The following is a 57,671-nucleotide window of genomic DNA, read 5'->3' on the forward strand; positions in this document are numbered from 1 at the left end:
CGGTCATCACTACGCACCCAAACACCGAAAACTACAGACCACAACACAATTCAGGCCCCAACACAATCAGCCCGAATCAGCGCGAAAAATCTAGGCTAGGGCGTCCGGATCCAGGAAATCACCACCCGAAATCACCACATCTGGTGACGACAGCTCACCACGTCTGTTCCTACCGTCTAGGTGTGCAGTACGAGATCAGAGTCGCAGGACGCCTCGAAAACCGCTGGGAGGCATGGTTCGACGGGCTGAGCATCACCAGCGCAGCCGATGGCACCACCTATCTACGGGGCGCCGTCGCCGACCAGGCCGCCCTGCACGGCCTGTTGCAGGCGCTGCGCGACCTCGGCATCCCGCTGATCTCGCTCATGCCGACCGACACCGCATGCGAAAGGAACCGATCATGTCCACATCAATGACCTCGACGACGGTGGTGCCCAACGACCCGGCTCGACGGGCGACGCTCGCCGCCGGCCTGTTCTACATCGGCACATTCGTCTTCTCCATCCCCGCACTCGCCCTGTACGACGGCGTCGTCAACGACCCGGACTTCGTGCTCGGCGCCGGCAGCGACCGCGGCGTGCTGTGGGGCGGGCTGATCGAAATCCTCACCGCCCTCACCTGTATCGGCACCGCGGTGGCCCTCTACCCGGTCATCAAAGGCTTCGGTCCCGGCCGGGCGATCGGCTTCGTCGCCAGCCGCACCCTCGAGGCGGCGGTGATCGTCACCGGCGTCGTCGCGGTGCTCTCCGTCTACACGTTGCGCCAGGAGTTCGCGGGCACCGACCCCACTGCGTTCACCACCACCGCCGGCGCCCTTGTCGCCGTGAAGAATTGGACGTTCCTGCTCGGCCCCGGGATCATGCCCGCCGTCAACGCGCTGTGCTTGGCCACCATCGTCTACCAGTTCCGCCTCGTGCCGCGCTGGATTCCGACCATCGGCCTCGTCGGCGCCCCGCTTCTGCTCATGTTCTCGACGGGTTGCCTCTTCGGCGTCTGGGATCAGGTGTCGGGGATCGGCACGCTCGCCGCGCTGCCCATCGCGACCTGGGAGCTCTCCGTCGGCGTCTACATGACCGTCCGGGGGTTCCGCGACAGCTCCGAGAGCCGCCCGGCGCACACCGAGGGACACATGTGATGGCAAAGGGGCGCACACCGACCGGCGACCACCGCCATCGCGTACCGTCGGTCGCTATGCCTCGTGCCGACGTGACAGCCCCCCGCCGTCGTCGGGCCGCGGCGAAACCCAGCCCCCGCACGATTCCCGCCCGTCACCCGTAGGCCCGCAGAGCGCGCAGCGCGATCAGCGTGACCCACGGATTGGGCTCACCCGGGGGCGGATACGTCAGGTGGGTCTTCCCGGGGTGGCCGCGATGCGCGGCCCACCGTCCGTCGGACCGCCGGCGGGACTCGAGCACCGAGCACGCATCCTGCATCCGCTCGTCGCGACCGACGCCGGCGGCCCGCAGCGCGTCCAGTCCGCGGAGCACGTCGAAGTACCAGCGTGCCGGGTAGTGCAGGCGGGTGAAGTCGGGGCGCATCGGCTTGCCGGTGTGCTCGCTGCGAAACAACCTGTGCCGCAGCAGGAACTCCGCCGAAGCGGCGCGTGCATCGCAAAGCTCGGCCCGGCGGTGGGTGTAGCCGGCCTGTTCGTAGGCGGTGATGCCCTCGATCACCGAGGTGCTGGTGTGCACCGAGGAGTGCGTCGCGCCGGTCCGTCGCGCGCGGCAGTTGAACCCACCGTCGGGCATCTGCTCGGCGAGGATGACATCGACGATGCTCGCCAGTGGTTCGGCGTCGCTGCCGAACCAGGACAGGTAGTTCAGTCCCATGCCGTTGACGCAGACGTCGCTGTGTCGGGTCGTCGGGCGCGGGTCGATCCCGCCGTCGCGGACTTGGTGATCGCGAAGCACGAGCGCGCAGGCGTCGCGCGCGATCGGGTTGGTCGGTGGCAGGCACAGCCCGCGCAGCTCGAGCAGCGTGTAGTGCGTCGACGTCCACTTCGGGTTGTAGAAGCCACCACCCCAGTGCCCGTCCGGCCCGCGCGCGGCAAGAAGTGTGGCGCCGACACCGTCGTCGGCGATGCGGCTCTGCAGGCGGGGGTCGTCGTCGCCGAGCAGATCACGCGTCGCCTGGTAGGCGACGGCCGGGTCGCTGCGCAGCAACCATTCCAGGACCGGAACCTCGTCCACCGAACCCCGCTCAGGAACCCGGGACGGGGAACTGGGTGCGCATGGCGAGGTCCCAGACCCGATCCGGGGTGATCTTCCGCTGCATGAGCGCGAGCTTGGCCGACGGCGTGACCGTGTAGCGCGGTCGCGGCCTGCTCGCGGTGAGCGCCTTGCGAATCGTGGTGGCCACATCCTCCGGTCCGCCGCCGAGGTACTTCGCCACCGGGCCTCGGTAGATGTCCTCCGTCGTCTGGGCCACGGTGTCATTGAACCGGCCGTAGGGGCTGTCGGTGTCCAGCGCCGACATGGAAGACGTTGCGGCCGCGGCGAACTCGGTGGTGATCAACCCGGGCTCGACGAGGACCACCTGCACGCCGAATCCCTGCACCTCGAACCGCATGGCGTCCGAGATCGCCTCCACCGCATACTTCGTGGCGTGATAGGCCCCACCCCCGGGGAAGGTGAGCCTGCCGCCCATCGAGCCGATGTTGACGATCCGGCCGTGGCCGGCGCGGCGCATCCCGGGCAGCACCAGCTGGCACATCCGGACCAGCCCGAAGACGTTCGTCTCGAACTGCCTGCGGAGGTCGTCGAGCGGGATCGACTCCATCGCCCCCGACTGCGAATACCCCGCATTGTTGATCAACGCTCCGACCGCACCGTGCGCGGCCTCCACCACGGCCACCGCCGCGCTCATCGATTCCTCGTCGGTGACGTCGAGTGCCAGTGTCGTGCAACCCATCTCGCCCAGTTCGGTCAAGGTCTCGGGCCTGCGGGCGGTGGCGTAGACGGTGTGCCCGCGTCGCACCAGATCGGCGGCTGTCGCCGCGCCGATGCCGCTCGAACAGCCCGTGATCAGTATCGCGTCGGATTGGTCCATCGGAACTCCCTTCGGGGATCGTTGTGGTCGTGCTCCGGGTCGGTCAGGGTGTGACGACGACCTTGCCCAGGGCCTGCCCGGCACCGACGTAGGCCAGGGCGGCGGCGGTCTCATCGAGCGGATAGGTGCGATCGATGTGGGTGGTGATCTCGCCGGCGAGGCACAGGTCGGCGATCGGCGTGAAGTGAGCCGGCCCCTCCTTGACCGCGAGCACACCCAGTCGTGACGGTGCGCCGGTCGGCTCCGCGGAGGACCATCGCTCCGCGAGCGCGGTCAGGGTGCGGGCGATACGTTGCAGCGCGAGCGCATCCGTCAGTGGGGCCTCGGAGTAGTACTTCTCGTGTTCGCGGTGGAAGTGGGACAGATTCGCGGCGATGGCCAGCAGTTCGTCGCCGGGAGGTGGGGGAGCATCGGGCTCATCGTCGGCGCTCATGGTGGCTCTCGCGATCGTCGGTCGGACCGTCTCCGAATATTCGGGATGCTACTCGGCGTCGTCGTTGCCGCGGCGTAAGTGGACCGGCGAGATCATCACCGGTGGGGCGACTCTGGGCTATTCGTAGCCCTTGTCGACGCGACGATGCCGGCTCGCTGCCGAGGGAATCGTGCTTGACGCCAATCGAATTCCGCTGCGACAATCGGCCATGGCGATGTACAGCGCGGAGTACGATCCCGCGGCCGCGCGCACCGAGTATCAGTCGATCACCGATGGTGCCGCCGAGACCTATCTGGCGGAGCAGACCGTCGTGTTCTTGTCCACGGGCTTCGATCGGCTGGCCGACCGGGAGTTCTGTGTGGCGTGCCCGGCCGAGCTGTTGTGCGCTGCGGCCGAGGGAGAGTTGAACAGGTTGGCGCCGAACACCGGCCGCGACGTCGCGCCGAAGCGGCGACGGCTCACGACGCAAACGCTGAATGGTCTGAGCATCACGACCGTCGACCGCCCCGACGCCGAGGACATCTGCTTCGGCAAGGTGGTCCACGCCATCGAACGTGGGTACCTCCTCGAACCTGCGAGTGCGTCGGGTGTCACCGACCCACTCGACCCGGCGACCCGCCGGCTGTTCTGGCTGGCCGACCGGGTTCGTGCTTTCACCCGCGACGTCGCCAACCGGCTGGCGAGCGGACAGCACATCTGACGGTTGTTCTCGGCCCGGCTCCGGACCGGGCGTTGCGCGGAATGTTCACATCGAGCCGGCACGAAATGCCTGGTGATCGGCGCAGATCGGGCAATTGGAACCCATTCGGCCCGCTCGGCGATTCATACCCGGGGTCACACGTGTCCGGCGGGTAGCGTCCACACCGTGCCGACGCATCCCGCACCCACGATCAGGTGGTGGGTCGTCGGGATTGCCGCGATTGCGGCAATCGGCGTGATCGCCTGGCACATAACCGCTTTCCCGATCACCAATCCGTTCTACGGCCTGTTCGAGAACTACACCGATCTGCGGGTGTACCGGGCCGGTGCCCACACGGTCCTCGACAGTCGGCCGCTCTACCACCAACCTGTGCTGTGGGATCTGGACTGGACGTATCCGCCGTTCGCCGCGATCGTGCTCGTGCCGTTCGCCCTCGTCACCCAGTCGGTGGCCAACCTCATCTGGTGGGCAGCCATCTTTCTCGCGCTCGTCGCCACGATCCTGCTCGGATTTCGCAGCCTCGGCTACCGGCTCGATGCGCGGCTCGCGGTGTTCGCGGTTCTTCTCGCGATCTGCTCGACGGCGCTCGAGCCGGTGCGCACCACGATCTGGCTCGGTCAGATCAACGTCTTCCTGATGGCGCTGATCCTCGCGGACCTGGTGCTGCTGGACATGATCCGCCCGGACTCCCGGCTCAGAGGCATCGGTGTGGGAGTGGCGGCCGGTATCAAGCTCACCCCCGCGTTCTTCGTCGTCTACCTGCTCGCCATTCGACGATGGCGGGCCGCGGCGACCGCCGTGGCCACCTTCGCCGTCACCGTCGCCATCGGCATCCTGGTCATCCCACGTGACTCCTGGCGCTACTGGACCCACGACATCATCACCTCGGCCCGCATCGGCCGGGTCGACTCGCCGGCCAATCAATCGATCAACGGGTTCATCTCACAGATGCTGGCCTACTTCGACGTGCGGCGATTCGCGCACCCGGGCCCGGGCGGCCCGGTGTTCGAGGCGCCGCTGTGGCTCTGGGGACCGATCGCGCTACTGGCCGCCGGGCTCGGTGTCTGGGCGGCGGTGGTAGCGCATCGTCGGGGCTCCGAACTGCTGGCGGTGTCCATCGTCGGCATGACCGCCTCCACCGTGTCGCCCTTCTCCTGGGGCCATCACTGGGTGTGGTTGGTGCCGCTGTTCGTGGTCGCGTTCGACTTCGCCTATCGCGGCCTGGCGCACGGGCCCCGGTCGTGGTGGCGGTGGCTGGCACCGTCGACCATCGTCGCGCTCTCGTTCACGTGGTGGCACCACTGGTACGACAGCGGACCGCACCTGACCGCCGACCACGCCATCGCGCTCGGCCTGTTCATGCTGCCGCGATGGCCGGATCCCGGGTGGTACGACCGCGTCATCGTGGTCGTCGAGGCCGGGTGTTACCCGCTGATCCTCCTGCTGACGATCGTCGTGACGCTGATCGCCGCGCGCTGTGAGGATGTCCGGTCTGGGTAATCTCGGAGCCATGTCCTCCGTGTGGCAGAGGCTGCGACTGTGGGCCCGTCAGCGGCGCTACCTGATCCGCCGCGACCCGAAACTCCACCTCATCTATCGCCTCGCCGTCGGCGTGGTGGGGACCATCGTGCTCGCCGCCGGCATCGTCGCGATCCCGTATCCGGGCCCGGGCTGGCTCATCGTGTTCCTCGGCCTGGGCATTCTCGCCTCGGAGTTCGCGTGGGCGCACCGTCTGCTGACGTTCGCCCGCCGCAAGTACGACGCCTGGATGGAGTGGATCAAACGCCAGCCGGTGGCCGTGCAGGCCACCGTGTGGATGGGGACCGCGGCCATCGTTCTCGTCACGCTGTGGCTGATCGGTGCCCTCCACATGGTCGCCGGATGGCTGAACATCGACGCGCAATGGCTGGCCAGCCCCATCCTCGGCGGATGACCCGCGCGCGGATACCATCTAGATCGCAACCGTGTCCCTTCATCCTTGAGGAGCAACCCGTGCCCGACGACGTCTCGGTGACCAGACCCGCCACGATCCGTGTGCCGGCCGGGACCACCGCGGGCACTGCGCTGCGTGAGCACGATCTGCCGAACAAGGGATCCGAGGCCATCGTCGTCGTCCGTGACGCGGCGGGGCAGTTGCGCGACCTCTCGTGGGCACCCGAACTCGAGACCGTGGTGGAGGCGGTCGCCGCCAACACCGAGGCCGGCCGCAGCGTCATCCGGCACTCGTGCGCCCACGTGCTGGCGCAGGCCGTGCAGGAGCTCTTTCCCGAGGCCAAGCTCGGTATCGGACCGCCCATCAAGGACGGCTTCTACTACGACTTCGACGTCGCCGAACCCTTCACGCCCGAGGATCTGAAGAACCTCGAGAAGAAGATGAAGCAGATCATCAAGTCCGGGCAGCGGTTCTCCCGGCGCGTCTACTCGTCGAAGGACCAGGCGCGGATGGAGTTGGCCAAGGAGCCCTACAAGCTCGAACTGATCGACGACAAGGGCGCGGCAGCGGACGCGGAGATCATGGAGGTCGGGGGAGCCGAGCTCACCGCCTACGACAACCTCAACCCGCGCACCGGCGACCTGATCTGGTGCGACCTGTGCCGCGGACCGCATGTCCCGACCACCAAGTACATCAGTGCGTTCACCCTGACGCGCAGCTCGGCGGCCTACTGGCGGGGTGACCAGAACAACGCCGACCTGCAGCGCATCTACGGCACCGCGTGGGAATCGGCCGAGGCGCTCGACGAGTACCTGGAGTTGCTGGCCGAGGCCGAACGCCGTGACCACCGCAAGCTCGGTGCCGAGCTCGACCTGTTCAGCTTCCCCGACGAACTCGGCTCGGGTCTGCCGGTGTTCCATCCCAAGGGCGGCATCATCCGCACCGAGATGGAGGACTATTCTCGGCGCCGGCACATCGCCGCCGGTTACGAGTTCGTCAACACCCCGCACATCACCAAGAGTCACCTGTACGAGGTGTCCGGGCACCTCGACTGGTACGCCGACGGCATGTTCCCACCGATGCAGCTCGACGCCGAGTACAACGACGACGGCAGTGTCCGCAAGCCGGCGCAGGACTACTACCTCAAGCCGATGAACTGCCCGATGCACAACCTGATCTTCCGGGCGCGCGGCCGGTCGTATCGCGAACTGCCGTTGCGGCTCTTCGAGTTCGGGTCGGTGTATCGCTACGAGAAATCCGGCGTCATCCACGGACTCACGCGCGTGCGCGGCATGACCCAGGACGACGCACACATCTACTGCACCCGCGAGCAGATGCGCGACGAACTGCGGTCGCTGCTCACCTTCGTGCTCGACGTGCTCTCCGACTACGGTCTCGACGACTACTACCTCGAGCTCTCCACCAAGGACCCGGAGAAGTTCGTCGGCGACGACGAGACCTGGGACGTGGCGACGGAAACCCTCGCCGAGGTCGCCCGCGAATCCGGCCTGGACCTCGTGCCCGACCCGGGCGGCGCCGCGTTCTACGGACCCAAGATCTCGGTGCAGGTCAAGGACGCCCTCGGCCGTACCTGGCAGATGTCGACCATCCAGCTCGACTTCAACCTGCCTGAACGCTTCGGGCTCGAGTACACCGGCGCCGACGGCGCCAAGCACCGCCCGGTGATGATCCACCGCGCGCTGTTCGGGTCGATCGAGCGTTTCTTCGGTGTGCTCACCGAGCACTACGCCGGTGCATTCCCGGCGTGGCTGTCGCCGGTGCAGGTCGTGGGCATCCCGGTCGCAGAGGCCTTCGGCGACCATCTGCAGGGTGTCGTCGACAAACTCCGGGCGCGCGGCATCCGCGCCGAGGTCGACCACTCCGACGACCGCATGCAGAAGAAGATCCGCACGCACACCACCGGCAAGGTGCCGTTCATGCTGTTGGCCGGCGAACGCGACGCCGAGGCGGGCGCGGTGAGCTTCCGGTTCCGTGACGGCAGCCAGGTCAACGGGGTTCGGGCCGACCGGGCGGTGGAACTCATCGGAGAGTGGATTGCCCAGCGCCGCAACGACTCTCCCAGTGCGGATGCGATCGGCGCGGATGTGACCAGTGGCTGACGACGATCGGGTGATCCGCGACTGCGGGACCGGCGACGCCGACCGGCTGCAGCGGCTGTGGACCCCGCACCGGATGACCTACATCACCGCCGATCCGCCGCCGTCGGAGAAGACGACCGGCCATCCGTTTCTCGACATCCCGGAGATGTCCGACGAGGACGGGCTGATCATCGCGCGCGGCGAGACGGTCTACGCGGTGCTCAACCTGTACCCGTACAACCCGGGCCACACGATGATCGTGCCGTACCGGCAGGTCGCCGACCTCGAGGCGCTGACATCGGCGGAGTCCGCCGAACTGATGTCGTTCACGCAGAACATGATCCGCACCATCAAGTCCGTGTCGAACCCGAACGCGTTCAACGTCGGGCTGAACCTCGGCTATGCGGCGGGCGGATCGCTGGCCGAACACCTGCACCAGCACATCGTGCCGCGGTGGATCGGTGACGCGAACTTCATCACCGTCGTCGGCGAGACCAAGGTGATGCCGCAGTTGCTGCGGGACACGCGGGCGCTGCTGTCGAAGGCCTGGAACGAACAGATCGAGCGAGAGCAGGCGTGACATGCTGAGCATCCGCGGCCGAGCCTCTGTCTCCAAGGTGACGCTGCCGCTCGGTCGGGCGTTGCTGAAGACCGGCCTCACCCCCGACATCATGACGCTGCTGGGCACCACGGTGACCATCGCCGCGGCGCTCACGCTGTTCCCGATGGGGCACTTGTTCATCGGCACACTCGTCATCTGGGCGTTCGTCATGTTCGACATGCTCGACGGCGCCATGGCGCGGGCCCGCGGCGGCGGCACCCGCTTCGGGGCGGTGCTCGACGCGACCTGCGACCGCATCGCCGACGGCGCGATCTTCGCCGGTCTGGCGTGGTGGTGCGCGGTCACCGAACCGCACGAGCTGCTGCTGGTGGCCACCCTGATCTGCCTGGTGACCTCGCAGGTCATCTCGTACGCCAAGGCGCGCGCCGAGGCCAGCGGCCTCAACGGCGACGGCGGCTGGATCGAGCGGCCGGACCGGCTGATCATCGTGCTCGTCGGCGCCGGGCTCACCGGTCTCGGCGTCTTCTGGGCCATCCACGTCGCGATGTGGCTGCTGGCGGTGCTCTCGATCATCACCGTCGGACAGCGGATGTGGTCGATCTACACCTCGCCCGGTGCGCGCGATCTGATCCCGCTGACACCCGCCGCCACCGCAGCGCCCGACGCCATTGCCACCGACGCCGACGCCGACGATGAGTGACCTCACCGGCAGACTCACCGAACTGGGCTACGCCGCCGGCTGGGCCGCCGTGCGGCACGCGCCGGAATCGGTGACGCGCAAGCTCTTCGACGAGGTCGGCGGATTCGCCGGGAAACGCAACGGCGGCCCGGCGCAGCTGCGCCGCAACCTCGCCCGGGTGATCGGTACCGCGCCTGCCGACGTTCCCGACGAGCTGGTCGCGGCAGCCGTGCAATCCTATGCCCGCTACTGGTTTGAGGCGTTCCGGCTGCCCGCGATGGATCCCGTCGAGGCGGCGGCCACCGTGCTCGTGCCCGAACCCGACCGGGCGCGCCTCGACGCGGCGATGAGCGCCGGCAAGGGCGTGATCCTGGCGCTGCCGCACAGCGGCAACTGGGACATGTGCGCGGTCTGGCTGGTGCAGAACCGTGCGTCGGCCACCGTGGTCGCCGAACGCCTCGAGCCCGAATCGCTCTTTCAGCGGTTCGTCGCGTATCGCGAGTCCCTCGGCATCGAGGTGCTGCCGCTGACCGGCGGGGAGCAACCCCCGTTCGAGATCCTCGAGGAGCGTCTGCGCGCCGGCAAGATCATCGGTCTGCTCGGCGAGCGTGACCTCGCACGTCATGGTGTCCCGGTGACCTTTTTCGGCGAACGGACGCGCATGCCGGCCGGTGCGGCGAAGCTGGCCATCGCGACGGGTGCGGCGCTCGTGCCGGTGCACCATTGGTTCGACGAGGCGCCGCGGTCGCAGATCTCCTGCGGCGAACCGATCGACCCCTCCGGTGGCGTGGAGGCGACCACGCAGGCGCTCGCCGACGCGTTCGCTGCGAACATCGCCGCGCACCCGCAGGATTGGCACATGCTGCAACCACTGTGGGAGGCCGACTGGTCGGCGGAGCGACGCGCGCGCATCGAGGGTGTGCCGGAGGAACCCCACCCGTGAAGATCGGCATGGTGTGCCCGTACTCGTTCGACGTGCCGGGCGGGGTGCAGGCGCATGTGGTGGAACTCGCACGCGTGTTCATCGACCGCGGCCACGAGGTCAGCGTGCTGGCCCCGGCCGCACCGGAGACCGACCTGCCCGACTACGTCGTCTCGGCCGGGCCGGCCCTGGCCATCCCGTACAACGGGTCGGTGTCACGGCTCAACTTCAGTCCGAAAGGCTATCTGCGCCTTCGTGATTGGATCGACACCGAGGAATTCGACGTGTTGCACGTGCACGAGCCGAACGCCCCGAGTATCTCCATGCTGTCGCTGATGGTGGCGTCCGGGCCGATCGTCACCACCTTCCACACGTCGACCACCCGCTCGTTGTGGCTCACCGTCTTCCAGGGCATCCTGCGTCCGTACCACGAGCGCATCTCGGGCAAGATCGCCGTGTCGGAACTGGCGCGCCGCTGGCAGATGGAGTCGCTGGGCTCGGACGCCGTGGAGATCCCCAACGGCATCGACGTGGCGTCGTTCGCCGGCGCCGAACCCCTGGACGGCTATCCGCGCCAAGGACATTCGATCCTGTTCCTGGGCCGCTACGACGAACCCCGCAAGGGCATCGACATCCTGATGCGGGCGCTGCCGGCGATCGTCGAACGGTTCGGCGACGTCCGGGTGCTGATCGTCGGCGGCGGGAACGAACGCGCCCTGCGCCGCCGGGCCGGGGACCTCGCCGATCACCTCGTGTTCCTCGGGCAGGTCGACGACGAGACCAAGGCCCGTGCACTGCGGTCGGCCGACGTCTACTGCGCACCGAACCTGGGCGGGGAGAGCTTCGGCATCGTGCTCGTGGAGGCCATGGCGGCCGGCGCCGCGGTGATCGCCAGTGACCTCAACGCGTTCCGCCGGGTGCTCGACGACGGTCGCGCTGGGCACCTCGTCGCGACCGGCTCGTCCGACGAGCTCGCCGAGGGCATCATCGACCTGCTGTCCGACGACGATGCGCGCGCCGAGCTGGTGGCGGCCGGCCGTCGGCGCGCCGACCGGTACGACTGGTCGCGGGTCGCCGAGGAGATCATGCGGGTCTACGAGACGGTGACCGTGGGCACCGGACCCGTCGTGGTCGCCGACTGATCCACCCGCCCACCCAACCTCGAAGGGGGAGTACCTCATGACGTTGTCGGACACCACGGTCGTGGTGCTCGCGCTGATCGTGCTGGTGGTGATCCTCGCCGGCGCGTGGGCGTATCAGACGGCGAACCGTCTCGACCGCCTCAACGTCCGCGTCGACCTGGCCCGCGGATCGCTCGACGCCGCGCTGGAACGTCGCGCGGTGGTCGCGCGGTCGATCGCGGCGGGGATGATCGCCGGCTACGACGAGGAGCTGCGCAAGGCCGGCCACGACCTCGCAGCGGCCGCCGACCAGGCCGAACACGCGGCACCCGCCGCGCGTGAGGACGCGGAGAACCGGGTGTCGGCGCTGCTGGCCCGGACCGACACCGGCTCGCGTTCGCAGGGTCTGGTGGTCGAGCTCGCCGACGCCGAGACACGGGTGATGATGGCCCGCCGGTTCTACAACGACGCCGTCCGCGACACCCGCAGCCTCGCCGAACGCCGGACGGTGCGCTGGCTGCGGCTCGGCGGCATGGCCGCGCTGCCGCAGTACTTCGAGATCACCGAGCGCGTCACCCCGGGCGGGGGTGGCTGAGCCCACCGCGCGGACGCGCCTAGAATTGGTGGGACCAACCGCCACGGCGCGGGAAAACGCAACATCAGGAGTACGTCAGTGAGTCAGATCCAGGATCCCACCGTCGGGCAGGGCACCGCCCGGGTGAAGCGCGGCATGGCCGAGATGCTCAAGGGTGGCGTGATCATGGACGTGGTCACCCCGGAGCAGGCGAAGATCGCCGAGGACGCCGGCGCGGTGGCGGTGATGGCCCTCGAGCGGGTGCCCGCCGACATCCGTGCGCAGGGTGGCGTGTCGCGGATGAGCGACCCGGACATGATCGACGGCATCATCTCGACGGTCTCCATCCCGGTGATGGCCAAGGCCCGCATCGGTCACTTCGTCGAGGCGCAGATCCTGCAGAGCCTCGGCGTCGACTACGTCGACGAGTCCGAGGTGCTGACCCCGGCCGACTACGCCAACCACATCGACAAGTGGGCGTTCACCGTGCCCTTCGTGTGCGGTGCCACCAATCTGGGTGAGGCGCTGCGGCGCATCACCGAGGGTGCGGCGATGATCCGGTCGAAGGGCGAGGCGGGCACCGGCGACGTCTCCAACGCCACCACCCACATGCGCCAGATCCGCGACCAGATCCGCCGCCTGACCTCGCTGCCCAAGGACGAGCTGTACGTCGCGGCGAAGGAACTGCAGGCCCCGTACGAGCTGGTCGCCGAGGTCGCCGAGGCCGGCAAGCTGCCGGTCACGCTGTTCACCGCGGGCGGGATCGCGACCCCGGCCGATGCGGCGATGATGATGCAGCTCGGCGCCGAGGGCGTCTTCGTCGGTTCGGGCATCTTCAAGTCGGGCAACCCGGCGCAGCGGGCGGCCGCGATCGTGCAGGCCACCACCTTCCACGACGACCCCGACGTGCTGGCCAAGGTGTCGCGCGGCCTGGGCGAGGCGATGGTCGGGATCAATGTCGACGACATCCCGCAGCCACACCGGCTCGCCGAACGGGGTTGGTAGAAGTACTGCCGTAGTATCTGCTGACCATGGACGCGGCGACCATAGTCCGAGACGATGCGGTGGCCGGCATCGACACCGTCGGAGGTCTCACCCTCGAGTGGGCCGCGATCTGCAATGTGGGACTCGTCCGCGAGACCAACGAGGACGCAGCCCTGGTGATGCCGGGCCGCTACCTCCTCGCCGACGGCATGGGCGGGCACGACAGCGGTGAGATCGCCAGCGAGACGGCGCTTCTCACCCTGGCGGCGGTCCCCACCGAGCACGACCGCACCGAGACCCAGATCGCGTTGATCGATCTGCTGATCGACGCCCAGGATGTCATCGGTTCCATCGCGACCGAGTCGGATCGTCGCGCCGGCACCACGGCGACCGGTGCGGTCCTCGTCGTCCACGACGGCGAACCGCACTGGCTCGTGGTCAACATCGGCGACTCCCGCACCTACCGACTCCAGGGCGGCGTCCTCGAACAGCTCACCGTGGACCACTCGCAGGTCCAGGAGTTCGTCGACGCCGGGTTCCTCACCCCCGAACAGGCACGGATCGACCCCCGGCGCAACGTGATCACCCGTGCGCTCGGCGCCGGCATGAGCGAACCGCAGGCCGACTTCTTCTCCATCCCCGCGCTGCACGGGGACGTGCTGCTGGTGTGCTCCGACGGCCTCACCGGTGAACTGCCCGACGACGAGATCGCCGACATCCTGTCCGGCGCCGAGAGCGCCGAGGCCGCGGCCACCGCGCTGGTCGAGGGCGCCCTCGCGCTCGGCGCGCACGACAACGTGACCGTCGTCGTCGTGCGTGTCGAGTGACCCTGCGCCCGGAGACCCTGCGTCCGGTGACCTACGTCGACTACTGCGGCGAACGCTTCGACCTCGATCCGGGCCGGCGCTTCTACATCGGTCGTGAGGCCGACCTCACGATCGACGACAATCCGTACCTGCACCGACGATTCCTGTTGCTGCACAACGAGAATGGGCTGTGGTGGCTGAGCAACCTCGGCACCCACCTGTCGGCGAGCGTGTCCGCCGGCGACGTCGGGTTCTCGGCCACCCTCGGGCCGGGCGCGCGGATGCCGCTGGTGTTCGGGCTGACCACCATCGTGTTCACCGCCGGCCCCACCACCTACGAGCTCGGTGTGCACGCGCAGGGACCGGAGATCCGGTCGGTCACCGCGCCGCAGGTGATCGGCGGCGACACCACCCGCGGGGTGCCGACCCTCACCGAGAGTCAGACGCTGCTGATCGTCGTGCTCGCCGAGGAGATCCTGCGACGCGACGGCACCGGCGCGAGCGCCATCCCGTCGTCGGCGCAGGCCGCCGCCCGGCTCGGGTGGTCGATCACCAAGTTCAACCGCAAGCTCGACAACGTCTGCGACAAACTCGGCCAGCTCGGCGTGACGGGCATGCGGGCCGGCGGCGGCAAGCTCGCCTCCAACCGTCGCACCAAACTGGTCGAATACGCGATCGCCTCGCGGATCGTGACCCGCGACGACCTACCCCTCATCGATGTCGAGGCCGCCCGCAACCGGTCCTGACCTGCGCGTCATGGGTAGTTCTCCCCATCGGCCGGGTAGTTCTCCCCATCGACGGAACCAGACGGCCGGTCATAGCGTCTAACTCAATGACAGGTGGGGTATCCGACACGGCCACCCCCGAGATGAGTGAGGACACAAATGACCGTCATCGAACATCATGTTCCGGCGCATCACTCTTCTGTCCGAGGCGGGGGAACACATCGCGGGGTCGTCGACGCCGCTCGCCGACAGGCAGAAGCCACCAGACGACGCCAGGACGCGCTGGCGCGACTGGCGCAGCGGCGGATGCCCCTACCCGGCCAGCCGGTGCACGGCCAGGCACCCGCGCCGGCGTCGCACGTCACGCTGGTCACCTCCGCCGGCCGGTCGGAGCCGTCGGGTCCGCGCTGCTCCTGCCACACCGGGCGGCCCGACCTGGTGCGGCCTGCCCTGACCGAGCGGGAGGTGCAGGTCCTGCGCGCGTGGCTCAAGCTCGACTCCAAGCCCGACGTGGCCGCCGAGCTCTTCATCTCGCTGGGCACGGTGAACACCCACCTCACGCGCATCCGGGCCAAGTACTCCGACGTCGGCCGTCCGGCCCCGACCAAGGCGGCGCTGGTCGCGCGTGCGGTGCAGGACGGCCTCATCGCGCTCGACGAACTCTGAGGACGGCTCGCGCCCCGGCGTGACATACAGTCTCCTGGTGGCAACCATCGAGGAGATCCTCCAAATCGAGGTGATCGAGAAGGACATCTATCGGGGTCACCCGGTCCCGACGCTGCTCCAGCGCACCTTCGGTGGACAGGTCGCGGCGCAGGCCCTGGTCTCGGCGACCCGCACCGTCGACGAGGAGTTCGGGGTGCACTCGCTGCATGGCTACTTCCTGCGGCCCGGCAACACCGAGAAGCCGGCGGTGTTCCTCGTCGACCGCATCCGTGACGGCCGGTCCTTCGTCACCCGGCGGGTGACCGGCATCCAGGACGGTGAGGCGATCTTCACCATGTCGGCGTCGTTCCACGTACGCACCGACGAGGGACTCGAGCACCAGGACACGATGCCGCCGGTGCCGAGCCCCGACGAGCTCGACCACGACCGGGAGATCCTGGAGCGCCGCAACCGGTTCCTCAAGGAATGGCCGAACTTCGACTTCCGGATCGTGCCGCTCGAACAGATGGTCACCTGGGACAGCCTCGCCGCGCAGCAACGGGTGTGGTTCCGCCACCGGGACCCGTTGCCCGACGACCAGGTCGTCCATGTGTGCACGCTCGCCTACATGAGCGACATGACCCTGCTCGGGTCGTCGCACGTGCCGCACCCCGACGTCGAGACCCAGGGGGCATCCCTCGACCACGCCATGTGGTTCCTGCGTGACTTCCGTGCCGACGAATGGCTGCTCTACGACCAGACCTCGCCGTCGGCGGGCGCGGGGCGGGCGCTCACGCAGGGCCGCATCTTCGACCAGCGGGGCCGCATGGTGGCCGCGGTGACGCAGGAGGGCCTCACCCGGATCCGTCGGACGACGACACCGTGACCGCTCGACCCCGCATCGGTGTCCTGGCCCTGCAGGGGGACGTCCGCGAACATCTCGCCGCGCTGGCCGCGGCGGGCGCCGACGCCACCGCGGTGCGGCGCCCGGCCGAACTCGACGGCATCGACGGCATCGTCCTGCCGGGCGGCGAATCGACGACGATGAGCAAGCTGCTCGGGACCTTCGAGCTGTTCGACCCGCTGCAGCGGCGGCTGGCCGACGGGTTGCCGGCGTACGGCTCCTGTGCCGGGATGATCCTGCTCGCGTCGACCATCCTCGACACACGGCCCGACGCCCGGCACCTCGATGCGCTCGACATCACGGTGCGCCGCAACGCTTTCGGCCGGCAGGTCGAGTCCTTCGAGACCGATCTCGACGTCGCGGGCATCACCGATGTCGCCGGAGCCGAGCGGATGCGCGCGGTGTTCATCCGGGCGCCGTGGGTCGAGTCGGTGTCCCCGGACGTGACGGTCCTCGCCCAGGTCCCCGACGGCCCCGCGCAGGGCCGGATCGTCGCCGTGCGGCAGGGCAAAGTGCTCGCCACGTCGTTCCACCCCGAGGTGACCGGCGACCGACGAGTGCACGAATACTTTGTCTCGATGGTGCGCGAGTAAGATCGACGGGGTTTCACGGCGCGGACGTCCGGGCAGAGGCGGAAAGGGAAGATCATGAGCGGCCATTCCAAATGGGCCACCACGAAGCACAAGAAGGCCGTCATCGACGCCAAGCGCGGCAAGATGTTCGCCAAACTGATCAAGAACATCGAGGTGGCCGCGCGTACCGGCGGCGGTGACCCGTCCGGCAATCCGACGCTGTACGACGCGATCCAGAAGGCGAAGAAGTCGTCGGTGCCGAACGACAACATCGAGCGCGCGCGCAAGCGCGGTGGCGGCGAGGAAGCCGGCGGCGCCGACTGGCAGACCATCACCTACGAGGGCTACGGCCCCAACGGCGTCGCGATCCTCATCGAATGCCTCACCGACAATCGCAACCGCGCCGCCGGCGAGGTCCGTACCGCGATGACCCGCAACGGCGGCAACATGGCCGACCCGGGATCGGTGGCCTACCTGTTCACCCGCAAGGGCGTGGTGACGCTCGAGAAGAGCGGCCAGTCCGAGGACGACGTCCTGATGGCCGTTCTCGACGCCGGCGCCGAGGAGGTCAACGACCTCGGCGAGAGCTTCGAGGTGGTCAGCGAGCCCACCGACCTCATCGCGGTGCGCACCGCACTGCAGGAGGCCGGGATCGACTACGACTCCGCCGAGGCCGATTTCCGGGCGTCCGTCGAGGTCCCGGTCGACGCGGACGGTGCGCGCAAGGTGTTCAAACTCATCGACGCGCTCGAGGACTCCGACGACGTGCAGAACGTCTACAGCAACGTCGACGTCAGCGACGAGGTGCTCGCCGAGCTCGACGCCTGACGACGTTCTTCCCCCGTAATTGCAAAGACTCTCCACGAGTTCGTGGAGAGTCTTTGCACACCTGGGGGAGGAACAGGGTGGTCCGCCGGGCTGGACGGACGAACTCACGCGTCGGCCCGGCTGACCGCGGGGCGATCGGGGTGGTCGTAGCGCACGGTGACGTCGGCGTCGGACTCCTCGGCGTCGAACCTAGCGGCGTCGGCGAGCAGCACCGGGATGGTCCACTGATCGGCCGACGGTGTGCGGCGCCGGAGCGTGGGTTCGCTCTGCAGCAACCGCACCGTGAGGTCGAAATGGTGCCGTCCCAGCAGCATCGGGCCCGCCACGATGATCACCTGATCGGCCGCTGCGGGTCGCCTGTCGTCGCGAAAAGACCTGTCCGTCAACGGGTTCCACAGGCGCGGTAGCCAGGGGTCGCCGGCGCGGACCGGGGTGACGACCTCACGGTCGAGGGCTGCGTGATCGAACCACGAGGCGCGGTAGCTCTCCTCGTCGGTGTGGCCGTACTCGAACCGCAGCGAGGCCGGGCGGACGAAGTGCGCCAATTCGACGATGCCGGCGGGACGTCCGAGTGCCTGAAGCCGGTCGGTGATCCGTCGCGCGAGCGCTTCCGGGTGGGCGGCGTCGGCGCCGTCGATCGCCGCGACGACGACGCCCGAGGTGTTCCGGAGTCGTTCCACGCACAGCTCGACGAGTCCATCGGGGCTGATCGGGGCGAAGTGGGGCACGCACCCAAGATTGCCGCGCGTGTTGGTCGCCGCCCGTGTCGGGGTGGGCGGATAGAATCTCGAACAGTTGTTCGTACCGTGTCGACGGTCGGAGTCGGGAGGTTCTGCGTGCGCGTGATGGGGGTCGATCCCGGGCTGACGCGGTGCGGTATCGCGCTGGTCGAATCCGGGCGCGGGCGCGCGGTGACCGCCCTCGACGTCGACGTGGTGCGCACCCCGACGGACATGGATCTCGCCGACCGTCTCCTCGCCGTCTACACCGCCGCCTGTCACTGGCTCGACGTGCACCAGCCCGACGTCGTCGCCATCGAGCGGGTGTTCGCGCAGAACCAGGTCTCCACGGCGATGGGCACCGCCCAGGCCGGCGGGGTGATCGCCCTGGCCGCCGGGCAACGCGACGTGCCGGTGCGATTCCACACCCCGTCGGAGGTGAAGGCCGCGGTCACCGGCAGCGGCCGGGCCGACAAGGCGCAGGTCACCGCGATGGTCACCCGCATCCTCGGGATGCAGACCAAACCGCGACCGGCCGACGCCGCCGATGCCCTGGCGTTGGCGATCTGCCATTGCTGGCGCGGCCCGATGATGGAGAAGCTGGCGCAGGCCGAGCAGAAGGCGCGGGCACAACAGAAGCAGCAGAAACACCAGAAGCAACAGACGGCGCACACGCCGCAGACGACGACACGAGTAGGGGGACGGTGATGATCGCGTCGGTTCGCGGTCCGGTGATCGACATCGCGCTCGACCACCTGGTGATCGATTGTGCGGGCGTGGGCTATCGGGTGCTGGTGACCCCGGCGACGGTGGCGACCGTACGTCGAGGCGAGGAGGCGACGCTGCTGACGTCGATGATCGTCCGAGAGGACTCGATGACCCTCTACGGGTTCACCGACGCCGACGCCCGGTCGCTGTTCACCCTGCTGCAAACGGTCACCGGAGTCGGACCACGCCTGGCCATGGCCACTCTGGCCGTGCTCGAGCCCGACGCGCTGCGGCGCGCGCTGGCCGCCTCCGACGTCAAGGCGCTCACCGCGGTCCCCGGGGTGGGCAAGCGGGTCGCCGAGCGACTCGTCGTCGAACTCCGTGACAAGGTCGACGTCCCCACCGCGTCGACGGCCGGTGCCGCCGCACCCGTGGCGCTCGTCGGTTCGGTCCGCGATCAGGTGTCCGAAGCGCTGGTGGGGCTCGGGTTCACCGCCGGTCCCGCGGACAAGGCGGTGACCGCGGTGCTCGCCGACCTCCCCGACGGGGACGCGTCGACCGTTCTGCGAAAGTCGTTGGCGCTCTTGGGGAAGACCGCATGACCGACGAGACGTCCGGCGCCGACGAGCGTGCGGTCAGCGCCACCGAGTTGCCGGCCGACGGCGATTTCGACGCCGGACTCCGCCCCCGTTCGCTCGCCGACTTCATCGGGCAGCCGCGCGTCTGCGAGCAGCTCGAACTGGTGCTGCACGGGGCGAAGGGACGCGGCGGCACCCCGGACCACATCCTGCTCTCGGGCCCACCCGGGCTGGGCAAGACGTCGCTGGCGATGATCATCGCCGCGGAGATGGGTGCCGCGATCCGCGTCACGTCCGGACCGGCGCTCGAACGGGCCGGCGATCTCGCCGCGATGCTGTCCAACCTCGTCGAGGGCGATGTGCTGTTCATCGACGAGATCCACCGGATCGCCCGCCCGGCCGAGGAGATGCTCTACCTCGCCATGGAGGACTTCCGGGTCGACGTCGTCGTCGGCAAGGGACCCGGTGCCACGTCGATCCCGCTGGATGTCGCCCCGTTCACCCTCGTCGGGGCGACCACCCGATCCGGGTCGCTGACCGGGCCGCTGCGCGACCGGTTCGGGTTCACCGCGCACATGGAGTTCTACGAGACCGACGAGCTCGTCCGCGTGCTGCGGCGTTCGGCGGGCATCCTCGGCATCCGGATGATCGACGACGCGGCCGGCGAGATCGCCGGCCGATCCCGCGGCACCCCCCGTATCGCCAACCGTCTGCTCCGCCGGGTGCGCGACTACGCGGAGGTCCGCAGCGACGGTGTCATCACCGTCGAGATCGCCCGGGCCGCCCTGGCCGTCTACGACGTGGACGACCTCGGCTTCGACCGGCTCGACCGGGCCGTGCTCGGGGCGCTGGTCCGTGGATTCGGCGGGGGACCGGTCGGTGTGTCGACGCTGGCCGTCGCCGTGGGCGAGGAACCGACGACGGTCGAGGAGGTGTGCGAGCCGTTCCTGGTGCGGGCGGGCATGATCGCGCGCACCCCCCGCGGACGGGTCGCCACCGCGGCCGCCTGGCATCACCTCGGGCTCACCCCGCCCGTCGGCGCACTGAACGCCAGTTTCGGGGTCCGTTCCCGCGAGGACATCACCGGGAGTCTGTTCGACGACCTGTGACGAAATCGGACATTCGTGCCGGGCATGGCACACTGGTTGCTGCACACCCGACCTGACACCACCCGATAACCCCGAAGGATTGACGTAGTAACCATGGAGTCTTTGCTATTCCCGCTCCTGCTGGCGATGCTGGCCGTGTTCATGTACTTCAACATCCGCAAGCAGAAGAAGCGCATGGCCGACATGCAGGACATGCAGAATTCCGTGGCCACCGGCGCGCGGGTCCAGCTGACCTCCGGCATGTACGCCACCGTCGTCGACTCCTCGAAGGACTATGTCGACCTCGAGATCGGCAACGGCATCATCTCCCGCTTCAACCGCCTCGCGATCGTTCGTGTCGTCCCGGTCGAGGATGCCGGGGCGACCTACCCGGGTGCGCTGAGCACTCCCGACGCCGACCAGATCATCGAGAGCCCGGCCCCCGAGCAGACCTACGACAAACCGGCGAATCCGACCGACGAGAAGTGATCTCCGCACCGGGAAACCGGTGGCTACCGAGCAGTCAGTAGAGTGGTCGTCTGCTGCCCAGATGACCGCAATTCTCAGGAGACCAAACCGCAGTGACCACACCTCGCCGGGCGTCGGCGAAACGGTCGGGACCTCAGCGTGAGATCCCGCCGTGGAGACCGCTGACCGCCTTCTTCGTCTTGCTCGCCGTCGTCTACGGCCTGGTCTTCTTCACCGGTGGTGGATCGGCGACCCCGAAGCTCGGCATCGACCTGCAGGGCGGTACCCGCGTCACCCTGACCGCGCGCACCCCCGACGGTAAGGACCCCTCGCGGGAGCAGCTCGACCAGGCCAAACAGATCATCGAGCAGCGCGTCAACGGTCTCGGTGTGTCCGGATCCGAGGTCGTGGTCAACGGCAACAACCTCGTCATCACGGTGCCCGGCGACGACAGCGCGCAGGCGCGTGCGCTCGGCCAGACCGCGCGTCTGTTCGTGCGTCCGGTGGAGAACGTGCAGCCGGCCACGCCGCAGAGCAAGACCGACGAGCAGCGGGCCGAGGAGAAGAAGGCTGCCGAGGCGAAGGATCAGCAGTCGTCGGCCGCGGCGATCGAGGAACAGCGCAAGCTGCGCCAGGCGCCCGCGGGGGCCAATCTCGACGCGCTGACCGCGCAGATGGCGAAGATGGACTGCTCGCCGGACTCCTACGATCCGCTCGTCGGCAACGACCTGCCCGATCAGTACCTGGTCGCCTGCTCGCAGGACGGCAAGCAGGTGTATCTGCTGGCGCCGGAGATCATCGACGGCCGCGACATCAAGAACGCCACCGCGACCACCACGCAGCAAGCCGGTTCCTGGGTGGTGTCCCTGGAGTTCAAGGGTGATGCCCAGAAGCTGTGGCCGACCTACACCGCCCAGAACGTCGGCAAGGCCACCGCGTTCACCCTCGACAGCAAGGTCGTGTCCGCGCCGCAGATCCAGGGTGCGATCACCACCCCGGCCACCGAGGTGAGTGGCAACTTCACCCAGCAGGAGGCCAAAGACCTCGCCAACGTCCTCAAGTACGGGTCGCTGCCGTTGTCGTTCGAGGCGTCGAACGCCGAGACCGTCTCCGCGACATTGGGTCTGTCGTCGCTGAAGGCCGGTCTGCTGGCCGGTGCGGTCGGCCTGATCGCGGTGCTGATCTATGCGTTGCTCTACTACCGGATGCTGGGCATCCTGACGATCTTGTCGCTGGTGCTGTCGGGCCTGATGGTCTACGGGATCATCGTGCTGCTCGGCCGGTGGATCGGCTTCACGCTCGACCTGGCCGGTATCGCCGGTCTGATCATCGGTATCGGCATGACCGCCGACTCGTTCGTCGTCTACTTCGAACGAATAAAGGACGAGATGCGCGAGGGCCGGACGTTCCGGTCCGCGGTACCCCGCGGTTGGGCGAGTGCGCGCCGCACCATCTGGACCGGCAACGCGGTCAGCTTCATCGCCGCCGTGATCATCTACGTGCTGGCGATCGGCGAGGTTCGTGGCTTCGCGTTCACCCTCGGCCTGACCACCATCCTCGACATCGTCGTGGTGTTCCTCGTCACGCATCCGCTCGTGGTGCTGGCCAGCCGCTCGGAGTTCCTGTCGCGGCCGTCGGTGAACGGGCTCGGCGCGGTGAGCGAGGTCGCGCGGCAGCGCCGCGAGGCCCGGGCCGCGAAGTACGCGACGGCGGGCTCGTCCGCGAAGTCGGAAGGATCCGCGAAATGAGCATGCAGACCCCCGACGCCGGTCGGCCGAACTCCGGGCGGGTCGGCGGCGGTCGCAGCGACGTCCCCAAGCCGGTCGCCGTCACCGACGAGCCCGACACCGCGGCCGACGCGGACTTCGTCCCCGCCGCCAACCGGTCGTTCCTCTCCCGTCTCTACACCGGCACCGGCGCGTTCGACATCGTCGCCAGACGCCGCATGTGGTACATCATCACGGCGGTCATCCTGTTGGTGAGCATCCTGTCGATGGTCTTCCGCGGCTTCTCGCTGGGTATCGAGTTCGAGGGCGGCACGCAGGTATCGATCCCGGTGTCGGCGGGTGTCACCACCGACGCGGTGGAAACCGTGTTCACCAACACGCTCGGTACGGCGCCGGAGTCGGTTCAGACCGCCGGCTCGGGCTCGAGCGAGACCGTGCAGGTGCGCACCGAATCCCTCAACCTCGCCCAGACCGAGGAGGTGACGCGGGCGCTCGCCGACGAGTTCGGTCCCGAACTCACCGCCGCCGAGGTCAGCGTCTCCGATGTCAGCTCGAGCTGGGGCAACGAGATCACCAAGAAGATGCTCATCGCACTCGGGGTGTTCCTGGTGATCGTGTTCGTCTACATCGCGGTCCGCTTCGACCGGGAGATGTCGATCGCCGCTCTGGCGTCGCTGTTCTTCGACATCATCGTCACCGCCGGCATCTACTCGCTCGTCGGGTGGGAGGTCACCCCGGCCACCGTCATCGGCCTGTTGACCATCCTCGGCTTCTCCATCTACGACACCGTCGTCGTGTTCGACAAGGTGTCCGAGAACACCCGGTCGGTGCTGCAGACCGCACGGCGCACCTACGGTGAGCAGGCGAACCTGGCCATCAACCAGACACTGATGCGGTCGATCAACACGACCGTCATCTCGGTGCTGCCCATCCTCTCGCTGATGATCATCGCGGTGTGGTTGCTCGGCGTCGGCACGTTGAAGGACCTCGCCCTGGTCCAGCTCGTCGGCGTGATCGTGGGTGCGTACTCGTCGATCTTCCTGGCGGCGCCACTGCTGGTGACCCTCAAGGAACGACGCCCCGACATCGCCCGGCACACCAAGCGGGTGCTGGACCGGCGCGCCCGTCAATAGCCGACGAGCGCTGGCGATACCCTACGAAACCGTGACGCTGCGGACCCTGCTCGCCCTGGTGACGTCGCTGTTCGTGGTCGGCGGACTCCTCACCGCATGCGGCGACGATCCGCCGCCGTCGGTCACCTACGTCGTGGACGCGCGGATCGACACGTACAACGCCAACACCGTCGACGGCAACGCGGGCGGCGCGCTCATGGCGACCACCCGACTGCTGCCCGGTTTCAGTTTTCTGGGCGCGCAGGGACAGGTCACCCCGGATCGGGACATCGGGACCGTGACACCGGTGGCCGGCGGGTCGCTCACCCTGCGCTACGACATCGCACCCGCCGCGACCTACTCCGACGGACACCCGCTGGCGTGCGACGACCTCCTGCTCGCCTGGGCGGCCATGAGTGGACGCGTGCCCGGCGGATTCGCGCCGGCCACCACCGCCGGGTACCGCGACATCGAACGTGTCGACTGCACCCCGGGAGCCAAGACCGCCACCGTCACGTTCGCGCGGGGCCGCGGCTACAGCGACTGGCTGTCGCTGTTCGGGGCGGGGGTGCTCCTTCCTGCGCATGTGGTCGCCACACTCGCCGGCGTGGCCGACGTCGCCGGGCCGATCAGGCCCGGTGATCCGGCGGCGCTCGGCCGAGTCGCGAAGGCCTGGAACACGGGTTTCGCGCTGACCCCCGGAACGATCGACAAGGCGCGGCTGCCGTCGTTGGGGCCCTACCGCATCGACGGTTACTCGGCGTCGGGCGGACTCGTCCTGGTGGCCAACGACAAGTGGTGGGGCGATGCGCCCGCAACCGGCCGGATCGTGATCCGGCCGACGAGCGCGCAGCAGCGGTTGTCGGATGGTGCATTCGACGTCGCCGACGTGACCGCGGGCATCTCGACGCAGGACATCGCACCCACCGACTCGACCAAACAGCCTCTGCCGCAGCCGAATCGGGCGCTGGCCGTGGAATCGATCGTGCTGTCGCAGCGGGGTGCGCTGGCCGACGTGCGGGCCCGGCAGGCGTTCGCCTCCTGTGTGCCGCGCGATCGGCTCGCACGGCAGTTCGGGCAGGGCGCACAGATGTGGAACCTGCGGGTGCTCGCCCCGGCGGACAATCTCGCGGGCCAGCTCAACGGGTCCTTCGGCGGACAGTACGCCCGCGCGGACATCGCACGGGCACGTTCGCTCGCCGACGAGTCCGCCGCGGATCGCAACGGGCCGTTGCGGGTCCGCGTCGGCTATCTCGGACCGACGCCGCGCTGGCAGCAGATGGTCGGGGTGATCGCCGACTCGTGCCGGGCGGCGGGCATCGACGTCGTCGACGCCGGGTCGTCGGACATCACCCCCGGTGCCCTCGGTCGCAGCGTGGACGCGCTGCTCGCCGCGGAGGGCGCGTCACTCGCGGCCGCCGGCGCCGCCAACCCGTCGCGTGACGCCTACCAGCTCTACGGCGGGGACCCGCTGAATCTCGGCGGATTCCGGGATCCGGAGGTGAGCGGGGCGATCGACGAACTGGTGGTGTCGGATCTGGCATCGGATCGGCTGCGTCTGGTCCGCACCATCGAGAACGCCGCCTGGGCGGCGGTGCCGTCCATCCCGCTGTTCGCGGCACCGCGGATCCGGCAGTGGGGTGCGCGGGTCGATAATGTGGTGGCCGGATTGGGCCGCAACGGCACCGGCTGGAACATGGATCGGTGGGTGGCACGTGACGAGTGAGTCCGACGAGATCACCGTGCGCGCCCTCGCGGACGCGCGGCGGGCCATCGAGGAACACGCACGCACCGTGCCCGACTTCCCGGCCCCCGGCATCACCTTCAAGGACCTCACACCCGTCCTCGCCGATCCGGGGGGCCTGTCCGCGGTGGTCACCGCGATGACGCACGGCTGCCGGGACATCGACCTGGTCGCCGGCATCGACGCGCGCGGGTTCCTGGTCGGCGGTGCGGTCGCGCGCGAACTCGACGTCGGCGTGCTTGCGGTGCGCAAGGGTGGCAAGCTCCCGCCGCCGGTGCTCAGCGTGCAGTACGCACTCGAGTACGGCCGGGCCACCCTCGAGATCCCGGCCAACGGCATCGATCTCGGCGGACGCCGGGTCCTGCTCGTCGACGACGTGCTGGCCACCGGGGGCACCATCGTCGCCGCGTCCGAGCTGATCCGCCAGACTGGGGCCGACGTCGTGTCGGTCGCGGTGATCATGGAACTCGAGGGACTCGGCGGCCGCGAGACCATCGCCGCGGGGCTCGGTGCCGCGCTGCCGGTCCACGTGGTGACCACAGCCTGACGCCCTACCGGTGTGTCACTAGACTGGACAGGTCGAGCCCCGAGGAGGTCACGATGCCCGACGAGACCGACGTCGAGACCACGGAGGCTGGCGGCGGTGCCGTCGGTGCCCCGTCGTCGTCCGCGACGCGGCGTGTGCGGGCCCGGCTCGCGCGGCGGATGACCGCCACCCGCAGCCCGGTGCGCCCGGTGCTCGAACCGCTGGTCACCCTGCATCGCGAGATCTATCCGAAGGCCGATGTGGTGCTGCTGCAGCACGCCTACGATGTGGCCGACGAGCGGCATCAGGGACAGATGCGCAAGTCGGGTGACCCGTACATCACCCATCCGCTGGCCGTCGCGACGATCCTCGCCGACCTCGGCATGGACACCACCACCCTGGTCGCGGCGCTGCTGCACGACACCGTCGAGGACACCGGATATACCCTCGAACAACTCGAATCCGACTTCGGGCCCGAGGTCGCCCACCTCGTCGACGGCGTCACCAAACTCGACAAGGTCGCACTCGGCAGCGCGGCCGAGGCCGAGACCATCCGCAAGATGATCATCGCCATGGCCCGCGATCCGCGCGTGCTGGTGATCAAGGTGGCCGACCGCCTGCACAACATGCGGACCATGCGGTTCCTCCCGCCCGAGAAGCAGGCTCGCAAGGCCCGTGAAACGCTGGAAGTCATTGCGCCGCTGGCACATCGGCTTGGTATGGCGACGGTCAAGTGGGAGCTCGAAGATCTCTCGTTCGCGATCCTGCACCCCAAGCGCTACGAGGAGATCGTCCGACTGGTCGCCGACCGCGCGCCGTCGCGGGACACCTACCTGGCCCGGGTGCGCGCCGACATCAACAATGCGCTCGGCGGCGCGCGTATCTCCGCGACGGTGGAGGGCCGGCCCAAGCACTACTGGTCGATTTATCAGAAGATGATCGTCAAGGGCCGCGACTTCGACGACATCCACGACCTCGTCGGCATCCGCATCCTCTGCGACGAGGTGCGCGACTGTTACGCCGCGGTCGGCGTCGTGCATTCGCTGTGGCAGCCGATGGCCGGACGTTTCAAGGACTACATCGCCCAACCCCGCTTCGGTGTCTACCAGTCGTTGCACACCACGGTGATCGGCCCCGAGGGCAAACCGCTCGAGGTGCAGATCCGCACCCACGAGATGCACCGCACCGCCGAGTTCGGCATCGCCGCGCACTGGCGGTACAAGGAGAGCCGCGGAAAAGGCAAGGGCACTCGGCGCTCGGATGCCACCGAGATCGACGAGATGGCGTGGATGCGACAACTCCTCGACTGGCAGCGGGAGGCCGCCGACCCGGGCGAGTTCCTCGAGTCGCTGCGTTACGACCTTGCGGTGCAAGAGATCTTCGTGTTCACACCCAAGGGCGACGTGATTACGCTGCCCGCCGGGTCGACACCGGTCGATTTCGCCTACGCGGTCCACACCGAGGTCGGGCACCGCTGCATCGGCGCCCGTGTCAACGGCCGGCTCGTCGCACTCGAGCGCAAACTCGAGAACGGTGAGGTCATCGAGGTGTTCACCTCGAAGGCGCCCACCGCCGGCCCCAGCAAGGACTGGCAGAACTTCGTCGTGTCACCGCGAGCGAAGGCCAAGATCCGGCAGTGGTTCGCCAAGGAACGCCGCGAAGAGGCCCTGGAGGCCGGCAAGGACGCCATCGCCAAGGAGGTTCGGCGCGGCGGACTTCCGTTGCAGCGCTTGATGAGTGCCGATTCCATGGCGGCCATCGCCAAGGAACTGCGGTATGCGGACGTGACCGCGCTCTACACCGCGGTCGGGGAGAACCATGTCTCGGCGCGGCACGTGGTCAACCGCCTGGTGGCGTCCCTCGGCGGCATCGACGAGGCGGTCGACGAGATCGCCGAACGGTCGACGCCGTCGACGCTCCCGACCCGCAGCCGACCGGGCGGCGACGCCGGGATCGTCGTCGAGGGTGCCGACAACGTCCTCGCCAAGCTCGCCAAGTGCTGCACCCCGGTGCCCGGCGACGACATCATGGGCTTCGTCACGCGCGGCGGCGGGATCAGCGTGCACCGGACCGACTGCACCAACGCGGCGTCGCTGAAGCAGCAGTCCGAGCGCATCATCCCGGTGTCGTGGGCGCCCAACCCGTCGTCGGTGTTCCTGGTCGCCATCCAGGTGGAGGCCCTCGACCGGCACCGCCTGCTCTCCGACGTCACCAAGGTGCTCGCCGACGAGAAGGTGAACATCCTCTCGGCCTCGGTCACCACCAGCCGCGACCGGGTCGCGATCAGCAAATTCACGTTCGAGATGGGCGACCCCAAGCACCTGGGGCACGTCCTCAACGTCGTGCGCAACGTCGAGGGTGTCTACGACGTGTACCGGGTCACCTCGGCGGCCTGACCCCGTCGGCCTGATCCCGGCGGCGTGACCCCGGCGGCCGGATCCCGGCGGCGTGACCTCGACGTCCTGATCCCGGCGGCGTGACCTCGACCGTCCGACCGCGGCGCGGCGGGTCTCAGTCCTGGTTGCTGCCGACGGTCGCCGTGGTGATCTGCACCGGCTGCTTCGGGGTCCCGTCGCTCGGGTCGCCCGTCGGGCCCGGGTTCAGCCCGTTCTTCTCGATCTTGTCGAGCACCGTCAGGCCCGCCGGATCGACCTTGCCGACCACCGAATAGCTCGGCGCCAACTGGCTGTCCTGCATGACCAGGAAGAACTGTGCCGAGCCGGTGTTGGACTGACCCGACTGCGGGTTGTTGCTGTTGGCGATCGCGACGGTGCCGCGCGGATAGACGACCGGGGCGGACCCGTCGGCCGCCGCCTGTTCCTGGCCCGGGACCGGCTTGAGGCCGGTCGGCGCCTCGTCGGGGCTCGACCACCCCGGACCGCCGGCACCGGTACCGGTCGGATCGCCGCACTGCACCACCTTCAGCGTCGCCGAATTGGTGATCCGGTGGCACGGGGTGTCGTTGTAGTAGCCGTGCTCGGCCAGCGAGATCACCGCGCCGGCGTTACAGGGTGCGCCCGTGCGGTCCAGCGTGATCGGGATGGCGCCCTGGTTGGTGTCGAGCACCAGCGACTCGGTGCCCTCCTTGAGTTGCTTGTCGGATGGCTTCGGCGAGGTGCGCTGTTTGCCGGCCTGCGCGCGCACCGAGTCGTAGTACGCCTGCATCTTGGCGCGGTCGGCCTCCGAGAGGCCCGGCTGCGCCGGGACTGTCTTGGGGATCTGGTCGAACTTGCTCGGCTGATCTTGATACGCGCAGGCCGTCCAGCGGGCCGCCTCGCGGTCGTCGAGGATCTTCTTGGTGATCAGGGTGGCGGCGGTCGCGACCACGGCGACCACCACGACGGTCGAGACCGAGGCGATGATTATCTTGCGACGTCGGGCCTGCTGGTGTTCACGTTCCAGGCGTTCTTCCAGCTTGCGCTTGGCCGCCTCGCGACGTTCCTCGTTGGTCGACACGCGTTTGTGACCCCTCCTGAATTCATGTGCACCGGTACCGAACACCATCCGGGTTGTGACAAGACTCGGGCACAGTGTGCCAGGAGAACCTGAGAGTCCCGACGTCGGGGCGGTTTGCCACAATGGAACGATGCTCATCACCGGATTCGCGGCAGGAATGTTCCAGACGAACTGCTATCTGCTGGCGAACGAGGCCGGATCCGAGGCCGTCATCATCGACCCCGGCCAGGACGCCGCCCCTCGTGTTCGCGAGTTGCTGGCCGAACACAACCTCACCCCGGTCGCCGTGCTCCTGACCCACGGGCACCTCGACCACACGTGGAACGCGCAGGAGCTCTGCGACGAGTTCTCCATCCCGGCCTACATCCATGCCGCCGACCGGCCGATGCTCGCCGACCCCGGCAAGGGGATCGGGCGCACGCTCGGCTCGATGATCGGCACCCTGACCTTCCGGGAACCGGAGAAGGTCGTCGAGTTCGTCGACACCGAAGACGTCGACCTGGCGGGGATCCGCTTCTCGGTGGATCTCGCGCCCGGCCACACGCAGGGGTCGGTGCTGCTCGGGGTCGAGGTGCCCACCGACGACGGACCGGTGCCGGTCTGTTTTTCCGGCGACGTGCTGTTCGCCGGCTCGATCGGACGCACCGACCTGCCCGGCGGCGACCATCAGCAGTTGCTGGACTCGATCGCGGCGAAACTGCTGCCGTTGCCCGACGACACCCAGGTCCTGCCCGGTCACGGTCCGCAGACGTCGATCGGCCGGGAACGGACCAGCAATCCGTTCCTCCTCGATCTGCCGGCCGACACTCCGAAGAAGGGACGTCACGGACTGTGAGCGCCTTTTCCGCGCCGCGCGGCATCCCCGACTACTACCCACCGGGCTCGGCCGATTTCCGGCTGGTCCGCGACACGCTGACCGACGCCGCGCGCCGAGCCGGTTACGGCCACATCGAGTTGCCGATCTTCGAGGACACCGCGCTGTTCGCCCGCGGCGTCGGCGAGTCGACCGACGTGGTGAGCAAGGAGATGTACACCTTCGCCGACCGCGGTGACCGGTCGGTGACGCTGCGCCCGGAGGGCACCGCGGGCGTGGTGCGGGCGGTCATCCAGCACGGTCTCGACCGCGGGCAACTGCCGGTGAAGCTCTGCTACGCCGGACCGTTCTTCCGCTACGAGAAGCCGCAGGCCGGCCGATACCGGCAGCTGCAGCAGGTGGGTGTCGAGGCCATCGGCGTCGACGATCCCGCGCTCGACGCCGAGGTGATCGCCGTCGCCGACGAGGGTTACCGACGCCTCGGCCTGTCCGGATTCCGCCTGGAGATCACCTCGCTCGGCGACGACGCGAGTCGCGGACCCTATCGGGAAGCGTTGCAGGAGTTCCTGTTCGGACTCGACCTCGACGAGCCCACCCGGGCTCGCGCCCAGCTGAATCCGTTGCGGGTGCTCGACGACAAACGACCCGAGATCAAGGCCGCGACCGCCGACGCGCCCCTGCTCGTCGACTACCTCAGCGACGACGCACGCGCCCACTTCGACACCGTGCTCACGCACCTGAAGCGTCTCGGCGTGCCGTTCGAACTCAATCCCCGGCTCGTCCGCGGACTCGACTACTACACCAAGACGACCTTCGAGTTCGTGCACGACGGCCTCGGCGCACAGTCGGGCATCGGCGGTGGCGGCCGGTACGACGGACTGATGAAAACCCTGGGCGCCAAACAGGATCTGTCCGGCATCGGCTTCGGGCTCGGCGTCGACCGCACCATGCTCGCGATGGAGGCCGAGGGCGTCGCGCACGCCAACACCGCCCGCTGCCAGGTCTTCGGGGTACCGCTGGGCGTCGACGCCAAGGCCGAATTGGTCAGTGTCGCAGGACAACTGCGCAGCGCCGGGATCAGCGTCGACCTCGCCTACGGGGACCGCGGGCTCAAGGGTGCGATGAAGGCCGCCGACCGGTCGGGTGCGAAACTCGCGCTGGTGCTGGGGGACCGGGAACTCGAGGAACGCCAGGTGGAGGTCAAGGACCTGTCCAACGGTGAGCAGCATCGGGTGGGACTCGACGGGATCGTCGACGAGATCCGTCGATTGCTGTCGCTCCCTCGCTGAGGGCGGACACCTCTCCCGCTCCCGCCAAAGGGCGCTGTCCTGAGGTGCGAGGCGCCGGCCGAGCCCCGAACGGTCCGTTGGTGATCCCGGCCCCGAGTGCCAGGATGGACCCATGACCACCGTCTCGAGACTCGCCTCGGATCTGTCGCGGCTGGGCCGCGAGTCGGACATGCTGGACACCATCGTCACGATGATGGGCGACGACCTGCTCGACGCACCGTCGGCCGACGGGCGGCCGCGTCGTGAGGTCATCTCCACGTTGGCTGAGGGCGGGTTCGCCCTGGCCGCCGCCGTCGAATCCGCGGTCGGGAGTCCGGTCGGCGAAGGCTCGGCGACCGAGGACGTCAGGGCGCGCTTCCGCGAGTCCAACCGCGCCTTCGCCCGAGCCGCAGAGCGGGTGGACGAACTGTCCGACGACGCCGTCGTCGAGCACGCCGGGCTGACACTGCGACGCGACGACGTCGTGCCGCAACGCATCGCCGAGGTGGTGCTGGCCAACAACGTCATCAGCCGGGTGTGGACACTCGACGAGGCGGACCCCGATTCGGTGCTCAACGCCCTCGACGCCATGGTGCGGCGGCTCGAAAGTCTCGACGACGCGCCGTCACTGACCCTGGCGACTCTCGAAGGTGACGAGTGGCAGCTGCATGGGGGCGGACAGCGCGTCGACGGCACCCGCGAGTACCTCGCCCAATGGCTGGCCCACGGAACGGATGACGAGGGCCGGCTCCCGCGGGTTCCGGCGTGGAGCTGACTGGGGCGTGGAGCTGACTGGGGCGTGGAGCTGACTGGGGCGTGGAGCTGACTGGGGCGCCGGCTACCGAACCATCTCCTGCGCCAACACATCGAGGGTGACCCCGCCCAACGCGAGCGCCCGGGTGTGGAAGTCCTTGAGCGTCCACTCCGGATTCGCCGCCAGCGCCGCGGCCCGCGTCTGTTCCCAGACGCGTTGTCCCAGCGCATACGACGGGGCCTGCCCCGGCCAGCCGAGGTAGCGGTTCAGTTCGAACCGCAGCACGGCACGATCCATCGCGACCGACTCGGTGAGGAACTGCCACGCCTTCTCGGCGTCCCAGGTGCCGCCGCCGAGCGACTCGGGCGCGGGCAACTCGCAGTGCACGCCGATGTCGAGGACCACGCGGGCCGCGCGCAGTCGTTGTGAGTCGAGCATCCCCATGCGGTCGCCGGGGTCGTCGAGCCAGCCGAGCTCACCCATCAGCCGCTCGGCGTAGAGCGCCCACCCTTCACCGTGGCCCGAGGTGAACGACGCCAACTTGCGCCAGTCGTTGAGGTCCTCGCTCACGATCGCCGACCCGAGCTGCAGATGATGGCCCGGCACACCCTCGTGGAACACCGTGGTCGTTTCCTGCCAGGTGTGGAACACGGTCTGCGCCGGCGGCACCGACCACCACATCCGGCCCGGCCGCGACAGGTCGGCCGACGGCTGCGTGTAATAGATGATGCCGGTCGACGACGGCGCCAGCCGGCACTCGAGGCGGGTGAGCCGGGGCGGGATGTCGAAATGCGTGCCGGCCAGTGCGTCCACCGCGCGGTCGGACAGCTCCTGCATCCAGGCGACGAACGCGTGCCGATCGCCGATCGCGTACTGCGGCGACGCATCCAGGTGAGCCATCGCCTCGGCGATCGATGCGCCCGGCAGCAGCCGTTCGGCGATCCCCGCCTGCTCCGCGACGATCGCGGAAAGATGACCCATGCCCCACTCGTAGGCCTCGAGCGGATCGGTGTCGGCACCGAGATAGGCGGGCAGGAACCGCTGATAGCGTTGCCGCCCAACGGCATCCGCGGTGGTCGAGGCCGGCGCCACGGCCTCCCGCAGGACCGTCGCCAGCCCGCCGAACGCCGAGTGCGCGGCCTCGAGGGCGGCCGCCAGGTCGCGCGCGAACGCCGGGTCGTCGGCGAACGCCGCGGTGTTGGTGGCGATGGCGTCCGCGGCGCAGTCGGCCTGCTCGGCGACGAGGTCAACCTGGCGCCGCGCGAACACCGGGCCGTGGGCCAGTCGGTCCAGCAGCCCGTCGATGACGGTGTCCACGCAGGCCGGGATGGCGCGCAGCCGTGCCACGAACGTCGCACGATCGTCCGCCGAATCGGTCGGCATCAGATCGAAGATGTCCCGGATACCCTGCAGCGGCGACGCGATGACGTTGCACTCGCCGACCCGCTCCCCGGCATCGGCGAGGTCGAGCTCGCGGCGCAGCGACGCGGACATCGTCGCCACCGTCACCCGGTCGATCTCGTCGGCCACCGGCAACGACGCCAGATCGATCAGCGCGTCGCGTGCCGCCGAGGAGCGCTCGGCACAGGCGTCGGGGGAGAAGTCGGTGAGCAGGTGGTCGTGGCCGCCGATCCCGACCTCGGTGGCGAACAACGGATCGAGCCGCGCGCACCGGGCGAGGTAGGCCTCGGCCCGTTCATCGACCGCCGTCCGCGCGCGGGCCGTCACAGGTCGTTGGTCGCGAACGTGTCGCACTTGCGCGGATCACCGGACTTGTAGCCGATGGTGAACCACCGCACCCGCTGCTGGGCCGACCCGTGGGTCCACCCCTCGGGGTTGGAATTACGGCCCTGGATGGTGTCGTCGCCGATCGCCTTCGCGGTCTGCACCACCGTCGAGATCTGTTCGGAGGTCAGCGGTTCCAGCATTGCGTCGCTGCCCTTGTCGGCGTGATACGCCCACACGCCGGCCAGGCAGTCGGCCTGCAACTCGATGCGCACCGACCCCGACTGCGGGCCCTGCGCACCCATCCGATTCCCCTTGGCGAGCACGCCGGTGAGATTCTCCACGTGGTGACCGTACTCGTGGGCGATGACATATTCCTGCGCGAGCGGACCGTCACTCCCGCCCATCCGTCGGAGCATCGCGAAGAACGTCGGGTCGATGTAGATCGTCTCGTCGACCGGGCAGTAGAACGGCCCGGTGTCCGAGGTCGCCGCACCGCACCCGGTGTTGACCGAGCCGGAGAAGATCTTCGTCTGCGGCTTCGTGTAGCCGGGCATCAGATCGGCCCACACCCGGTTGACGCTGTCGACCGTCGCGACGATCCGGCAGACGTCGTCGGTGTTGGCCTTCTCCAGCGTGCACGACGCGATGTGGGCGTCGATGTCCGATGTGCTCTGACTCGACATGTCCGTCGTGGTCGACCCGCCGGTGATGGATCCGGGGTTGATGCCGAACAGCAGGGCGATGATCGTGAAGATCAGACCGGCGCCGCCGCCGAGCGCGATCCGGCCCATGCCGCCACCGCCGCCTCCGCCTCCGCCGCCCGAGACGGTGGAGGTGTCCAGCGGACCGCCGCCCTGAAAAGTCATGTTGCCCCTCCGCTTTCTCTCGCGGCCAGCATATTCGTCGTGACCTTCCAGGTAGGCCGATCGTGGGCAACTTCGCCAGAAACGTAGACTGACCCCGATCAGCAGCATCCGCTCAGACCCCTTTCGGGAAGGACATCGTCAGTGCTCCGCACGCATCTCGCCGGTTCGCTCCGCCGCGCCGACGCCTCGCAGACCGTCACCGTTGCCGGTTGGGTCGCCCGTCGTCGCGACCACGGTGGCGTGGTCTTCATCGATCTGCGCGACAGCTCCGGTCTGGTGCAGGTGGTGTTCCGGGACGAGGCCGTCGCCGAGGCCGCACACCGGCTGCGCGCCGAGTACTGCGTCACCGTCACCGGCGTCGTCGAAGAGCGTCCGGCCGGCAGCGAGAACCCGAACCTGCCGTCCGGCGAGGTCGAGATCAACGCGGTGTCGCTCGACGTCCTGAACAGTTCGGCGCCGCTGCCGTTTCAGCTCGACGAGTCCCCGGGCGAGGAGGCGCGCCTGAAGTATCGCTACCTCGACCTGCGGCGTGAGGGTCCCAACCACGCCCTGAAGTTGCGGTCCAAGGTGAACGCGGCCGCCCGCGGTGTGCTCGCCGACCACGACTTCACCGAGATCGAGACCCCGACGCTGACCCGGTCGACGCCCGAGGGTGCCCGTGACTTCCTGGTCCCGGCGCGTCTGCAGCCCGGCACGTTCTACGCGCTGCCGCAGAGCCCGCAGCTGTTCAAGCAGCTGCTGATGGTGGCCGGCATGGAGCGGTACTACCAGATCGCGCGCTGCTACCGCGACGAGGACTTCCGCGCCGACCGGCAGCCCGAGTTCACCCAGCTCGACATCGAGATGAGCTTCGTCGACCAGGACGACGTGATCGCGCTCTCCGAGGACATCCTCGTCGCCCTGTGGAAGCTGATCGGCGTCGAGATCAGCACCCCCATCCCGCGGATGACGTACGCCGACTCGATGCGCCGCTACGGCTCGGACAAGCCGGATCTGCGGTTCGACATCGAACTCGTCGAGTGCGCCGAGTACTTCAAGGACACCCCGTTCCGGGTGTTCCAGTCGCCGTACGTGGGTGCGGTCGTCATGCCGGGCGGGGCGTCGCAGCCGCGCCGGCAGCTCGACGCGTGGCAGGAATGGGCCAAGCAGCGCGGCGCGAAGGGGCTCGCGTACGTGCTCGTGGCCGAGGACGGCACCCTGGGCGGCCCGGTCGCCAAGAACCTGTCCGAGGCCGAGCGTGACGGTCTCGCCGCACATGTCGGCGCGAAGCCCGGCGACTGCGTGTTCTTCGCGGCCGGTGGGGTCAAGGCGTCGCGCGCGCTGCTCGGGGCCGCACGCGGCGAGATCGCCGACCGGCTCGGCCTGCGCAAGGACGGCGACTGGGCGTTCACCTGGGTCGTCGACGCCCCGTTGTTCGAATCGGTCGACGAGGCCACCGCATCCGGTGACGTCGCGGTCGGCTCGGGTGCCTGGACCGCGGTGCACCACGCGTTCACCGCGCCGAAGCCGGATTCCCTCGAGGCGCTGGAATCCGATCCGGGGGCCGCACTGGCCTACGCCTACGACATCGTGTGCAACGGCAACGAGATCGGTGGCGGCTCGATCCGTATCCATCGTCGCGACGTCCAGGAGCGGGTGTTCGAGATCATGGGCATCGGCCACGACGAGGCGCAGGAGAAGTTCGGCTTCCTGCTCGACGCGTTCGCGTTCGGCGCCCCGCCGCACGGCGGCATCGCGTTCGGCTGGGACCGCATCACGGCGTTGCTGGCGGGGGAGAGCTCGATCCGTGAGGTGATCGCGTTCCCGAAGTCGGGCGGCGGCGTCGATCCGCTCACCGATGCGCCCGCGCCGATCACCGCGCAGCAACGCAAGGAGTCGGGTATCGACGCGAAGCCGGTGCCGCGCAAGGGGGCCGAGTCCGAGTGAGCAGGTTCGCAAAATCAAACCCGGCGTCGGGTCGTCATATGTGGTGTGATTTCACACCATGACCATCAAGGTGGCCCTCGAGCATCGCACCAGTTACGCATTCGATCGCCCGGTCAAGATCTACCCCCATGTTGTCCGTCTGCGACCGGCCCCGCACTCGCGCACCCCGATCGAGGCCTACTCGCTGAAAATCGAACCGCCAGAACACTTTCTGAACTGGCAGCAGGACGCGTTCAGCAACTACATGGCGCGGTTGGTCTTCCCGGAACCGTCGACCACGCTGTCCATCACGGTCAGCCTGGTGGCCGACCTGACGGCCATCAACCCCTTCGACTTCTTCATCGAGGACTGGGCCGAGAACTACGGCTTCGCCTACCCCGAAGACCTCCGCAACGACCTGGAGATCTATCTGCGTCCGGTCGGTGTCACCGAGGGTGAGTTCGCGGGCGCGCCGGTGCATCCGTCGATCGCCGAGTTCGCCGCCCGCCACCGCCCGACCGGACCGGTGCGCATCATCGACTTCCTCGTCGCGCTGAACCACGCGGTGAACCAGGCGGTCAACTACACGGTCCGGCTGGAGGCCGGCGTGCAGACCCCCGAGTACACGTTGAGCAGCGCCATCGGGTCGTGCCGCGACTCGGCGTGGCTGCTCGTCGCGTTGTTGCGGGAGCTCGGCCTCGCGGCACGATTCGTCTCCGGATACCTCGTGCAGCTGACCTCCGACGTCAAGTCGCTCGACGGCCCGTCCGGCCCGGACGCCGACTTCACCGACCTGCACGCGTGGACCGAGGTCTACCTGCCGGGCGCCGGGTGGGTCGGCATGGACCCGACGTCGGGTCTGTTCGCCGGGGAGGGACACATCCCCCTCGCGGCGACCCCCAACCCCGGCGGTGCCGCACCGATCACCGGCGCGACCGGACCGTGTCACGCCACCCTCGACTTCTCCAACACCGTCACCCGGTTCCACGAGGACCCCCGGGTCACCCTGCCCTACACGCCGGCGCAGTGGGACCGGGTCACCGTGCTCGGCGCCGAACTCGATCAGAAGATGGCCGATCGCGACGTGCGCCTCACCATGGGCGGCGAACCCACCTTCGTCTCGATCGACAACCAGACCGACCCGGAATGGACCACCGACGCCGACGGCCCGCACAAGCGGCTGCTGGCGTCCCGATTGGCCGAACGAATCCGCGGTGCCTACGCGCCGACCGGACTCGTGCAGCGCAGTCAGGGCAAGTGGTATCCGGGGGAGCCGCTGCCGCGCTGGCAGATCGCCCTGCTGTGGCGCACCGACGGGGAGCCGATCTGGCAGAAGCCGGAATTGCTGGCCGACCCGTGGTCGACGATCGAGCAGACGGCGGCCAGCATCGAGGTGGAGACCACCGGCACCGCCGAGTCCACTGCCGTCGAACAACCGGCCACCCTTCAGGCCGCGCACGGCCTGCTGGCCGCGATGGCGCGTTCGTTCGGTCTGCCGCCCGAGCAGGTGCGGCCGGCCTACGAGGATCCGCTGGTCCGCCTCAGCACCCTGATGAAGATGCCGCCCGGCGACCCGGCCGAGGATGCGGCCGCGGCCGCGGCCGTCGAACAGGCCCGGCTGGCCGCGGCGGCCGAGGCCGAAGAGGACGAGGAACCCGCCGAGGTGGTCGACAGTTCGGCGGCGCGGCAGGCACTGCTGGACAAACTCGACGCCGCCGTCGACCTCCCGACGGCATATGTGTTGCCGTTGTCGCGCTCGGAGGACGAGACGCACTGGCAGAGCGCGCGCTGGGTGACCCGCCGCGGGCGTCTGGTGCTGGCCGAGGGCACGTCTCCCGCGGGGCTGCGGCTGCCGCTGGGCTCGCTCTCGTGGGGCCCCGAGCCGGTCATGTTCGACGCGGACCCCACGGTGCCGGTCGACGATCTGCCGGATTCGACGATGACCCCGCTCGGCCCGGCGGCACCCGCCGGAGCGGAGTTGCCCGAGCATCCGGCCACCCGTCCGAGCAAGGCGCCGGCGGTCGTGCCCGAGGACGCACCCGTCCCGCGCACCGCGGTGGTCGCCGAGGTGCGCGGCGGAGTGCTGTACGTGTTCATGCCGCCGACCGCGACCCTCGAGGACTTCCTGGCGATCGTCGGCGGTGTCGAGGCGGGGGCCGCGGCGGTGTCCACGCCGGTCGTCATCGAAGGCTACGGACCTCCGTCGGACGGCAGGCTGCAATCGCTGACCGTCACACCCGACCCCGGCGTCATCGAGGTGAACATCCAGCCGACGGCCTCGTTCGCCGATCAGTCGGAACTCCTCGAGGCGCTCTACGACCATGCCCGGCACACGCGGCTGGGCACCGAGACGTTCGACCTCGACGGCAGCCACGGCGGTACCGGCGGCGGCAACCACATCACCCTCGGCGGCACCACGCCCGCCGAGTCGCCGCTGCTGCGCCGCCCCGACCTGCTGGTGTCGATGCTGACCTACTGGCAGCGGCATCCGTCCCTGTCCTACCTGTTCTCCGGGCGCTTCGTCGGCACCACCTCGCAGGCGCCGCGCGTCGACGAGGGCCGTGAGTCGTCGCTCTACGAGCTGGAGATCGCGTTCGCCGAGATCGACCGGTTGAGCGAGAAGGGGGAGGACGGTGGCCCGCCCAACCCGTGGGTCACCGATCGCGCACTGCGGCACCTGCTCACCGACATCACCGGCAACACCCACCGTGCCGAGTTCTGCATCGACAAGCTCTACAGCCCCGACTCGGCGCGCGGCCGGCTCGGACTGCTCGAACTGCGGGCCTTCGAGATGCCGCCGCATCACCGGATGGCGATGGTGCAGTCGCTGCTGGTGCGGTCGCTGGTCTCGTGGTTCTGGGATCAGCCCTACCGTGGGCGGCTCATCCGGCACGGCGCCGACCTGCACGGCAAACACCTGCTGCCGCACTACGTCATCGCCGACATCGCGTCGGTCGCCGAGGATCTCCGCGAGGCGGGCTACCCGTTCGACACCGCCTGGCTCGACCCGTTCACCGAGTTCCGCTTCCCGCGGCTGGGTACCGTGCAAATCCGCGACCACGAGGTCGAGCTGCGCGGCGCCATCGAACCGTGGAACACCCTCGGTGAGGAGTCCACCGGCACCGGCACCGCACGCTACGTCGACTCGTCGATCGAACGTGTGCAGGTGCGCGTGCAGGGCGGCGACGACGACCGATACCTGTTGACGTGCAACGGTTTTCCCGTTCCGCTCACCCACACCGGGCGCAGCGGGGAACGGGTCGCCGGGATCCGTTTCCGCGCGTGGCAGCCGCCGAGCGCCCTGCATCCGTCGATTACCATCGACACACCGCTGACCTTCGACGTCATCGACACCGTCTCCGGCCGGTCGGTCGGCGGCGCGACCTACCACGTCGTGCACCCCGGTGGCCGCGCCTACGACCGTCCGCCGGTCAACGCGGTCGAGGCCGAATCCCGGCGCAACGGGCGCTTCGAGGCGGCCGGTCACACCACAGGTGCGGTGGACATCGGTTTGCTGCGCGAGCGGCAGGCGCGACTGGCCACCGACAGCGGGGTCCCCGGGATCCTGGACCTGCGGCGGGCACGTACAGTTCTCCGGTGACCGTTTCGTCGGGTGGTGCGCTGCCCGGGGTGTTCGATCGCTATCTCCCCGACAGCGCCGGCGCTGCGCCGTACGACGAGATGCTCGACGTCTCCGGCCGGGCGCGAGTGGCCTGGGACGATCTCGTCGCCGGATTCGGTGCGCGCGGCAATGCCCGGTTGGTGGCCGCGGCCGCGCGGCTGGCCGAATCGGTCACCGACGAGGGCGTCTTCTACAACGAGTTCGACGGCGCGCAGACCAGCGCCCGTGACTGGCAGGTCGATCCGGTTCCGCTGATCCTCGACGGCGTCGAGTGGGCCGAACTGGAGAAGGCCGTCACCCAGCGAGCGATGCTGCTCGACCTGCTGCTGCGCGACGTCTACCGGGACCAGAAGACGATCACGTCGGGTCTGCTACCGCCCGAGATGGTGTTCGGGCATCCGGGATACATCCGCAAGGCCGCCCGCCTGGAGGTCCCGCGCCCGCACGCGCTGTTCCTGCACGGCGCCGATCTCGGCCGCGGACCGGACGGCCGGTTCGAGGTGTACGGCGACCGCACCCAGGCGCCGTCGGGGATCGGCTTTGCGATCGTCGACCGGCGATTGCTCTCCCGCACGTTTCCGCAGCTGTTCCAGACCTGCGCACCGCGCCCGATGGCCACCTTCGCCGGCACGCTGCGGCTCGCGTTGATCGACTATGCGCCGCCCGGTGTCGACGACCCGACCGTCGCGGTGCTGTCCCCGGGCGCCATGTCGCAGACCGCATTCGACCAGTTCTATCTCGCCTCGACCCTCGGTGTGCCGTTCGTCGAGGGTGCCGACCTGACGGTCCGCGACGGCGTCGTCTACATGCGGTCCCTGGGCCGCTACAAACGGGTGGACGTGCTGCTGCGCCGGGTCGACGCCGAATACGCCGACCCCCTGGACCTGCGCACCGACTCCCGCCTCGGCGTCGCCGGCCTCGTCGAGGCCATCTCCCGGGGCAACGTCACCGTCGTCAACACCCTGGGCAGTGGGGTGCTGGAGAATCCCGCGCTGCACACCGTGCTGGAGAAGCTGGCGCCGGCGCTGCTCGACGAAGAACTCGCGCTGCGGTCGGTGCCGACACTGTGGGCCGGCGACGACCTGCAACGCGGCAAGATCCAGGCCGAACTCGACGCGCTCGTGCTCACCAACTTCCACACCGGCGAGGAGATCATCGCGCCGATGCTCGGCACGGCCGCCCGTGCCGACCTGGCGAGCCGGATCGAGGCGCAGACCTGGCAGTGGGTGGCGCGACTGGCCGAGTCGTACTCCGTCGCGCCCAGCATGACGCCGGGGATGTACCAGCCGGACCCCACCATCGGAACCGGCGTGGTGCGGGCCGCCCCCGTCGCGCTGCGCACCTTCAGCGTGGCGCAGGGATCGACGTACGCCGTGATGCCGGGCGGGCTCGGTGCGGTGCTCGCCGACGGGGTCGCCGGGGCGGCGCAGCGGACGGTGGCCGCCAAGGACGTGTGGGTGACCAACGCCGAGGTCGGCGGACACGTCTCCCGGAAATCGGGCACCCGGATCGCGCCGACCGAGGAGGTCGTCGAGTTGCGGGCCGGTCAGGCGCCGCCCGACTACTCCGAGGTCGCGGCCGCCGCGAGTCCCCGCGTCCTGTCCGACCTGTTCTGGTTCGGCCGCTACGGCGAACGCACCGAACTGGTCACCCGGATGGCCAAGGTGGCCCGAGAGCGCTACCAGGATTTCCAGTACCGTCCGTGGATGACGGGGTCGGCGGGGGTGCCGTTGATGCTGCACGCCGTCGCCACCGTCAGCGGCACCGCCGGGTTCCTGTCCACCGCCGATCTGGCGCCGTCGTCGGACGACGCGCAGATCGCGCCGCGCACGGTCTCCGAGGCGCTGGCGAAGATCACCGATCTCACCGTCAGCCGGTCGGTGCCGGGCACCATCGCGCACTCGGTCGACCGGCTGGTCGCGTCCGCCCGCGCGGTCCGCGACCAGATGTCGACCAGCACGTGGATGGTGCTCGCCCCCGTGGAACGGGCCATCGAGGAGTTCTCCACGCAGGTCTCGACCGGTCATCCGACGATCGACTGGGCCGCACCCACCGCCGGGTCACTCGATTTCGGGCCGGAACTGGCCCACACCCACGACGAGGTGCTGCACGGTGTGCTGGCGTTGTCGGGCCTGCAGGCCGAATCGATGGTGCACGACGCCGGATGGTCGTTCATGGATCTCGGCCGGCGCCTCGAACGTGCTCTGACCCTGGCCGATCTGACCGCGGCGCTGTTCGTCGACCAGCACGACCGTGAGGTGGAACAGGCACTGCTCGAGTCGTACCTGGTGGCCAACGAGTCGTCGGTCATCTACCGGCGCCGCAACCGCGGCCTCTACCAACTCGACGCGGTGATGGAACTGCTGCTGTTCGACGAGTCCAACCCTCGGGCGATGATCTACCACCTGACCTGCATGCGGCGGGACCTCACCGCGGTGCCCGAGGAGGTGCGCTCGGCCAACGCCGAACGCATCGTCGAGGAGATGATCGCCGAGTTGCGGCGCTCCGACCCGGGCGACCTGTGCGAGGTCGGCGCCGGGCGTCGCGGCGAACTCGACGAGCTGATGAGCGTGCTGCGCGAGGGATCGCGGGAGCTGTCCGACGTGCTGACCCGGACCCGGTTCGCACCGCCGCGTGAAGCGCAGCCCATCTGGGGTGGCGGCGGAACGGACCCGATCGGATGAGGCGCCGCTACCGCGTGTACCACCGGACGTGTTACACCTACGACGACGACGTGTCGTCGTCCTATGGCCGGTGTTACCTGACCCCCCGGGAACTGCCCCACCAGCACGTCGTCGACACCGAGGTGCGCATCGAACCCCAGCCCGACGACTGGTCGACCGGTGTCGACGTGTACGGCAACAGCGACTCGTACTTCCACGTCCGTACCAGCCACGAAGAGCTGGTCGTCACCGCCACGTCGGTGGTCGACGTCGATCCGCCCGACGCCGGGTTGCTGCTGTCCGCGGCGGCGCTCGGACCGTGGGAGTGGGCGCGCCCGGCGGGCCTGGGGGCCGCCGGTGCCGAGGCGATGGAGTTCGTCCTGGACCTCACGCCCGCCGAGATCACCCCGGCGGTGATGGCCTACGCGCGCCAGGTGTTCACGCCCGCCCGCCCGCTGATCGAGGCGATCACCGACCTCACGAGCCGCATCTTCCACGATTTCTCCTACAAGTCCGGGTCCACCGCCATCAGCACCCGGGTCGACACCGTGATGGAGCGCCGGATGGGCGTCTGTCAGGACTTCGCGCGGGTGGCGATCGCGTGTCTGCGTGCGGTGGGGCTCGCCGCACGCTACGAATCGGGCTATCTGGCGACCGATCCGCCGCCGGGCCGTTCCCGGATCTTCGGTGCGGATGCCAGCCACGCGTGGGCCGCCGTGTGGTTGCCGGGCGACCACTGGGTGGCGTTCGACCCGACCAACGACAAACTCGTCGACGAGCGTCACGTCACCGTGGCGTGGGGCCGGGATTACGACGACGTCCCGCCCCTGCGCGGCGTGATCTACACCGAATCGAAGAAGAGTCACATCGATGTCGCCGTCGACGTGAGCCCGATGGTCGTGGAGTGAACCCCGGGGGCGCAGTGATGTTGCGCGAGAGCGGGTTTGATTGCAAGTGGATGAACTCGCGTGACGGGGTGGCGGCGCGTTGGGTACGTTGGTTGATGACATGACGGTAATCACTGAGAATCGCATCACGAGCGTGGTGCGCGCGGCCGAGGCAGTGCTTTCGCACAGGGCCGGGTCTCCTGTCACCCTTGCCGATCCGGAGGATCTCGGCGGCAGCGGGCGCACCATCGTGGTGCGCGCCCGGGTGATGGCCAACCCGCTCTCGATGGATCGCACGCTGGTCATCAAGGCGCTTCCCGACGACGAGGATCCGCGCGCCTTCCACCGCGAACTCGCGTCCTACAAGTACGCGACGGCACTGCCCACCGAGTCCCGTCCGGGACCCCAACTGATCGCGTCGGATCCCGACGTGCGGCTGCTCGTGCTCTCCGATCTCGGGCACGGACGCTCGATGTCGTCGCTACTGTCGGGCACCGATCTCGTCGAGACCTCGCATGCGGTGAGCGCCTGGGGGCAGGCGCTCGGCCGGATGCACGCCGCGACGGTCGGCGGCGAAGGCGACTATCTGGCGCTGCTGCGCCGCGGACTGAACGGCCTGGAGGATGCCGATGCACTCGGTGAGGCGGCGGCGCGCGCCGTCGCGGACGCCCCCGCACTGACCGATCGGCTCGGGATCGATCTGCCCGACGAGGTGCTCGGCCGTCTGCGTGCGGCGTGCCGGCTGTTCGGCGAGGGAGATCATCGCGCGTTCAGCCCGTCCGACGTCGGTCCGGAGAACATCCTGCTCAACGACGCCGGCGTGCAGTTCATGGACTACGAGTGGGGTGGGTTCCGCGACGCCACACTCGACGTCGCCTACGCCACCGTCACCTTCGGCACCCGCCTGCGCCACGCCGACCTCGAGCGCCGTGCCGAACTGGAGATCTCGCTGATCGACGCCTGGCGGTCGGAGGTGTCGGGCATCTGGCCGAGTTTCACCCACGACCGCGAGGCGTACCGCAAGATCCTCACCGGCCGCCTGCTGTGGAAGTGGCTGTCCACGGTCTGGATGCTGCCGGCCGACGGTCCGGAGACCGTGTCCGCGATCCACGTGACCGCCGCCGGCTACACCCACGACTGGGCTCTGCACACCAACGACCCGCGCGTGCTGGTGACCCGGTGGGCGAGTCTGTCCGCCGCGGCCACCCGGGCGGGCGAACCGGTGATCGCCGAGTTCGCGGCGAGCCTGTCCGCTGCATTGCAGCGGCTCTGGCTCGCCTGAGAATGGACGGCCTGTTCGACACCCCGTCACCCGCACCCGCCGCGACGAGTGGCCTGACCGCGGCCCCGGTGGCGTCGGCCCCGCTGGCCGTGCGGATGCGGCCGCAATCGCTCGACGAGATCGTCGGACAGCAACACCTGCTCGGGCCGGGATCGCCGCTGCGCCGCCTGATCAACGGATCCGGTGCGGCATCGGTGCTGCTCTACGGCCCGCCCGGGACCGGCAAGACGACCATGGCCGCGCTGATCTCCCGGTCCACCGGCGGCCGCTTCGAGGCGCTGTCGGCGTTGTCGGCGGGCGTCAAGGAGGTGCGCGCGGTCATCGACGTCGCCCGCCGCCGCCTCATCGACGGGCAGCAGACGGTCCTGTTCATCGACGAGGTCCACCGCTTCTCCAAGACCCAGCAAGACGCCCTGCTCGACGCCGTGGAGAACCGGATCGTGCTGCTCGTCGCGGCCACCACCGAGAACCCGTCGTTCTCGGTGGTGGCGCCACTGCTGTCACGGTCGCTGGTGCTGCAGCTGCGGTCGCTGTCCGACGACGACATCCGCGAGGTGCTGTCGCGCGCGGTCGCCGATCCGCGGGGCCTCGACGGCCACGTCGCGGTCACCGACCCCGCCTACGACCATCTGGTCGCGGTGGCCGGCGGTGATGCGCGCCGGGCGTTGACCGCGCTCGAGGCCGCGGCGGATGCCGCCGCCGACCAGGGTGTGCTCGACGTCGACGACGTGGCCGCGGCCATCGACCGGGCCGCGGTCCGCTACGACCGGGACGGCGACCAGCATTACGACGTGACCAGCGCGTTCATCAAGTCGATCCGCGGTTCCGACGTCGACGCCGCGCTGCATTACCTCGCCCGGATGATCGCGGCGGGGGAGGACCCCCGGTTCATCGCGCGGCGGTTGATGATCCACGCCAGCGAGGACATCGGGATGGCCGACCCGACCGCACTGCAGACCGCCGTGGCCGCCGCGCAGGTCGTCGCGCTCGTCGGCATGCCGGAGGCCAAGCTCGCGCTGACCCAGGCGACCATCCACCTCGCCACCGCACCCAAGTCGGCCGGTGTGGTCTCGGCGATCGGCGCGGCACTTGCCGACGTCGAGGCCGGCCGATCCGGCGCGGTGCCCGCCCATCTGCGCGACGGTCACTACGCGGGCGCGCAGAAACTCGGCAACGCGATCGGGTACCGGTATCCGCACGACGATCCCGACGGGGTGCTCGCACAGCAGTACGCGCCCGATGATCTCGTCGGCGTCGACTACTACCACCCGACCGACCACGGGTACGAACGGGAGATCGGGGCGCGCCTGGGCCGGTTGCGGTCGATCGTGCGTGGCGCGGTCAGCCGGTCACGCCGTCGCTGACACCCCGGCCACCCGCACGATCGCCTCGTGCCGCACCGGGAAGTTCATCGAACTCGCGATGAAGCACCGGTCGTGCGCGTCGTCGTGCGCGGTGATCGCGTCCTCGACCTTCGACGCATCGGTGATGTGCACCCGCGGATGCAGGACGACCTCGACGAAGTGCCCGCCCTTGCCCTGCTGCTCCATGTGTCCGACGGCGTCATCGACATACGACATCACGACGACGCCCCGTTCGACGCAGGCGTGCAGGTAGGAGAGCATGTGGCACTGCGCGAGCGCCGCGATCAGCATGTCCTCGGGGTTCCACCGGCTCGGGTCGCCCCGGAAGATCGCGTCCGCGGACGCCAGGATGTCGGGTTTGCCCTCGACATGCACCTTGACGCTGCGGTCGTAGTCGCGGTACCCGGAGGTGCCGGTGCCGCGGTTTCCGGTCCACGTCGCCGTGACCGTGTATTGGTGGTCACCCGTCATCAGTCCAGTCTGCATCTCGACGGACTCGCAGGTGGCCGGATTGGTGGACCCGCTCGCCTTCTCCTCTGTATCCCGGTGGACCGGCCGGTGGGGCGCGGTGGTCGCCCGACTCGCCTGAGCCTGCATCCCGGCGGACCGGCCGGTGGGGCACGGTGGTCGCCCGACTCGCCTGCGGTCTGCATCCCCGGCGGACCGGCCGGTGGGGCGCGGTGGTGGCCCGATGCGACGGTAAGCTGGTATGTCGTGCAGACCCACGACATCAGGCAGCGTTTCCTCGATCACTTCATCAAGGCGGGGCACACCGAGGTGCCCAGCGCGTCGCTGATCCTCGACGACCCGAACCTGCTGTTCGTCAACGCCGGCATGGTGCCGTTCAAGCCGTTCTTCCTCGGCGAACAGACCCCCGACTTCTCCCGCGCCACCAGCGTGCAGAAGTGCGTGCGCACCCTCGACATCGACGAGGTCGGCATCACCACCCGGCACAACACCTTCTTCCAGATGGCCGGCAATTTCTCGTTCGGCGACTACTTCAAGCGCGAGGCGATCCAGTTCGCCTGGACACTGCTGACCAACAGTGTTGCCGACGGCGGCTACGGCATCCCGGCCGACAAGCTGTGGCCGACCGTCTATCTCGACGACGACGAGGCCGAGGCCATCTGGCGCGACGAGATCGGCGTGCCCGCCGAGCGCATCCAGCGCCGCGGTCTCAAGGACAACTACTGGTCGATGGGCGTGCCCGGACCGTGCGGGCCGTGCTCGGAGATCTTCTACGACCGTGGCCCCGACTACGGCGTCGAGGGCGGCCCCGAGGCCGACGAAGACCGCTACATCGAGATCTGGAACCTCGTGTTCATGCAGAACGTCCGCGGGCCCGGCGGCGGCAAGGACAACTACGAGATCCTCGGGCCGCTGCCCAAGAAGAACATCGACACCGGCATGGGCATCGAACGTGTCGCCTGCCTGCTGCAGGGTGTCGACAACGTCTACGAGACGGACCTGCTCAAGCCGATCATCGACCTCGCCGCCGAGCTGACCGGCCGCGCCTACGGTGCCGGCAACCACGACGACGACGTGAAGTTCCGTGTCATCGCCGACCACGCCCGCACCGCCGCGATGCTCATCGGCGACGGCGTGCTGCCCGGCAACGACGGCCGCGGATACGTGCTGCGGCGCCTGCTGCGCCGCGTCGTGCGGTCGGTTCGTCTGCTCGGCGCCGACCGGCCGACGATGGGCGCCTTCATCGAACTCGTCATCGACACCATGTCGCCGTCGTACCCGAACCTCGCCGAGCAGCGACGCCACATCATCGACGTCGCCGTCGGTGAGGAGGCCTCGTTCTCCAAGACCCTGGCCGCCGGGTCGAAGCTGTTCGCCGACGCCGCCGCGGCGACGAAGGCCGCCGAGGCGTCGGTGATCAGCGGTGACGACGCCTTCACCCTGCACGACACCTACGGTTTCCCGATCGACCTGACCCTCGAGATGGCCGCCGAAGCCGGACTCGACGTCGACCAGGCCGGCTTCACCGCGCTGATGGCCGAGCAGAAGCAACGCGCCAAGGCGGATGCGACCGCTCGCAAGACCGGGCACGCCGACCTCTCGGTGTACCGCGAGTTCCTCGACCGCGGCCCGACCGAGTTCACCGGATTCGGCGAGCTCGTCAGCGAGGCCAAGGTCCTCGGGCTCGTCGCCGACGGCGCACGGGTCACCTCCGCGGCGCCGGGCTCCGAACTGGTCGTGATCCTCGACCGGACCCCGCTCTACGCCGAATCCGGCGGCCAGATGGCCGACGTCGGCACCATCACCACCGGCGACGGGGTGCGACTGCGGGTCACCGACGTACAGAAGGCCGGCAAGTCGGTGTGGCTGCACAAGGTCGTCGTCGACGAGGGCGAGATCGCCGAGGGCGACGAGGTCATCGCCACGGTCGACCAGTCGTGGCGCCACGGTGCGACGCAGGGACACTCAGGAACGCACATGGTGCACGCCGCGCTGCGTGAGGTCCTCGGGCCCACCGCCACCCAGGCCGGTTCGCTCAACCGTCCGGGTTACCTGCGGTTCGACTTCCACTCCGGAAAACCGTTGTCGGAGAGCCAGCGTCGCGAGATCGAGGAGATCAGCAACGCCGCGGTGGAGGCCAACTATCCCGTCCACACCTTCGAGACCGGTCTCACCGAGGCCAAGTCGATGGGCGCCATCGCGTTGTTCGGCGAGAACTACGGCGACGTGGTGCGCGTGGTGGAGATCGGCGGACCGTTCTCGATGGAGCTATGCGGCGGCACGCATGTCGCGTCGTCGGCCCAGATCGGTCCGGTCACCCTCATCGGCGAATCGTCGGTCGGCTCGGGTGTGCGGCGTGTCGAGGCGTACGTCGGGATGGACTCCTTCCGTTACCTGTCCAAGGAGCGGGCGCTGCTCGCCGGGCTGGCGTCGTCGCTGAAGGTGCCGTCCGAGGAGGTGCCCGGCCGCGTCGAACAACTGGTGACCAAGCTGCGGGACGCGGAGAAAGAGGTCGAGAAGCTGCGCGCCGAGTCGGCCCGGGCCGCCGCCGGCGGGCTGGTCGACGCCGCGGTGACATCGGGGCAGACGCTGATCGTCGGTGGCCGGCTGCCCGACGGTGTCGACGCCGGCAACCTCCGCACCCTGGCGACCGATCTGCGCGGCCGCGTCGCCGACCGCCCGGCGGTCGTCGCGGTGTTCTCGGCGGCCGACGACAAGGTCCCGTTCGTCATCGCCACCACCGACGCCGCGCGCGGCCTCGGCATCAAGGCCGGTGACCTGGTGAAGGAGATCTCCGGACTCGTCGGCGGACGCGGCGGCGGCAAACCCGACCTCGCGCAGGGCTCGGGCACCGATGCGGCCGGCGTGGACGCGGCGATGGCCCGCATCCGCGAGCTCGTGCGCGATCGATGAGCCCGACTCGCGGCCGTCGGCTCGGCATCGACGTCGGCAGTGTCCGGATCGGCGTCGCGGTCTGTGACCCCGACGGCATCCTCGCCACCCCGGTCGAGACGGTGGCCCGGACCCCGAAGACCGACGGTGACATCGGCCGCATCGCGGCGATCGCCGAGGAGTACGAGGTGGTCGGCGTCATCGTCGGAATGCCCAAGACGTTGCGGAACGAGCGCGGTGCCGCGGCCGATGCCGCCCGCGAGTTCGGGGATCGTCTCGCGACACGCCTGGCGCCGATTCCGGTCGAATACTCCGACGAGCGTCTGACCACGGTGACCGCGGCACAATCGCTGCGGGCGAGCGGACGTGACGCCCGCTCTGCGCGCGCCGTGATTGATCAGGCTGCCGCGGTCGCTATCCTGCAGGGGTGGCTGGATACGCGACGATGAGTCCTGCATGCCCTCCGGGAGGCTGCGCTCGGTGAGTGACGACCGCGCTCGGCCCCGGCGTCACGAGTTCTCCGACGCCGCGACCGACAAGCTCGACCTCGACCGGCTGCGTTATTTCACGCAGCCCGCCGACGGCAAACCGACGACCCGGCACCGGCGTCGTCGGGTCGAGACGTCGACGGGCGAGAGCGACACCGGCTCCTTCCGTGAATCGCCGTCGGCGTCGGACACGGTCACGTCGGACACCGGCACGATGTGGGCGCAGCCGGCCGAACGGCTGCATGTCACGTCCGGGGAGTACGACGATCCGCTGCGGCGTGCCATGCCCCGCCGGACCCCGCCGACGGCGCCCCGCCCGGCTTCCTCCGGCGCGCCCGCCTCCGCTGCCGCGGGCACCGCGACGGTCACCCACTTCCTGGACACCGACGAGGACCTGGCCGCGCCGACGACCGAACCCCGGCCGTCGAAGCAGCCGAAGCCCGCGAAGCGGCCCACCAAGCCGAAGCGTCCCAAGCAGAAGAAGGACAAGCGGCCCAACTATCTTCGCCGTCGCATCGTCCTCGGGGTGACCCTGATCTGCCTGGTCGCGCTGGTCGCGGGCGTCGGTTTCGTCGGGCTCCGCAAACTCGGGGTGTTCGAGAACAACAAGGACTATTCCAATGCCGCCGGCACCGCCGACGTCGTCGTCGACATCCCGGACGACTCGACGATCGCCGACTTCGGCCGCATCCTCGAACAGAACGACGTCGTCGGCAGCGTCAACGCCTTCGTCAACGCGGCGGGCGGGCAGGCGATGTCGGGGGGCTACTACAAGCTGCGCACCCAGATTCCCGCCGCGACCGCGGTCGACATGATGACCGGTGTCGATCACCGCGTCGGCCGCATCATCGTCCCCGAGGGTCTGCAACTCGACGACAAGAAGGGCATCGACGGCAAGACCACCATCGGCATCTTCCACCGCATCGCCGATGCGACCGCGGTGACGGTGAACGGACAACGGGTCGGTGCCACGGTCGAGCAACTCCAGCAGGCCGCGGCCACGGCATCGGTCGACGAACTCGGCATCCCCGACTGGGCGCGGCCGGCCGTCGAGTCGCTGCCCGGCGACCACCGCCGCATCGAAGGGCTGATCGCGCCGGGCACCTGGGAGCGCATCGACCCGAACCACTCGCCGGTGCAGATCCTGCGCGACCTCATCGTCGCCAGCGCGGCCCGCTACGAGGAGTGGGGTCTGCTCACCGAGCGCGAATCGAATCTCACGCCCTATCAGACGCTGACCGCGGCGTCGGTCGTCGAGCGCGAGGTCGCCAACGCCGACGACTACCCCAAGGTCGCCCGGGTGATTCTCAACCGGCTGGCCAAAGGTCAACGGCTGGAAATGGATTCGACGGCCAACTACACCGCCCAGGTGACCAACATCGACGTGCACGGGGACAACTACACCGCCGACAACCCGTGGAACACCTACCGGGTGGAAGGCCTCCCGGTCACGCCGATCGGCGCGGTCGGAAAGGCCGCACTCGAGGCCACCGAACACCCGGCCGACGGGCGGTGGCTGTACTTCGTCACCGTCGACAACAAGGGCACGACGCTGTTCGCCGACGACTTCGACGAGCACAAGCGTAATCGTGAAAAGGCTTGCGAGAACAAACTCCTCACGACGGGCTGCAGCTGAACGCGATGGATTCGAAAGCTCGCCGGGCCGCCGTGCTCGGCTCACCGGTCGGTCATTCGCGGTCGCCGGACCTGCACCTGGCGGCCTACCGCGCGCTGGGTCTGCTCGACTGGACCTATGAGCGCATCGAATGCACCGGCGAGCAACTGCCGGGCGTGGTGTCCGGTGCCGGCCCCGAGTATGTCGGGTTCTCGGTGACCATGCCGGCCAAGCTGGCGGCGCTGGCCTTCGCCGACGAACGCACCGCGCGGGCGGAGATGATCGGATCGGCCAACACCCTGGTGCGCACGGACCGCGGTTGGCGCGCCGACTGCACCGACATCGACGGCATCGCGGGAACGTTGGCCGAGGTCGGGGCCGACGCCGCGGCCAACCCGACGGCGACCCTGATCGGCAACGGCGGCACCGCACTCCCGTCGGTGGCGGCCCTGGCCGACGCCGGGTACACCCACCTCACCGTCGTCGCCCGGGACGCCGGACGCGCCGCCCCGGTCACCGGGCTGGCCCGGCGGCTGGGGATGGACACCTCGGTGCTGCCGTTCGTCGCCGACGACGCCCTGGCCGACCGCGCCGGTGGCAGCGGTGTGGTGATCTCCACCGTGCCCGCCGACGGCGCGGTCGCGCTGGTGCCGGCACTGGCCGGGGCGCCGCGCTTGGTCGACGTGATCTATCACCCGTGGCCGACGCCGCTGGCGACCGCGGTCACCGACGCGGGCGGACGCGTCGTGGGCGGGCTCGTGATGCTGCTGCATCAGGCGTTCAGCCAGGTCGAACAGTTCACCGGGCAACCGGCTCCCCGGGAGGCGATGGCGGCGGCGCTGGGCGTGCACTGACCTGTGGATGAGAAATCGGCGGCCGGCGGATTGTGCGGCACGCTCGATGGATGGTCGTGTGGGTCGTGCTGCTGTGGTTGTGCCGGATCACCGTCGGGGACCTGCGTACCCGACGGATACCGACGGCGCTGGTCTGGCCCGGGATCGTGGCAACCGTCGGGATGGCGACGACACACCCGATGGTCGGTCTGACCGCCACCGTCGCAGCGGTGCCCTACCTCGTCGCGGCGCTGGCCGGTCTGTGCGGCGGTGGCGACGCGAAACTCGCGTTCGTCCTCGGTGGTCTCGTCGCCGATGTGGCGACCGCCCTGCTCGTGGTGTTTCTCGCGTCGATCATCGGGTTCGCCGCCCACGCCGGACTGCGCACCCGGGACGCACTGCCGCACGCGCCGGCGCTGTTCGGCGCGACCGTGTGCCTGCTGCTGTCGGGTGGCGCGTGGAGCGGCTGGTCCGGATGAACGGGACCGAGCCGGCCGGAGCAAAGTCCGGCCGGCTCGAGTGGTGCTCGGCGTCGCTCAGCCCTTGACGACGGTGTCACCGAAGTGCTTGAGGAAGCGGGGCTGACCGTTCCACGCGGTCACGCCGCCGTCGACCGGGATCTCCTGGCCGGTGACGTAGGACGCCAGGTCCGAGGCCAGGAACAGCATGACGTTGGCGATCTCCTTCGGCGAGCCGACCCGCGACATCGGGATGTTATCCATGTAGCTCTGGAAGGCATCCGGATGTCCGCGCAGCGGGCCGGTCAGCTGCGTCTCGATCAGACCGGGGGAGATGCAGTTGACGCGGATGTTGTCCAGCGCGTAGTCCAGCGCCAGGTTGCGGGTGTAGTTGATCACGCCGCCCTTGGCCGCGGCATAGGCGTTGAACCCGTAGTCGGCGCGGGTGCCCGACACCGAAGCGGTGTTGATGATGCTGCCGCCCTGCTCCATCATGTGCGGCACGGCGTGACGGCAGGTGTGGAACAACGCGTTGAGGTTGACCTCGATGATCCGGTACCAGTCCTCCGGATCGATCAGGTGGGTGCGGCCGAAGATACCGAAACCGGCGTTGTTGACCAGGATGTCCAGGCCGCCGAGGAAGCCCACGGCCTGCTCGATCATCGGCCCGATCTGTTCCTGCGCGGAGAGGTCGACCTCGACGAACGCGGCCTTGGAGCCCAGTTCGTCGGCCAGCTGCTTGCCGCGCTCGGCGTTCATGTCGGCGATCACGACGCTGGCACCTTCTTCGAGGAACAGCCGTACGGTCTGTTCGCCGATGCCGTTGGCGCCACCGGTGACGATGGCCTTCTTGTTCTCCAGCATTCCCATGAGAGTGTCCTTTTCTTGTTGTGGGAGTTCGTTTTTCGAGAGTTGTGGACGGTCAGTCGGTGATCTTGACGAGCTGCTTGCCGATGTTCTCGCCGGTGAAGAGGCGCCGGAGGGCGGCGGGAGCGTTCTCGAGACCCTCGACGACGTCGATCTGGTTCTTGATCTTTCCTTCGGCGGCCCAGGTCGCGAGGTCGGTGATCGCCGCGTCGGCCCGATCGAGGCGATCGAAGACCAGGAAGCCGCGCATGGTGGCGCGCTGCAGGGTGAGGTTGAAGACGTTGTAGACGGGCATGCGTCCCTGCGTCTCGCTGTAGCCCGCCACGGACCCGCAGAGCGCGATCCGTGCGCCGACCGCGATGTGGCCGAGCACTGCGTCGAGGATCTCGCCGCCGACATTGTCGAAGAACACGTCGACGCCGTCCGGGCACGTCTCGGCGAGACGGGCGACGACGTCGGAGTTCTTGTAGTCGATCGCGTCGTCGGCGCCGAGCTCGTTGCGCAGCATGTCGCACTTGCGGGCTCCGCCGGCGATGCCCACGACGCGGGCACCCTTGATCTTGGCGATCTGGCAGACGACCGACCCGACGGCACCCGCGGCACCGGATACGACGACGGTGTCGCCGGCCTTGACCTCGGCCACGTCGATCAGGCCGATGTAGGCGGTGAGCCCGGTGATGCCGAACAGGGACAGCGCGGTCGGCGCGTCGACGCCTTCCGGAATCACCACCGGCGGGATGAGGCCCGCGAAGGGGGCGCCGTCGCTGATCGCATAGTCCTGCCAGCCGAAGGCACCGGACACCACGTCACCGACCTTGAAGTCGGGGTGGCGGGACTCGACGACCTCGCCGGCGGATGCGCCGACCATCATCGCGCCGATCTCGACGGCCGGGATGTAGCTGTCGAACTCCATGTAGGTGCGCTGCGCGGGGTCGCACGACAGCCACCGATTGCGCACGAGGAACTCACCCTCGGCGATCGGCGGCACGGGCTCTGTGGCCAGATCGAAATCCTCGGGGCCCACGATTCCCGTGGGGCGCTTGGCAAGCAACCACTTGCGGTTCTTGTCGGTCATGTTTCGCTGTCACCTTTCTGTTGCGGCTGTGACTTTTCACCATTCGGTGTCAGTGATGTGAGTTTGCCCTCCGGGAGTGGGGTGAGTATTGACACCAGAGACCAACTGTTTGACAGTAGGGAACATGTCTGTGATCCGGGGCACTTCGTTGCGCGGCTATCCGCAACTGGTGTCCGAACTGGGCGGCGACCCGGACGCGCTGCTCGCCTCCGCCGGTATCCAGGCGTCCGATGTCGGCAACTTCGACGCGTTCATCACCTACCTGGCACACATCGACGCGGTCGAGTCGGCGGCCAGGGCCACCCGGACTCCCGACTTCGGGCGCCGGCTCGCCCAGCGTCAGGGCATCGAGATGTTCGGTCCGGTCGGCGTCGCGGCCCGCACCGCACAGTCCGTGGCCTCGGCGATCGACATCTTCGAGAACTATCTCGGCACCTACAGCCCGTCCAATTCGGTGGTGATCGAACCCGGCGACGAAACGTCATTTGTGGAGTTCAAGATCCTGATCGCCCATCCGCCCGCATGCCCGCAGGTCATCGAACTGGGGCTGGGCGTGATGCTGCGGGTGCTGCGCTTCCTGCTCGGGTCGGGCTATGCACCGACGGCGGTGCACATCCCGCACGCACCGCTGGTGCCGCCCGAGGAGTACCTGCGGTACTTCTCCTGCACACCGACGTTCTCCGCGCCGCGGGCCGGCATGACCGTGCTGGCGTCCGAACTCCGCCGACCGCTGGTGCCCGACGAGATGGCCCACCGCGTCGTGCTCGACTATCTCGACACCGTCATCGACCGGCACCGGCCGACAATGGCCTCGGCGATCCGCGAACTCGTCCGACAGCTGCTGCCGACCGGTTCGGCCACGGTGCCGATCGTCGCCGAGCAATTCCGCCTGCACCCCAAGACGTTGCGACGGCGGCTGGTCTCCGAGGGGACGACCTTCAACGCCGTCGTCGACGACGTGCGGCGTGAGATGGCCGTGCGGTATCTGCGCGACACCGACATCGCACTGAGTCACCTCGCGCGCGAACTGGGCTACGCCGAGCAGAGTGTCCTGTCCCGGTCGTGTCAGCGGTGGTTCGGTGCCAGCCCGGGGGTGCTGCGGGAGAGGTGGCGGCAGGGGTTGGCGTCGACCGCCGCGCACTGAATCGGTCACGGTCGGCCGGTGGTGCGGCGTCCCGCGCGCCGGTGGCCGCGACCGTGTGCCCGATGCCATCGGGCGCATGGAACAATTGACCCTTGTGTTGCGCTGGATAACCGCCGGAGAGTCCCATGGCCCGGCCCTGGTCGCCATCGTCGAGGGGATGGTCGCCGGAGTGGAGGTCACCTCGTCCGACATCGCCGAACAACTCGCCCGCCGCCGCCTCGGCTATGGTCGCGGCGCCCGGATGAAGTTCGAGGCCGACAAGATCACGCTGGTCGGCGGACTGCGTCACGGCCGCACGATGGGCGGTCCGGTCGCCGTCGAGATCGCCAACTCGGAGTGGCCGAAGTGGGAGACCGTGATGGCCCCCGACCCGGTCGACCCGACCGAACTCGAGGGCAGCGCCCGCAATGCGCCCCTGACACGGCCGCGGCCCGGCCACGCCGACTTCTCCGGCATGCTCAAATACGGCTTCGACGACGCCCGGCCCGTGCTCGAACGCGCCAGCGCCCGCGAGACCGCGGCCCGCGTCGCCGCCGGCACCGTCGCCCGCAACTTCCTGCGTCAGGTTTTCGGCATCGAGGTGCTCTCGCACGTCATCTCCATCGGCGCCAGCGACCCCTACGACGGCCCCGCACCCCGATACAGCGATCTCGCGGCGATCGACGAGAGCCCGGTGCGTGCGTTCGCGAAGGCCTCCGAAGAGCAGATGATCGCCGAGATCGAGGCGGCCAAGAAGGACGGCGACACCCTCGGCGGCGTCGTCGAGGTGGTGGCCACCGGCGTGCCGGTCGGACTCGGCTCGCACGTCAGCGGCGAAACTCGCCTCGACGCGCGCCTCGCCGGAGCACTGATGGGCATCCAGGCGATCAAGGGTGTCGAGGTCGGCGACGGTTTCACCACCGCCCGCCGGCGCGGCAGCGCGGCGCACGACGAGATGGTGCCCGGCCCCGACGGCGTGCTCCGCTCCACCAACCGTGCGGGCGGGCTCGAGGGCGGCATGACCAACGGGGAGGACGT

54 protein-coding genes (1 of these 54 running past the window's edge) are annotated in these 57,671 nt (G+C 69.0%); 44 read left to right on the forward strand and 10 right to left on the reverse strand.

The features are described from left to right. Both ACWDTI_RS10675 and ACWDTI_RS10680 read left to right on the forward strand, forming a co-directional pair. Positions 1 to 416: hypothetical protein (locus tag ACWDTI_RS10675; protein ID WP_449738053.1), on the forward strand; the 416-nt coding region annotated here is incomplete at its 5' end. Next, positions 401 to 1,135 (forward strand): DUF4386 domain-containing protein, encoded by a 735-nt coding sequence (locus ACWDTI_RS10680; RefSeq protein WP_449738054.1) that lies wholly within the window; start codon positions 401 to 403, stop codon positions 1,133 to 1,135. The genes ACWDTI_RS10675 and ACWDTI_RS10680, both read left to right, overlap by 16 nt. Positions 1,136 to 1,268: 133 nt before the next feature. Here ACWDTI_RS10680 and ACWDTI_RS10685 read toward each other — a convergent pair whose 3' ends face one another. Genes ACWDTI_RS10685 through ACWDTI_RS10695 form a run of 3 tightly spaced genes read right to left on the reverse strand, consistent with a single transcriptional unit; the run spans position 1,269 to position 3,481 of the window. Then, positions 1,269 to 2,189, reverse strand: a complete 921-nt coding sequence (locus ACWDTI_RS10685; RefSeq protein ID WP_449738055.1) for a hypothetical protein — start codon at positions 2,187 to 2,189, stop codon at positions 1,269 to 1,271. 10 nt (positions 2,190 to 2,199) lie between these two features. After that, a complete protein-coding gene (locus tag ACWDTI_RS10690) occupies positions 2,200 to 3,048 on the reverse strand; it encodes an SDR family NAD(P)-dependent oxidoreductase (RefSeq protein WP_449738056.1) in 849 nt (282 codons plus the stop codon). 43 nt (positions 3,049 to 3,091) lie between these two features. Next, positions 3,092 to 3,481 carry a zinc-binding dehydrogenase gene (locus ACWDTI_RS10695; RefSeq protein ID WP_449738057.1) on the reverse strand — a complete coding sequence of 130 codons (390 nt, stop codon included), beginning with the start codon at positions 3,479 to 3,481 and terminating at the stop codon, positions 3,092 to 3,094. Between ACWDTI_RS10695 and ACWDTI_RS10700 the strand changes: the two genes are divergently transcribed. From ACWDTI_RS10700 to ACWDTI_RS10780, 17 genes are all read left to right on the forward strand, one after another. Continuing rightward, positions 3,480 to 3,608, forward strand: coding sequence for a hypothetical protein (locus ACWDTI_RS10700; RefSeq protein ID WP_449738058.1), 129 nt, complete (start codon positions 3,480 to 3,482; stop codon positions 3,606 to 3,608). The two genes, ACWDTI_RS10695 and ACWDTI_RS10700, sit on opposite strands and share 2 nt — an antisense overlap. 81 nt (positions 3,609 to 3,689) lie before the next feature. After that, a complete protein-coding gene (locus ACWDTI_RS10705) occupies positions 3,690 to 4,181 on the forward strand; it encodes a hypothetical protein (RefSeq protein WP_449738059.1) in 492 nt (163 codons plus the stop codon). Positions 4,182 to 4,346: 165 nt separating this feature from the next. Next, positions 4,347 to 5,681 (forward strand): glycosyltransferase 87 family protein, encoded by a 1,335-nt coding sequence (locus tag ACWDTI_RS10710; protein ID WP_449738060.1) that lies wholly within the window; start codon positions 4,347 to 4,349, stop codon positions 5,679 to 5,681. 10 nt (positions 5,682 to 5,691) lie between these two features. Next, positions 5,692 to 6,114 (forward strand): TIGR02611 family protein, encoded by a 423-nt coding sequence (locus tag ACWDTI_RS10715; RefSeq protein ID WP_449738061.1) that lies wholly within the window; start codon positions 5,692 to 5,694, stop codon positions 6,112 to 6,114. A gap of 59 nt (positions 6,115 to 6,173) precedes the next feature. Next, positions 6,174 to 8,234, forward strand: a complete 2,061-nt coding sequence (gene thrS / locus ACWDTI_RS10720) for a threonine--tRNA ligase (protein WP_449738062.1) — start codon at positions 6,174 to 6,176, stop codon at positions 8,232 to 8,234. Further along, positions 8,227 to 8,793, forward strand: a complete 567-nt coding sequence (locus ACWDTI_RS10725; protein WP_449738063.1) for an HIT family protein — start codon at positions 8,227 to 8,229, stop codon at positions 8,791 to 8,793. The genes thrS and ACWDTI_RS10725 overlap by 8 nt, the downstream gene beginning before the upstream one ends. Position 8,794: 1 nt before the next feature. Beyond that, positions 8,795 to 9,475 carry a phosphatidylinositol phosphate synthase gene (gene pgsA, locus ACWDTI_RS10730; RefSeq protein WP_449738064.1) on the forward strand — a complete coding sequence of 227 codons (681 nt, stop codon included), beginning with the start codon at positions 8,795 to 8,797 and terminating at the stop codon, positions 9,473 to 9,475. Further along, a complete protein-coding gene (locus ACWDTI_RS10735) occupies positions 9,468 to 10,397 on the forward strand; it encodes a phosphatidylinositol mannoside acyltransferase (RefSeq protein WP_449738065.1) in 930 nt (309 codons plus the stop codon). Before pgsA ends, ACWDTI_RS10735 begins: the two co-directional genes overlap by 8 nt. Further along, positions 10,394 to 11,518, forward strand: a complete 1,125-nt coding sequence (locus ACWDTI_RS10740) for a glycosyltransferase family 4 protein (RefSeq protein WP_449738066.1) — start codon at positions 10,394 to 10,396, stop codon at positions 11,516 to 11,518. Before ACWDTI_RS10735 ends, ACWDTI_RS10740 begins: the two co-directional genes overlap by 4 nt. Positions 11,519 to 11,555: 37 nt before the next feature. Next, entirely contained in the window at positions 11,556 to 12,092 is a 537-nt protein-coding gene (locus ACWDTI_RS10745) for an NUDIX hydrolase (protein ID WP_449738067.1), read from the forward strand. 78 nt (positions 12,093 to 12,170) lie between these two features. After that, complete coding sequence (gene pdxS, locus ACWDTI_RS10750; RefSeq protein WP_449738068.1) at positions 12,171 to 13,076, forward strand: pyridoxal 5'-phosphate synthase lyase subunit PdxS; 906 nt, start codon at positions 12,171 to 12,173, stop codon at positions 13,074 to 13,076. Between the two features lie 26 nt (positions 13,077 to 13,102). Then, the gene (locus tag ACWDTI_RS10755) at positions 13,103 to 13,882 is read left to right on the forward strand and encodes a PP2C family protein-serine/threonine phosphatase (protein WP_449738069.1); all 780 of its coding nucleotides are present in this window, start codon (positions 13,103 to 13,105) and stop codon (positions 13,880 to 13,882) included. Positions 13,883 to 13,908: 26 nt separating this feature from the next. Continuing rightward, positions 13,909 to 14,607, forward strand: coding sequence for a hypothetical protein (locus ACWDTI_RS10760; RefSeq protein WP_449738070.1), 699 nt, complete (start codon positions 13,909 to 13,911; stop codon positions 14,605 to 14,607). A 138-nt stretch (positions 14,608 to 14,745) separates the two neighbouring features. Then, a complete protein-coding gene (locus ACWDTI_RS10765) occupies positions 14,746 to 15,252 on the forward strand; it encodes a response regulator transcription factor (protein WP_449738071.1) in 507 nt (168 codons plus the stop codon). Positions 15,253 to 15,289: 37 nt separating this feature from the next. Then, positions 15,290 to 16,117 carry an acyl-CoA thioesterase gene (locus ACWDTI_RS10770; RefSeq protein WP_449738072.1) on the forward strand — a complete coding sequence of 276 codons (828 nt, stop codon included), beginning with the start codon at positions 15,290 to 15,292 and terminating at the stop codon, positions 16,115 to 16,117. Beyond that, positions 16,114 to 16,728 carry a pyridoxal 5'-phosphate synthase glutaminase subunit PdxT gene (gene pdxT / locus ACWDTI_RS10775; protein ID WP_449738073.1) on the forward strand — a complete coding sequence of 205 codons (615 nt, stop codon included), beginning with the start codon at positions 16,114 to 16,116 and terminating at the stop codon, positions 16,726 to 16,728. Before ACWDTI_RS10770 ends, pdxT begins: the two co-directional genes overlap by 4 nt. Positions 16,729 to 16,782: 54 nt before the next feature. Then, on the forward strand, positions 16,783 to 17,535 hold the full coding sequence (locus tag ACWDTI_RS10780) for a YebC/PmpR family DNA-binding transcriptional regulator (RefSeq protein WP_449738074.1): 753 nt from the start codon (positions 16,783 to 16,785) through the stop codon (positions 17,533 to 17,535). A 104-nt stretch (positions 17,536 to 17,639) separates the two neighbouring features. Here the strand turns inward: ACWDTI_RS10780 and ACWDTI_RS10785 are convergent, their stop codons facing one another. Further along, positions 17,640 to 18,263 (reverse strand): hypothetical protein, encoded by a 624-nt coding sequence (locus tag ACWDTI_RS10785; RefSeq protein WP_449738075.1) that lies wholly within the window; start codon positions 18,261 to 18,263, stop codon positions 17,640 to 17,642. A 108-nt stretch (positions 18,264 to 18,371) separates the two neighbouring features. Here ACWDTI_RS10785 and ruvC point away from each other — a divergent pair, with 108 nt between their 5' ends. The 9 genes from ruvC to ACWDTI_RS10830 all read left to right on the forward strand — a co-directional run bounded on the left by ruvC (position 18,372) and on the right by ACWDTI_RS10830 (position 28,601). Further along, positions 18,372 to 18,962 (forward strand): crossover junction endodeoxyribonuclease RuvC, encoded by a 591-nt coding sequence (gene ruvC, locus ACWDTI_RS10790; RefSeq protein WP_449738076.1) that lies wholly within the window; start codon positions 18,372 to 18,374, stop codon positions 18,960 to 18,962. Next, complete coding sequence (gene ruvA / locus ACWDTI_RS10795) at positions 18,962 to 19,564, forward strand: Holliday junction branch migration protein RuvA (protein WP_449738077.1); 603 nt, start codon at positions 18,962 to 18,964, stop codon at positions 19,562 to 19,564. The genes ruvC and ruvA overlap by 1 nt, the downstream gene beginning before the upstream one ends. After that, a complete protein-coding gene (gene ruvB, locus ACWDTI_RS10800) occupies positions 19,561 to 20,649 on the forward strand; it encodes a Holliday junction branch migration DNA helicase RuvB (protein ID WP_449738078.1) in 1,089 nt (362 codons plus the stop codon). Before ruvA ends, ruvB begins: the two co-directional genes overlap by 4 nt. 93 nt (positions 20,650 to 20,742) lie before the next feature. Next, the gene (gene yajC / locus ACWDTI_RS10805) at positions 20,743 to 21,117 is read left to right on the forward strand and encodes a preprotein translocase subunit YajC (protein ID WP_449738079.1); all 375 of its coding nucleotides are present in this window, start codon (positions 20,743 to 20,745) and stop codon (positions 21,115 to 21,117) included. A gap of 92 nt (positions 21,118 to 21,209) precedes the next feature. Beyond that, positions 21,210 to 22,844, forward strand: coding sequence for a protein translocase subunit SecD (secD, locus tag ACWDTI_RS10810; RefSeq protein WP_449738080.1), 1,635 nt, complete (start codon positions 21,210 to 21,212; stop codon positions 22,842 to 22,844). Positions 22,845 to 22,846: 2 nt separating this feature from the next. Then, the gene (gene secF, locus ACWDTI_RS10815) at positions 22,847 to 23,956 is read left to right on the forward strand and encodes a protein translocase subunit SecF (RefSeq protein ID WP_449738295.1); all 1,110 of its coding nucleotides are present in this window, start codon (positions 22,847 to 22,849) and stop codon (positions 23,954 to 23,956) included. A gap of 31 nt (positions 23,957 to 23,987) precedes the next feature. Then, positions 23,988 to 25,661, forward strand: coding sequence for an ABC transporter substrate-binding protein (locus ACWDTI_RS10820; RefSeq protein WP_449738081.1), 1,674 nt, complete (start codon positions 23,988 to 23,990; stop codon positions 25,659 to 25,661). Further along, positions 25,651 to 26,226, forward strand: a complete 576-nt coding sequence (locus tag ACWDTI_RS10825; RefSeq protein ID WP_449738082.1) for an adenine phosphoribosyltransferase — start codon at positions 25,651 to 25,653, stop codon at positions 26,224 to 26,226. The genes ACWDTI_RS10820 and ACWDTI_RS10825 overlap by 11 nt, the downstream gene beginning before the upstream one ends. Before the next feature lie 53 nt (positions 26,227 to 26,279). Further along, entirely contained in the window at positions 26,280 to 28,601 is a 2,322-nt protein-coding gene (locus tag ACWDTI_RS10830; protein WP_449738083.1) for a RelA/SpoT family protein, read from the forward strand. A gap of 115 nt (positions 28,602 to 28,716) precedes the next feature. Here the strand turns inward: ACWDTI_RS10830 and ACWDTI_RS10835 are convergent, their stop codons facing one another. Next, positions 28,717 to 29,661 (reverse strand): peptidylprolyl isomerase, encoded by a 945-nt coding sequence (locus tag ACWDTI_RS10835; protein ID WP_449738084.1) that lies wholly within the window; start codon positions 29,659 to 29,661, stop codon positions 28,717 to 28,719. A gap of 130 nt (positions 29,662 to 29,791) precedes the next feature. Between ACWDTI_RS10835 and ACWDTI_RS10840 the strand changes: the two genes are divergently transcribed. The 3 genes from ACWDTI_RS10840 to ACWDTI_RS10850 all read left to right on the forward strand — a co-directional run bounded on the left by ACWDTI_RS10840 (position 29,792) and on the right by ACWDTI_RS10850 (position 32,518). Then, positions 29,792 to 30,496, forward strand: a complete 705-nt coding sequence (locus ACWDTI_RS10840; protein WP_449738085.1) for an MBL fold metallo-hydrolase — start codon at positions 29,792 to 29,794, stop codon at positions 30,494 to 30,496. Next, positions 30,493 to 31,764: a histidine--tRNA ligase gene (gene hisS, locus ACWDTI_RS10845; RefSeq protein WP_449738086.1), complete on the forward strand. Its 1,272-nt coding sequence runs from the start codon at positions 30,493 to 30,495 to the stop codon at positions 31,762 to 31,764. The genes ACWDTI_RS10840 and hisS overlap by 4 nt, the downstream gene beginning before the upstream one ends. 112 nt (positions 31,765 to 31,876) lie before the next feature. Beyond that, the gene (locus ACWDTI_RS10850; RefSeq protein WP_449738087.1) at positions 31,877 to 32,518 is read left to right on the forward strand and encodes a hypothetical protein; all 642 of its coding nucleotides are present in this window, start codon (positions 31,877 to 31,879) and stop codon (positions 32,516 to 32,518) included. Positions 32,519 to 32,581: 63 nt separating this feature from the next. Here the strand turns inward: ACWDTI_RS10850 and ACWDTI_RS10855 are convergent, their stop codons facing one another. Continuing rightward, on the reverse strand, positions 32,582 to 34,225 hold the full coding sequence (locus tag ACWDTI_RS10855; RefSeq protein ID WP_449738088.1) for a DUF885 domain-containing protein: 1,644 nt from the start codon (positions 34,223 to 34,225) through the stop codon (positions 32,582 to 32,584). Continuing rightward, a complete protein-coding gene (gene ypfJ / locus ACWDTI_RS10860; protein WP_449738089.1) occupies positions 34,222 to 35,091 on the reverse strand; it encodes a KPN_02809 family neutral zinc metallopeptidase in 870 nt (289 codons plus the stop codon). The genes ACWDTI_RS10855 and ypfJ overlap by 4 nt, the downstream gene beginning before the upstream one ends. A gap of 141 nt (positions 35,092 to 35,232) precedes the next feature. Between ypfJ and aspS the strand changes: the two genes are divergently transcribed. The 6 genes from aspS (at position 35,233) to ACWDTI_RS10890 (ending at position 46,814) form a co-directional block, all read left to right on the forward strand. Then, positions 35,233 to 37,017 carry an aspartate--tRNA ligase gene (gene aspS / locus ACWDTI_RS10865; RefSeq protein ID WP_449738090.1) on the forward strand — a complete coding sequence of 595 codons (1,785 nt, stop codon included), beginning with the start codon at positions 35,233 to 35,235 and terminating at the stop codon, positions 37,015 to 37,017. Positions 37,018 to 37,075: 58 nt separating this feature from the next. Beyond that, positions 37,076 to 40,597, forward strand: a complete 3,522-nt coding sequence (locus ACWDTI_RS10870; protein ID WP_449738091.1) for a transglutaminase family protein — start codon at positions 37,076 to 37,078, stop codon at positions 40,595 to 40,597. A gap of 80 nt (positions 40,598 to 40,677) precedes the next feature. Continuing rightward, on the forward strand, positions 40,678 to 43,302 hold the full coding sequence (locus ACWDTI_RS10875; RefSeq protein WP_449738296.1) for a circularly permuted type 2 ATP-grasp protein: 2,625 nt from the start codon (positions 40,678 to 40,680) through the stop codon (positions 43,300 to 43,302). After that, a complete protein-coding gene (locus tag ACWDTI_RS10880; protein ID WP_449738092.1) occupies positions 43,299 to 44,189 on the forward strand; it encodes a transglutaminase family protein in 891 nt (296 codons plus the stop codon). The genes ACWDTI_RS10875 and ACWDTI_RS10880 overlap by 4 nt, the downstream gene beginning before the upstream one ends. Positions 44,190 to 44,289: 100 nt before the next feature. Further along, complete coding sequence (locus ACWDTI_RS10885; protein WP_449738093.1) at positions 44,290 to 45,450, forward strand: hypothetical protein; 1,161 nt, start codon at positions 44,290 to 44,292, stop codon at positions 45,448 to 45,450. A gap of 2 nt (positions 45,451 to 45,452) precedes the next feature. Then, positions 45,453 to 46,814 carry a replication-associated recombination protein A gene (locus ACWDTI_RS10890; RefSeq protein WP_449738094.1) on the forward strand — a complete coding sequence of 454 codons (1,362 nt, stop codon included), beginning with the start codon at positions 45,453 to 45,455 and terminating at the stop codon, positions 46,812 to 46,814. Here ACWDTI_RS10890 and ACWDTI_RS10895 read toward each other — a convergent pair. Beyond that, positions 46,800 to 47,285, reverse strand: coding sequence for an OsmC family protein (locus tag ACWDTI_RS10895; protein WP_449738095.1), 486 nt, complete (start codon positions 47,283 to 47,285; stop codon positions 46,800 to 46,802). The two genes, ACWDTI_RS10890 and ACWDTI_RS10895, sit on opposite strands and share 15 nt — an antisense overlap. A gap of 243 nt (positions 47,286 to 47,528) precedes the next feature. Between ACWDTI_RS10895 and alaS the strand changes: the two genes are divergently transcribed. Genes alaS through ACWDTI_RS10920 form a run of 5 tightly spaced genes read left to right on the forward strand, consistent with a single transcriptional unit; the run spans position 47,529 to position 53,589 of the window. Continuing rightward, positions 47,529 to 50,195, forward strand: a complete 2,667-nt coding sequence (gene alaS, locus ACWDTI_RS10900; RefSeq protein ID WP_449738297.1) for an alanine--tRNA ligase — start codon at positions 47,529 to 47,531, stop codon at positions 50,193 to 50,195. Beyond that, positions 50,192 to 50,623: a Holliday junction resolvase RuvX gene (ruvX, locus tag ACWDTI_RS10905; protein WP_449738096.1), complete on the forward strand. Its 432-nt coding sequence runs from the start codon at positions 50,192 to 50,194 to the stop codon at positions 50,621 to 50,623. The genes alaS and ruvX overlap by 4 nt, the downstream gene beginning before the upstream one ends. Positions 50,624 to 50,654: 31 nt before the next feature. Then, a complete protein-coding gene (mltG, locus tag ACWDTI_RS10910) occupies positions 50,655 to 52,298 on the forward strand; it encodes an endolytic transglycosylase MltG (RefSeq protein ID WP_449738097.1) in 1,644 nt (547 codons plus the stop codon). Positions 52,299 to 52,303: 5 nt separating this feature from the next. Next, positions 52,304 to 53,131 (forward strand): shikimate dehydrogenase, encoded by an 828-nt coding sequence (locus ACWDTI_RS10915; protein ID WP_449738098.1) that lies wholly within the window; start codon positions 52,304 to 52,306, stop codon positions 53,129 to 53,131. 50 nt (positions 53,132 to 53,181) lie between these two features. Continuing rightward, positions 53,182 to 53,589, forward strand: a complete 408-nt coding sequence (locus ACWDTI_RS10920) for a prepilin peptidase (protein WP_449738099.1) — start codon at positions 53,182 to 53,184, stop codon at positions 53,587 to 53,589. A 57-nt stretch (positions 53,590 to 53,646) separates the two neighbouring features. On the opposite strand, the gene ACWDTI_RS10925 is transcribed toward ACWDTI_RS10920, so the two are convergent. Next, a complete protein-coding gene (locus tag ACWDTI_RS10925) occupies positions 53,647 to 54,438 on the reverse strand; it encodes an SDR family NAD(P)-dependent oxidoreductase (RefSeq protein WP_449738100.1) in 792 nt (263 codons plus the stop codon). A gap of 52 nt (positions 54,439 to 54,490) precedes the next feature. After that, positions 54,491 to 55,510, reverse strand: coding sequence for an NADP-dependent oxidoreductase (locus tag ACWDTI_RS10930; protein WP_449738101.1), 1,020 nt, complete (start codon positions 55,508 to 55,510; stop codon positions 54,491 to 54,493). 124 nt (positions 55,511 to 55,634) lie between these two features. Here ACWDTI_RS10930 and ACWDTI_RS10935 point away from each other — a divergent pair, with 124 nt between their 5' ends. Further along, on the forward strand, positions 55,635 to 56,654 hold the full coding sequence (locus tag ACWDTI_RS10935) for an AraC family transcriptional regulator (protein WP_449738102.1): 1,020 nt from the start codon (positions 55,635 to 55,637) through the stop codon (positions 56,652 to 56,654). A gap of 76 nt (positions 56,655 to 56,730) precedes the next feature. Then, positions 56,731 to 57,671 carry the 5' portion of a chorismate synthase gene (gene aroC, locus ACWDTI_RS10940; protein WP_449738103.1) on the forward strand. Its footprint extends 274 nt past the window's final position, so only the first 941 of its 1,215 coding nucleotides appear in the window; its start codon is at positions 56,731 to 56,733; its stop codon lies beyond the right edge, outside the window.

This window comes from Gordonia sp. NPDC003424 (genome assembly GCF_053588655.1).

What these genes read in the sequence shown, in the direction of transcription:
- ACWDTI_RS10680 (WP_449738054.1), top strand. Translation starts at nt 401, where the DNA reads ATGTCCACATCAATGACCTCGACGACGGTGGTGCCCAACGACCCGGCT.
- ACWDTI_RS10690 (WP_449738056.1), bottom strand. Translation starts at nt 3,048, where the DNA reads ATGGACCAATCCGACGCGATACTGATCACGGGCTGTTCGAGCGGCATC.
- ACWDTI_RS10700 (WP_449738058.1), top strand. Translation starts at nt 3,480, where the DNA reads ATGGTGGCTCTCGCGATCGTCGGTCGGACCGTCTCCGAATATTCGGGA.
- ACWDTI_RS10695 (WP_449738057.1), bottom strand. Translation starts at nt 3,481, where the DNA reads ATGAGCGCCGACGATGAGCCCGATGCTCCCCCACCTCCCGGCGACGAA.
- ACWDTI_RS10705 (WP_449738059.1), top strand. Translation starts at nt 3,690, where the DNA reads ATGGCGATGTACAGCGCGGAGTACGATCCCGCGGCCGCGCGCACCGAG.
- ACWDTI_RS10715 (WP_449738061.1), top strand. Translation starts at nt 5,692, where the DNA reads ATGTCCTCCGTGTGGCAGAGGCTGCGACTGTGGGCCCGTCAGCGGCGC.
- pgsA (WP_449738064.1), top strand. Translation starts at nt 8,795, where the DNA reads ATGCTGAGCATCCGCGGCCGAGCCTCTGTCTCCAAGGTGACGCTGCCG.
- ACWDTI_RS10735 (WP_449738065.1), top strand. Translation starts at nt 9,468, where the DNA reads ATGAGTGACCTCACCGGCAGACTCACCGAACTGGGCTACGCCGCCGGC.
- ACWDTI_RS10745 (WP_449738067.1), top strand. Translation starts at nt 11,556, where the DNA reads ATGACGTTGTCGGACACCACGGTCGTGGTGCTCGCGCTGATCGTGCTG.
- ACWDTI_RS10755 (WP_449738069.1), top strand. Translation starts at nt 13,103, where the DNA reads ATGGACGCGGCGACCATAGTCCGAGACGATGCGGTGGCCGGCATCGAC.
- ACWDTI_RS10765 (WP_449738071.1), top strand. Translation starts at nt 14,746, where the DNA reads ATGACCGTCATCGAACATCATGTTCCGGCGCATCACTCTTCTGTCCGA.
- ACWDTI_RS10780 (WP_449738074.1), top strand. Translation starts at nt 16,783, where the DNA reads ATGAGCGGCCATTCCAAATGGGCCACCACGAAGCACAAGAAGGCCGTC.
- ruvA (WP_449738077.1), top strand. Translation starts at nt 18,962, where the DNA reads ATGATCGCGTCGGTTCGCGGTCCGGTGATCGACATCGCGCTCGACCAC.
- ruvB (WP_449738078.1), top strand. Translation starts at nt 19,561, where the DNA reads ATGACCGACGAGACGTCCGGCGCCGACGAGCGTGCGGTCAGCGCCACC.
- yajC (WP_449738079.1), top strand. Translation starts at nt 20,743, where the DNA reads ATGGAGTCTTTGCTATTCCCGCTCCTGCTGGCGATGCTGGCCGTGTTC.
- secF (WP_449738295.1), top strand. Translation starts at nt 22,847, where the DNA reads ATGCAGACCCCCGACGCCGGTCGGCCGAACTCCGGGCGGGTCGGCGGC.
- ACWDTI_RS10830 (WP_449738083.1), top strand. Translation starts at nt 26,280, where the DNA reads ATGCCCGACGAGACCGACGTCGAGACCACGGAGGCTGGCGGCGGTGCC.
- ACWDTI_RS10840 (WP_449738085.1), top strand. Translation starts at nt 29,792, where the DNA reads ATGCTCATCACCGGATTCGCGGCAGGAATGTTCCAGACGAACTGCTAT.
- ACWDTI_RS10850 (WP_449738087.1), top strand. Translation starts at nt 31,877, where the DNA reads ATGACCACCGTCTCGAGACTCGCCTCGGATCTGTCGCGGCTGGGCCGC.
- ypfJ (WP_449738089.1), bottom strand. Translation starts at nt 35,091, where the DNA reads ATGACTTTTCAGGGCGGCGGTCCGCTGGACACCTCCACCGTCTCGGGC.
- ACWDTI_RS10870 (WP_449738091.1), top strand. Translation starts at nt 37,076, where the DNA reads ATGACCATCAAGGTGGCCCTCGAGCATCGCACCAGTTACGCATTCGAT.
- ACWDTI_RS10875 (WP_449738296.1), top strand. Translation starts at nt 40,678, where the DNA reads ATGCTCGACGTCTCCGGCCGGGCGCGAGTGGCCTGGGACGATCTCGTC.
- ACWDTI_RS10880 (WP_449738092.1), top strand. Translation starts at nt 43,299, where the DNA reads ATGAGGCGCCGCTACCGCGTGTACCACCGGACGTGTTACACCTACGAC.
- ACWDTI_RS10885 (WP_449738093.1), top strand. Translation starts at nt 44,290, where the DNA reads ATGACGGTAATCACTGAGAATCGCATCACGAGCGTGGTGCGCGCGGCC.
- ACWDTI_RS10890 (WP_449738094.1), top strand. Translation starts at nt 45,453, where the DNA reads ATGGACGGCCTGTTCGACACCCCGTCACCCGCACCCGCCGCGACGAGT.
- ACWDTI_RS10895 (WP_449738095.1), bottom strand. Translation starts at nt 47,285, where the DNA reads ATGACGGGTGACCACCAATACACGGTCACGGCGACGTGGACCGGAAAC.
- ruvX (WP_449738096.1), top strand. Translation starts at nt 50,192, where the DNA reads ATGAGCCCGACTCGCGGCCGTCGGCTCGGCATCGACGTCGGCAGTGTC.
- ACWDTI_RS10915 (WP_449738098.1), top strand. Translation starts at nt 52,304, where the DNA reads ATGGATTCGAAAGCTCGCCGGGCCGCCGTGCTCGGCTCACCGGTCGGT.
- ACWDTI_RS10920 (WP_449738099.1), top strand. Translation starts at nt 53,182, where the DNA reads ATGGTCGTGTGGGTCGTGCTGCTGTGGTTGTGCCGGATCACCGTCGGG.
- ACWDTI_RS10925 (WP_449738100.1), bottom strand. Translation starts at nt 54,438, where the DNA reads ATGGGAATGCTGGAGAACAAGAAGGCCATCGTCACCGGTGGCGCCAAC.
- ACWDTI_RS10930 (WP_449738101.1), bottom strand. Translation starts at nt 55,510, where the DNA reads ATGACCGACAAGAACCGCAAGTGGTTGCTTGCCAAGCGCCCCACGGGA.
- ACWDTI_RS10935 (WP_449738102.1), top strand. Translation starts at nt 55,635, where the DNA reads ATGTCTGTGATCCGGGGCACTTCGTTGCGCGGCTATCCGCAACTGGTG.